This window comes from Streptomyces sp. NPDC016459, from assembly GCF_040632845.1.
Lineage (GTDB): Bacteria > Actinomycetota > Actinomycetes > Streptomycetales > Streptomycetaceae > Streptomyces.
Genome location: NZ_JBEYCR010000013.1, coordinates 1 through 54,565 on the forward strand (window position 1 = coordinate 1; position 54,565 = coordinate 54,565).

The following is a 54,565-nucleotide window of genomic DNA, read 5'->3' on the forward strand; positions in this document are numbered from 1 at the left end:
GGCCTCGTCGAGGTCCGCCTCCAGGCCGTTCTTCTCGCCGTCGACGATCCGGCGCTTCAGCCGCTCCTCCAGCGGCAGCGCGAGCAGCTCCTCGGTCTTGCCGGCCTTCATCGACTTGGTGTTGACGCCCTCGAAGAGGGCCATCAGCTTCTGCAGCGGGTCGTAGCCCTCGGCGCGGCGGTCGTAGATCAGGTCGAGGGCGGTGGTGACCTGCTCGTCGTCGAAGCGGGCGATCGGCAGGATCTTGCTCGCGTGGACGATCGCCGAGTCCAGGCCGGCCTTCACGCACTCGTCGAGGAAGACCGAGTTGAGGAGGATGCGGGCGGCCGGGTTCAGACCGAAGGAGATGTTGGACAGGCCGAGCGTGGTCTGCACGTCCGGGTGGCGCCGCTTCAGCTCGCGGATCGCCTCGATCGTGGCGATGCCGTCCTTGCGGGATTCCTCCTGGCCGGTGCAGATGGTGAAGGTCAGGGTGTCGATGAGGATGTCGGACTCGTGGATGCCCCAGTTGCCGGTCAGGTCGTCGATGAGCCTCTCGGCGATGGCGACCTTGTGCTCGGGCGTACGGGCCTGACCCTCCTCGTCGATGGTGAGGGCGATCAGCGCGGCGCCGTGCTCCTGGGCCAGCCGGGTGACCTTGGCGAAGCGGGACTCGGGGCCGTCGCCGTCCTCGTAGTTCACCGAGTTGATCACGGCCCGGCCGCCGAGCTTCTCCAGACCGGCCCGCAGGACCTCCACCTCGGTGGAGTCGAGCACGATGGGCAGGGTGGAGGCGGTGGCGAAGCGGCCGGCCAGCTCCGCCATGTCGGCGACGCCGTCACGACCGACGTAGTCCACGCACAGGTCGAGCATGTGCGCGCCCTCGCGGATCTGGTCGCGTGCCATCTCGACGCAGTCGTCCCAGCGGGCTTCGAGCATCGCCTCGCGGAACTTCTTCGAACCGTTGGCGTTGGTGCGCTCGCCGATCGCCATGTACGCCGTGTCCTGGCGGAACGGCACGGTCTGGTAGAGCGAGGCGGCGCCGGGCTCGGGGCGGGGGTCGCGGGCGCCGGGGGTGAGGCCCTGGACCCGCTCGACGACCTGTCGCAGGTGCTCCGGGGTCGTACCGCAGCAGCCGCCGATCAGGGAGAGGCCGTACTCCCGGACGAAGGTCTCCTGGGCGTCGGCGAGCTCGGCGGGGCTGAGCGGGTAGTGGGCGCCGTCGGAGGTGAGGACCGGCAGGCCGGCGTTGGGCATGCAGGAGAGCGGGATGCGCGAGTGGCGGGCGAGGTAGCGGAGGTGCTCGCTCATCTCGGCGGGGCCGGTGGCGCAGTTCAGGCCGATCATGTCGATGCCGAGGGGTTCGAGCGCGGTGAGCGCGGCCCCGATCTCGGAGCCGAGCAGCATGGTGCCGGTGGTCTCGACGGTGACGGAGACGATGAGCGGCACGTCGGCGCCTAGGGCGTCGAGGGCGCGGCGGGCGCCGATGACGGAGGACTTGGTCTGGAGCAGGTCCTGGGTGGTCTCGACGAGCAGCGCGTCGGCTCCGCCGGCGAGGAGGCCCTCGGCGTTCTGCTGGTAGGCGTCGCGCAGCAGGGTGTAGGGGGCGTGGCCGAGGGTGGGGAGCTTGGTTCCGGGGCCGATGGAGCCGAGGACCCAGCGCTGGCGGCCGGTGGCGGCGGTGAACTCGTCGGCGACCTCGCGGGCGATCCGGGCGCCTGCCTCGGAGAGCTCGTGGACGCGCTCGGGGATGTCGTACTCCCCCAGGGCCGCGTGGTTGGCGCCGAAGGTGTTGGTCTCGACGCAGTCGACGCCGGCGGAGAAGTACTCCTGGTGGACCGAACGGACGATGTCGGGCCGGGTGATGTTCAGGATCTCGTTGCAGCCTTCGAGGTTCTCGAAGTCCTCGAGGGTCGGGTCCTGTGCCTGGAGCATGGTGCCCATGGCGCCGTCGGCGACGACCACTCGGCTCGCGAGTGCCTCGCGGAGTGCTGCGGCGCGGTTCCGGCTGTCTGCGGAAGGGGTCGGCAACGAGGCCATGGATGAACTCCCTGGGATGCGACGGCTGTCGGCTTTGCACGCTCGGTGGAGGGTGCACGGGGCCAGCGTAACCGCGCTCGGGCCGGGGTGGACAAGGCGTCCCACGGGCCGGACGGCATCCTGTGTGCGGGGACTCCCGGTCCTGCCGCCTCTTGTCCGACACTGTCATGGGTGACGCGAGGTCGGCATCGACCGATAGTGTTCAGCATTGTCGAACAACGTGAGAGGGAGAAGGCCGGGCGATGGCGAAGAACATCCAGTCGCTTGAACGGGCGGCGGCCATGCTGCGACTGCTCGCGGGCGGCGAGCGCCGACTCGGCCTGTCGGACATCGCGTCCTCGCTCGGGCTCGCCAAGGGTACGGCCCACGGCATCCTCCGCACCCTCCAGGCGGAGGGCTTCGTGGAGCAGGACGCGGCCTCGGGCCGCTACCAGCTGGGCGCGGAGCTGCTGCGACTCGGCAACAGCTATCTGGACGTGCACGAGCTGCGGGCGCGGGCCCTGGTCTGGACGGACGACCTGGCACGGTCCAGCGGCGAGAGCGTGCACCTCGGGGTGCTGCACCAGCGGGGCGTGCTGATCGTCCACCACGTCTTCCGGCCGGACGACAGCCGTCAGGTCCTGGAGGTGGGGGCCATGCAGCCGCTGCACTCCACGGCGCTGGGCAAGGTCCTATCGGCGTACGACCCGGTGGCGCACAGCGAGGTGCTGGAGGTCGAGCGGGAGGGGTTCACCCAGCGTACGACCACGGAGCCCGTCGCGTTCGAGTCACTCCTCGACCTGACGCGGGCCCAGGGCTGGGCGGCGGACGTGGAGGAGACCTGGGAGGGTGTGGCCTCGGTGGCGGCGCCGATCCACGACCGGCGCCGGATGCCGGTGGGCGCGGTCGCGGTCACGGGCGCCGTGGAGCGGCTCTGCCCCGCCGGGGAGCTGCGCCCGGAGCTGGTGGCGGCCGTCCGGGACTGCGCCCGTGCGGTGTCCCGGGATCTGGGGGCGCGGCGCTTCTGAGCGTCCCCCGTACGACCCGGACCCGACACGAACCCGCTGGTAACGATCCCGTTATCGGCGGGTTTTTCGCATCCCGGGCTCTTGACGCGCTGTTAACCCGAGGGCAAAACTTCCGTTCACCGGTCGGCAATGCCGAACACTTAACGGCAATACGCGTTAGAGTGTGGCAGCGCCAAGGGCCGGTAACGCCCTCACACGAGGGCGCGGACCACCGGAGGGACCCGGGGTTCGCCTTCCCCTGGACGAAGGACAAAGGAGTCGCGGGTGTCCAGCTCCGACATCTTCCTCGGCGAGACCATCGGTACCGCCGTTCTCATTCTGCTCGGCGGCGGTGTGTGTGCCGCCGTCACGCTCAAGGGCTCCAAGGCCCGCAACGCGGGCTGGCTCGCGATCACCTTCGGGTGGGGCTTCGCCGTCATGACGGCCGTCTACATGACGGCTTCCCTCTCGGGCGCCCATCTGAACCCCGCCGTCACGGTCGGAATCGCGATCAAGGACGGAGAGTGGGGCGACGTCCCCGTCTACTTCGCCGGCCAGATGCTCGGCGCGATGATCGGTGCGGCACTGGTCTGGGTGGCCTACTACGGCCAGTTCCTGGCCCACCTCAGCGACCCGGAGGCCGCCGCGAAGGAGCCGATCGAGGGCCCCGGCCCCGTACTCGGCGTCTTCTCCACCGGCCCCGAGATCCGGAACACCTGGCAGAACCTCGCCACCGAGATCATCGGCACCGTCGTGCTCGTCCTGGCCGTGCTCACCCAGGGCCTCAACGACAGCGGCAAGGGCCTCGGCGTCATAGGCGCCCTGATCACCGCGTTCGTCGTGGTCTCCATCGGCCTCTCGCTCGGCGGCCCGACCGGCTACGCGATCAACCCGGCCCGTGACCTCGGCCCGCGCATCGTGCACGCCCTGCTGCCGCTGCCGAACAAGGGCGGCTCCGACTGGGGCTACGCCTGGATCCCGGTCGCGGGACCGCTGATCGGTGGCGCCCTCGCCGCGGGTATCTACACCATCGCGTTCGCCTGAGCCGTCCTTCTCCCAGACCACCCTTGGAGCACACCGTGACCGACGCACACACCTCCGGCCCGTTCATCGCGGCCATCGACCAGGGCACCACCTCCTCCCGCTGCATCGTCTTCGACAGGGACGGCCGGATCGTCTCGGTCGACCAGAAGGAGCACGAGCAGATCTTCCCGAAGCCGGGCTGGGTCGAGCACGACGCCGCGGAGATCTGGACCAACGTCCAGGAGGTCGTCGCCGGCGCCCTGGCGAAGGGCGGCATCGCCGCCACCGACGTCAAGGCCATCGGCATCACCAACCAGCGCGAGACGACCCTGCTCTGGGACAGGAACACCGGTGAGCCCGTCCACAACGCCCTCGTCTGGCAGGACACCCGCACCGACGCGCTCTGCAAGGAGCTCGGCCGCAACGTCGGCCAGGACCGCTTCCGCCGCGAGACCGGCCTGCCGCTGGCCAGCTACTTCGCCGGCCCGAAGATCCGCTGGATGCTCGACAACGTCGAGGGCCTGCGCGAACGCGCCGAGGCCGGCGACATCCTCTTCGGCACCATGGACTCGTGGGTCATCTGGAACCTGACCGGCGGCGCCGACGGCGGCGTGCACGTCACCGACGTCACCAACGCCTCGCGCACCATGCTGATGAACCTGCACACGCTGGCCTGGGACGAGAAGATCGCGGAGTCGATGGGGGTCCCCCTCAACGTCCTCCCCGAGATCCGCTCCTCCGCAGAGGTCTACGGCCACGTCAAGGACGGCGTCCTCGCCGGCGTCCCGGTCGCCTCGGCACTCGGTGACCAGCAGGCCGCCCTCTTCGGACAGACCTGTTTCGCCGAGGGCGAGGCGAAGTCGACGTACGGCACCGGCACCTTCATGCTGATGAACACCGGCGACAAGATCATCAACTCCTACAGCGGCCTGCTGACGACGGTCGGCTACCAGATCGGCGACGAGAAGCCGGTCTACGCCCTGGAGGGCTCGATCGCCGTCACCGGTTCGCTGGTGCAGTGGATGCGCGACCAGATGGGCCTCATCAAGTCCGCCGCCGAGATCGAGACCCTCGCGTCCTCGGTCGAGGACAACGGAGGCGCCTACTTCGTACCGGCCTTCTCCGGTCTGTTCGCCCCCTACTGGCGCTCCGACGCCCGGGGCGTGATCGCCGGCCTCACCCGGTACGTGACCAAGGCGCACATCGCCCGCGCCGTCCTCGAAGCCACCGCCTGGCAGACCCGCGAGATCACCGACGCCATGACGAAGGACTCCGGCGTCGAGCTGACCGCGCTCAAGGTCGACGGCGGCATGACCTCCAACAACCTGCTGATGCAGACCCTCTCGGACTTCCTGGACGCGCCCGTCGTGCGTCCGATGGTCGCCGAGACCACCTGCCTCGGCGCGGCCTACGCCGCCGGCCTCGCCGTCGGCTTCTGGCCGGACACCGACGCACTGCGCGCCAACTGGCGCCGGGCGGCGGAATGGACCCCCCGCATGGACGCCGACCGACGTGACAGCGAGTACAAGAGCTGGCTGAAGGCCGTCGAACGCTCCATGGGCTGGCTCGACGAAGAGAACTGACGAGGAGTCGATCGACATGACCACCCTGCGAAGCGTCCCCGCCCTGGGGACGCACCCGGCATCCGGCTCCCTCCCGAGCCGCGCCGAGACCCGGGACCGGCTTTCCAAGGCGACCTACGACCTCCTGGTGATCGGCGGCGGCATCCTGGGCATCTCCACCGCCTGGCACGCCGCACAGTCGGGTCTGCGGGTGGCCCTGGTGGACGCCGGCGACTTCGCCGGCGCCACCTCCTCCGCCTCCTCGAAGCTGCTCCACGGCGGTCTGCGCTACCTGCAGACCGGCGCGGTGAAGCTGGTGGCGGAGAACCACTTCGAGCGGCGTGCGGTCTCCCGTCAGGTGGCACCGCACCTCGCCAACCCCCTCACCTTCTACCTGCCCGTCTACAAGGGCGGCCCGCACGGCGCGGCCAAGCTCGGCGCCGGCGTCTTCGCGTACAGCGCCCTCTCGGCGTTCGGTGACGGCGTCGGACACCTGCTCTCCCCCGCCAAGGCGGCGCAGGACGTGCCGGAGCTGCGCACGGACAACCTGAAGGCCGTCGCCGTCTACGGCGACGACCAGATGAACGACGCCCGCATGGCCCTGATGACGGTCCGCGCGGCGGTCGACGCCGGTGCCACCGTCCTCAACCACGCCGAGGTCACCGGACTGCGCTTCACCCGGGGCCGGGTCACCGGCGCCGAGCTCAAGGACCGCACCAGCGGCGACGAGTTCGGCGTCACCGCCCGTCTCGTGCTCAACGCGACCGGCCCCTGGGTCGACCACCTGCGGAAGATGGAGGACCCGAACGCGGCCCCCTCCATCCGCCTCTCCAAGGGCGCGCACCTCGTCCTCAAGCGGACCTCGCCGTGGAAGGCCGCCCTGGCCACCCCGATCGACAAGTACCGCATCACCTTCGCCCTCCCCTGGGAGGACATGCTGCTGCTCGGCACCACCGACGAGGAGTACGAGGGCGATCCCGGCCAGGTGGAGGTCACCGAGAAGGACACCGCCCAGATCCTGGACGAGGCCGCCTTCTCCATCCGCGACCAGCAGTTGTCGCGGGACCTGATCACCTACGCCTTCGCCGGTCTGCGGGTGCTCCCGGGCGGTCCCGGGGACACTTCCAAGGCCAAGCGCGAGACGGTCGTCACCGAGGGCCGCGGCGGCATGCTGTCGGTGGCCGGCGGCAAGTGGACGACCTTCCGCCACATCGGCCGCACGGTGATGAGGAAGCTGGAGCAGCTTCCCGGGCATCCGCTCGGCGAGGACTACGAGTCGGTGTCGACGCTGCCGAAGCGGCTGCCGCTGCCCGGCATAGCCAACCCGAACGCGGTCGCGCACCGGCTGCTCGTCGACGGTCCGGCGCCCGGCCCCCGGATGGCAGCCGACACCGCGAAGCACCTGGCGACGCACTACGGCTCGCTGTCCTTCGACATCGCGCGCATGGCGAACGAGAACCCGGACCTGGCCCGCCGCATCCACCCGGACGCGCCGGAGATCTGGGCGCAGGTCGCCTACGCCCGTGACCACGAGTGGGCCGAGACGGCGGACGACGTGCTGCGCCGCCGTACGACCCTGACCATCCGCGGCCTGGCCACGGACGAGATCCGCGACGGCGTCGAGGCGATGCTGCGGAAGTAACGCGGTGGCGCGCAGGGGCGGTTCCCCGTCGGGGGGGCCGCCCCTGACGCGTGCTCGGGAGGAGCGGGACCGCCGTGTGCGGGGGTGCGTTCCTGGGTAGTCGATCAAGGCCGCACGGGTTTTCGGGGACGTCCGGGGGCTGCGGGCGGACCTCGGAGAAGCCTTAAGGTTGGTCCGTACGACAGGAACTTCGAAAAGGAGGCGCTGGGTGATCGAGCTCGAGGGGGTACCCGAGCTGATCGACCCGGTCATGGTGGCCGCGTTCGAGGGCTGGAACGACGCCGGCGACGCCGCCTCCACCGCGGTCGCCCACCTGGACCGGGAGTGGAAGGGCGAGGTGTTCGCGGCGCTCGACGCCGAGGACTACTACGACTTCCAGGTCAACCGGCCCACGGTCTTCCTGGAGAACGGCGTACGGAAGATCACCTGGCCCACGACCCGGCTCTCCGTGGTCAGGGTCGGCGGCGACAAGCCCCGTGACCTGGTCCTGGTGCGCGGGATCGAGCCGTCGATGCGCTGGCGCTCCTTCTGCAACGAGCTGCTCGCCTTCGCCCACGAGTTGGGCGTCGAGATGGTCGTGATCCTGGGCGCCCTGCTCGGGGACACCCCGCACACGCGGCCGGTCCCCGTCAGCGGAGTGACCTCCGACCCGGACCTGGCGCGCACGATGGACCTGGAGGAGACCCGCTACGAGGGCCCGACGGGCATCGTGGGGATCCTCCAGGAGGCGTGCACCCACGCGGGCGTGCCGGCGGTGAGCCTGTGGGCGGCGGTGCCGCACTACGTGTCGCAGCCGCCGAACCCGAAGGCGACGCTCGCGCTCCTCAACCGGCTGGAGGACCTGATCGGTCTGCGCATCCCGCTGGGCGAGCTGCCCGAGGACGCGCGGGCCTGGCAGGTCGGCGTGGACCAGCTGGCCGCCGAGGACAGCGAGGTCGCCGAGTACGTACAGACGTTGGAGGAGGCCCGGGACACGGCGGAGCTGCCGGAGGCCTCGGGTGATGCGATCGCCCGCGAGTTCGAGCGGTATCTGCGGCGTCGTGAGCCCGGCAGCGGGCCCGGTCCCGGGCTTGCGACGGAGGGCGGCGACTCCCCGTTCCTGCGGGACGCCGCGGGCGGCGGCCGCACGAAGCCCCCGAAGCCGGAGCAGCCGGGCCCGGAGGCGGTCCCGGGCGCGGAGACGCCTCCGGCGCCGGAAGCTGCGGGTCCGGAAGCTGCGGGTCCGGAAGCGGCAGGCTCGGAGGCTGCGGGCTCGGGGGCTGCGGGCTCGGACGCCTCGGGCTCGGACGCTGCGGGCTCGGAGCAGGGCGGGAGCGCCTCGCCCGAGGCCGACGGACGGGACGGACGCGGCGGGCCCGAGGGGCCCGAGCCGCCCACCGAGGGCGCGAGCGGCGACGCGGAGAAGTGACCTGTACGGGAGGGGCGGCGCGGCCGCCCCTCCCGTACAGCTGTCCGGCCCGCCCCTTAGGAAGACGAACCGCCCCCCGACCTCGCGAGGAGTCCGGGGGGCGTTCGCGCACGAGCCCGGTCGGGCGCGGGATCCCGCTACAGAGCGACGCCCAGGAGGGCGTCGACGGCACGGGAGACGAGCCCGGGAGCGGAGTCGTCGGTGCCGCCCCCGGCCGTCTGGCGCGCGGCCCAGCGGTCGACCGCGGCGAGCGCGGTGGGGGTGTCGAGATCGTCGGAGAGGGCCTCGCGGAGCTCCTCGACGAGCGCGTCGGCGGACGGGCCGTCCGGGCGGGACACCGCGGCGCGCCAGCGGCCGAGGCGCTCGACGGCGTCCTGGAGGACCTGGTCGGTCCACTCCCAGTCGTCGCGGTAGCGGTGCGAGAGCAGCGCGAGCCGGATGGCGGCGGGGTCGACGCCGTCCCGGCGGAGTGCGGAGACGAAGACCAGGTTGCCCCGGGACTTGGACATCTTCTCGCCGTCGAGACCGACCATGCCGGCGTGGACGTACGCCTTGGCCATGGGGAACTCGCCGGTGAGGGTCTGGGCGTGGGAGGCGCCCATCTCGTGGTGCGGGAAGATCAGGTCGGAGCCGCCGCCCTGCACGTCGAAGCCCATGCCGAGGTGGTCGAGGGCGATGGCGACGCACTCGATGTGCCAGCCGGGCCGGCCGGCGCCGAGGCTGCCGCCGTCCCAGCTTGGCTCGCCCTCGCGGGCGGCCATCCAGAGCATGGGGTCGAGCGGGTTCTTCTTGCCGGGGCGCTCGGGGTCGCCGCCGCGCTCGGCGGAGAGGTGGCGCATCAGCTCGGTGGTGTAGTTCGAGACCTGCCCGAAGTGGGGGTCGGCGTCGACGGAGAAGTAGACGTCGCCCTCGAGCTCGTAGGCGGCGCCGGAGTCCCGGAGGCGCTCGACGAGCGGGACGATGCCGGGTATGGCTTCGACGGCGCCGATGTAGTGCTGCGGGGGCAGCATCCGCAGGGCGGTCATGTCCTCGCGGAAGAGGGCGGTCTCGCGCTCGGCGAGGCCGACCCAGTCGATGCCGTCGCGGATCGCGCGCTCCAGGAGCGGGTCGTCCACGTCCGTGACGTTCTGGACGTAGTGCACCTGCCGCTTGGTGTCGAGCCACACGCGCTGAACGAGGTCGAACGCGTTGTAGGTCGCCGCGTGACCCATGTGGGTCGCGTCGTACGGCGTGATGCCGCACACGTAGATACGGGCGACGGGGCCGGGGGCGAGGGTGACTCGTCCGCCGGTCGCGGTGTCGTGGATCCGGAGGTCGCGGCCCTTGCCGGGAAGGGCGGGGACCTCAGAAGCGGGCCAGGCATGCATGACCCGAGCGTAACCGGACAGGTGTTCCGGATACGAACCGGATCCGAGATCTTGACCGATTAGGCGCTCTTGCGGGTCAAGGACGTGCGTGCATACGCCCCAGGGGTGCGCGCTCCCGTCGGCGGCCGTGGCCGAAACCTTTCGCCTCGCTCAGACCGGGGGCCAGGGGATGGCGGGCCACTCCCCCGAGGGCACCGGGTGCCGTCCGGTCGCTCGGAGCGCCACCACGCGGGCGCGTACCGCCGCGACCTCGGCGCCGGTGAGCAGTTGCGCCAGACGGGCGGCGAGGGGTTCTCCGGGTGCCAGGGAGCGGTCGAGCGCGTCGAGGACCTCGGCCGCCTCGGCGGGCAGTTCCTCGCCGGCCCAGCCCCACAGCAGGGTGCGCAGCTTGTCGTCGACGTGGAAGGTGACCCCGTGGTCGATGCCGTAGAGGCGTCCGTCGGGTGACGGCAGCAGATGGCCGCCCTTGCGGTCGCCGTTGTTGATGACGGCGTCCAGGACCGCGAGCCGGCGCAGCTCGGGGGTGTCTGCGTGGACGAGGAGCGCGGTGCGTTCCTCGTCGAGCTGGGCGGGCCCCACGGCCTTCCAGCCCGCGCCTGCCTCCTCGTCCTCGGTGAGGGCCAGCAGGCGCGCCTCCGGGTCGGCCTCGATCCACAGCTGGACCATGCCTTCGCCGTACGGCCCGTCGCGGAGCACCGTCGGCGGGACGAGGCCCCAGCCGGTGGCCTCGGAGATCTCGTACGCGGCGACCTCGCGCTGGGCGAGGGTGCCGTCGGGGAAGTCCCACAGCGGCCGCTCCCCCGCGACCGGCTTGTAGACACAGGCCGCCTCCCGGCCACCGTGGGCGACGGAGCAGTACAGGACGGCGTTGGAGGCCTCGCGGACCTGGCCCCGGACGGTCAGCTCACCATGGGTGAGCAGCTCGGCGTCCGGCGGCGTCGAGGGGCTGCTGCTCATGCTCCGCGACGGTATCCGTTCTGGCGGGGGCAGACGTGCCCCTCGGGGTCGAGCGGCAGGCTGCACAGCGGGCACGGCGGCCGGCCCGCGTTCACGACGTCCAGGGCCCTCTTGGCGAAGGCCCGTGCCTGTGCGCCGCTGAGGCGGACCCGGAGCATCGGCGGGCCGTTCTCCTCGTCCTGGAGGAGCCGCTCCTCCGCCTCGGCCAGGTCCTCCTCGGAGTCCACGTCGAGCTCGACGAGCGCCTGCGCCTCGACGATCATGCGCTGCTCCTCGCCGTCCCAGGCGAGCGCCATGGTGCCGACGCGGAACTCCTCCTCGACGGGTACGTCGAGGGGGGCGGCGTCGGCGACCTCGGCGGGGGCGACGGCGGGGACGGGCGCGTTGCCCCCGGTGCGGCGCACGACCTCGTCGAGGAGTTCGTCCATGCGCTCGGCGAGGGCGGCGACCTGGGTCTTCTCCAGGGCGACGCTGGTGACACGGCCGCCGGCGGACGCCTGGAGGAAGAACGTACGGCGGCCAGGCAGCCCGACCGTACCGGCCACGAAACGCTCCGGTGGGTCGTAGAGGAACACCTGACGGGACACGTTTCCCGGCTCCCTTGCGTCTCGACAGTCGTACTACAACGGCGCGTCCACCCTACTGCGCGGAGCGATCACGGTGCGCCCGCACCGCCCCCGACCTCGGCCGCCCCGCCGCTGTCGGGGTGGTCACGGGGCGCGAGACCGGCGAAGTCCCCGGTGTCGCCGAGGCGGACGAGGAAGGGACGCAGGCGCGTGTAGCGGATGACGGTGACCGAGCAGGGGTCGACGTGGAGGCGCTGGAAGAGGTCGAGGTGGAGACCGAGGGCGTCCGCCACGATCGACTTGAGGATGTCGCCGTGCGCGCACATGAGGTAGCAGGCGTCCTCGCCGTACTCGGCCTCGATCCGGGCGTTCCAGTCGTGGACGGCGTCCACGGCGCGGGCCTGCATCGCGCGCATGGACTCGCCGCCGGGGAAGGCCGCCGCGGAGGCGTGCGCCTGCACGACCTCCATGAGGGGTTCGTCACCCAGCTCGGCCAGTTTGCGGCCCGACCAGTCGCCGTAGTCGCATTCGTTGATCCGGTCCTCGACGTGCAGCGGCAGGTCCGGGCGGGCTTCGATGAGGGGCCGTACGGTCTCCCGGCAGCGCTGGAGGGGGCTGGAGACGACGGCGGCGAGCGGGACGTCCGCGAGGCGCCCGGGGAGCGCCGCGGCCTGCGCGGCCCCCCGCTCGTCGAGGGCGATCCCGGGCGTGCGCCCGGCGAGGACGCCGGAGGTGTTGGCGGTGGAGCGTCCGTGCCGGACGAGGATCAGCGTGGCCATGCCGGCCAGCCTAGACGGCCGGGCCGGAACCGTGTGGGGAGGAGACGGGCGGCCGCACGCGTGCATGGCGGGGCCGTTCGGGGGGAGAATGCGCCGCGTGATTGTCGACTCTGCCATCTACCGCGACGGGCGCCGTACGGACGGACCCGCCGACCTCTCCGACGCGCTGGACCAGGCGCGGACCGCCGGGGACGCCTTCCTCTGGGTGGGCCTGCACGAGCCGACGGAGGCGGAGTTCGACCACGTCACCTCCGAGTTCGCGCTGCACCCGCTGGCCGTGGAGGACGCCCTGAAGGCGCACCAGCGGCCCAAGCTGGAGGTCTACGACGACAGCCTTTTCGCGGTGCTCAAGCCGATCGTGTACGAGCCGGAGAGCGACCGGGTGTCCTCGGGCGAGTTGATGCTGTTCGTGGGCGACTCGTTCGTGGTGACGGTCCGGCACGGCGAGGGCGCGCCGCTCGCCGAGGTGCGCCGCCGTCTCGAAGCGGACCCGGAGCTGCTGAAGCACGGGCCGACGGCGGTGCTGTACGCGGTGAGCGACGCGATCGTCGACCACTACCTCGACGTGGCGGGTGAGCTCCAGGTGGACCTGGAGGAGCTGGAGGCGGACGTCTTCGCGCCGACCGGGGGCAATCCGGGGAACACCGCGGAGCGGATCTACACGGCGAAGCGGCAGGTGCTGGAGTTCCGGCGCGCCAGCGGTCCGCTCGCGGGTCCGCTGGCGCGGCTGACGGCCGGCTCGGTGCCGTTCGTGCACGAGCGCGCGCAGCCGTTCTTCCGGGACGTCAACGACCATCTGCTGCGCTCCAACGAGCAGGTGGAGGGGCTCGACCGGCTTCTGTCCGACGTGCTCTCTGCCCACCTCGCGCAGATGGGCGTGCGGCAGAACGACGACATGCGGAAGATCTCGGCGTGGGCGGCCATGGCGGCGGTCCCCACGATGGTGGCGGGGATCTACGGCATGAACTTCGACCACATGCCGGAGCTGCGCTGGGTGGGTTCGTACCCGGTCGTCATCGCCGTGATGTCGGGGATCGTCTTCATGCTGTACCGGCTGTTCAAGCGGCGCGGCTGGATGTGAGGCCCCGCCCGGGGGCTCGGCGGGGCCGCACCCGGGCTCAGAAGGCGGGGGCGGGGGTCGCGGGCCCACCGAGGGCGTCGAGCCGCTCGGGCATCCGCAGGTCGACCATCCGGTGCCACCCCGCGGCGCGCTCGTAGGCGTACATGCCGTGGATGCCGGCGGCGAGGGCGGCGGCCTTGGGCCGGGGCCAACGCAGGATCCGTCCCATGTGGCGCATCACGGCGAGGCTGACGTCGCGGTAGACCTGGATCTCGACGAGGGCGGAGTCGCGCAGGGTCCGCTGGATGAGCCGGCCGTGGCCCGCGCGCGCGAGGCGCAGCAGTTCCTCGTGGCAGTAGGCGAGGTGGTTCGCCTCGTCGTTGTCGATCATGTGGATGGCCTTGCCGAGTTCGGGATGGTCCCCGAAGTACGTGACGAGCATGTCCATCTGGTCGGCGGCCCGCTGCTCGGTGACCCGGCTGTGGGCGAGGTAGACGACGATGTCCCGCTCGGTCAGGGGTTCGTCGCGGCGGAGCGTGGCGTGCGCGAGGCCGATGCCGCGCTGTTCGAGCAGCATCGTGTAGTCGGTGTCGGGCGGTACGGGGACGGGTTCGAGGCCGCGCTTCCTCATCAGCGCCTGGAAGATCCGGCCGTGCTTGTCCTCGTCGGCCCCGTGCCGGGTGATCTTCGGCGCGAGGTCCCTCATGCCGGGCGCGACGAGGGCCGCGATCCGGGCGTTCTCCCAGCCGCCCTGGGTCTCACCACTCGCCGCGATGGAGCAGAAGAGCCGGAAGGACTCGTCGTCGTCGATGATTTCCTGGAACAGACCTTTGGCCGTGAGCATCGCCGCCACCTCCGTGCGCGTGTCCGCACTCCGTACGCCCCCGGGGACACGAGTCAAATGCGGTCGGGGGCGGCGAGCAACAGGAGGGACGTGCGACTCGGCCGAAAGAGTGAGCCCGGGGCCGTAACCGGGGGCCCGGCGAAGCCGTTGTGCTGGATGACGGCCGTGGCGGGGAAGACCCCCGAGCCCCCACCACGGCCGCGGACTTTCCCTCCGCGTCAGGCGAGGCCCGCACGCTCCATGGCCTCCACGCCCGCCCGCAGGGCCGCCACCCGCTCGTCCAGGGTGAAGCCGGCCGGGGCGAGGGTGAGGGTGGTGACCCCGGCCTCCGCGTAGGCCGTCATCCGCTCGGCGATCCGCTCGACGGAGCCGAGCAGCGCGGTCTGGTCGATGAGGCTGTGCGGCACGGCGGCGGCGGCGCCCGTCTTGTCGCCGGCCAGGTACTTGTCCTGGATCTCGGCGGCCTCCTTCTCGTATCCCATGCGTCGCGCGAGCTGGTTGTAGAAGTTCTGCTTGCGGCTGCCCATGCCGCCGACGTAGAGCGCGGTGTACGGCCGGAACACGTCCGCGAGGGCCTCGACGTCGTCGCCGAGGGCGAGCGGAACGGTGGGGCAGACGTCGAAGCCGTCCATCGTCAGACCGGCCTTCTCGCGTCCGGCGCGCAGCGGGCGGAGCGCGGTCTCCTCCAGGTGGGCGGCGGATGGGAAGATCAGCAGGGCGCCGTCGGCGATCTCACCGGTCTGCTCCAGGTTCCTGGGGCCGATGGCGGCGATGTAGAGCGGGATGTGCTCGCGCTGCGGGTGCACGGTGAGCTTGAGGGGCTTGCCGGGGCCATCGGGGAGCGGCAGGGTCCAGTGCTCGCCGTCGTGGGTGAGGCGCTCGCGGGACATGGCCTTGCGGACGATCTCGACGTACTCGCGGGTCCGGGCGAGCGGCTTGTCGAACTTCACCCCGTACCAGCCCTCGGAGACCTGGGGTCCGGAGACGCCGAGTCCGAGGCGGAAGCGGCCGCCGGTGAGCGAGTCGAGGGTGGCGGCGGTCATCGCCGTCATGGCCGGCTGTCGGGCCGGGATCTGCATGATCGCGGAGCCGACGTCGATGCGCTCGGTCTTCGCCGCGACCCAGGCGAGGACCGTGGGGGCGTCGGAGCCGTAGGCCTCGGCGGCCCAGCAGACGTCGTAGCCGAGGCGGTCCGCCTCCTGTGCGACGGCGAGATTGTCGCCGTCCATACCGGCGCCCCAGTAGCCGAGGTTGATGCCGAGCCGCATGTCCACGCACCCCTTACCCATCGGTAACGTCCCTGTGGGCGGGACTCTAGCGCGCGGCCGGTGCATCCGACAGGACGTGGTTGTCCACAGGCCCCTCTGCGCGGGGCGCCCCGGCCAGTAATCTCGCGCCCATGGAGCAGAGGCATCTCGGACGTACCGGCCTGCGTGTGTCGCGCATCGGACTCGGCACCCTCACCTGGGGCCGGGACACCGACGAGCACGACGCAGCCGCGCAGTTGAAGATGTTCTGGGACGCGGGCGGCACGCTCGTGGACACCGCCGACGTGTACGGCGGGGGCGAGGCGGAGTATCTGCTCGGGCGTCTCATGGAGCGGCTCGTGTCCCGGCAGGACCTCGTCCTGTCGACGAAGGCCGGCAGCGTGCCGGATCCCGACCGGCGTACGGACGGCTCACGCGGGCACCTGCTCGCCGCGCTCGACGCCTCCCTCGAACGGCTCGGCACGGACCACGTCGACCTGTGGCAGCTGCACGCCTTCGACCCGCACACGCCCCTGGAGGAGTCCCTCCAGGCCCTCGACATCGCGGTACGCAGCGGGCGGGCCCGGTACGCGGGCGTGGCGAACTTCTGCGGCTGGCAGCTCGCCAAGGCCGGCACCTGGCAGCTGGGCGGGGACCGGACCCGGCTCGCGGGGGCGCAGCTGGAGTACTCGCTGCTCCAGCGGGGCGTGGAGCGCGAGGTGCTGCCCGCCGCGCAGGACCTCGGGATAGGCCTGCTGCCCTCCTCACCGCTCGGGCGCGGGGTCCTGACGGGCAAGTACCGCGGCGGGACCCCCGGCGACTCGCGGGGCGCGTCGGAGACCATGGCGGCGTTCGTCGAGCCGTACCTGGACGATGCGGCGAGCCGGATCGTGGACGCGGTCGCGACGGCGGCCGAAGGCCTCGCCACGACCCCGCTGCACGTGGCGCTCGCCTGGGTCAGGGACCGGCCGGGGGTGACCGCGCCGATCGTCGGCGCACGCACGGCGCGGCAGCTGACGGCCGCGTTGTCGGTGGAGACCCTTAGTCTTCCTGACGAGATCTGTCGGGCGCTGGACGATGTGTCGGCGCCCGTGCACCGCTATCCGGATCACGACTGGAGCACCTTGTGACCGAGCCTTCCGGGGAGACCGCGCCCGAGGCCGTGGAGCCCGCAGAGGACCTGCAGGAGGGAGCCGCCGAGGCCCCGGCCCCGGGCCCCGACGCGACCGAGGAGCCGGGCACGGACGTGGCCGACGCGACCGGCGCGGCCGAGGCAGATGCGGCCGGTGCGGCTGAGGCCGAGGCGGCTGGTACTGCTGAGGCTGTCGGCGCGGCTGAGGTGGCCGGTCCTACTGAGGCTGGTACCGCGGCCGAGGGTGCCGGTGCGGCTGCGGCTGCTGGTTCCGCTGACGCTGCCGCCGCGGTCGAGTTGAGTGACGCCCAGGCCGAGTTGATCGCGCAGCGGGAGTTGCGGGCCAGGATCGAGGCGCGCAAGGCCGAGAAGGAGGGGCCGCCGGTGAGCGGCGCCAAGCTGAGCGGCACGGCCGCCGACCTGCTCGCGGCCGTCCGGGCCGTGGAGGGCGGGGCGGCGACGGGCAGCACGTTCTACGAGGCCCCCGCGCCCGCTCCCCGGCGTCCCGCGCCCGAGGCGGCCCCGGCCGTGACCGTCCGGCCGCCCGCACCGGTGCGGGCACCCGCGCCCGGCACCACGGCCGCCGTGCGGGAGGTACTGGTCAAGGGCGGCGCCCCCGAGACGCTGGCCGGGCAGGTCGCCGCCACGCTCGGCGAGGGCGCGGCCACAGCCCTCCGCGACGACCCCTGGCAGCTGCTCGCGGTGCCCGGGGTACGCCCCGAGCAGGCCGACGGCTTCGCACGGGCGCTGCTCGGCGACACCTGCGGCCCCGACGACCCGCGCCGGACGGTCGCCCTGACCGTGTGGGTCCTGGAGCGGGCCGCGCTCCAGGGGTCCACGGCCCTGGAGATCCAGGCGGTGCGCGCCGCACTCGCCGGGCACGGGGTGCCCGATCCGGAGTCCGCGGTCGAGGAGGCGGTCGCCGCGGGCGCGGTCCTCGTCTTCCAGGAGGAGGAGACGGCGGCGGAGGAGTCCGAGGACGACGAGGAGCCGACGGAGACCGCCGCCGAGGAGCCCGCCTCCCCCGTGCTCCTCGGGCTCGACCGGTACGCGATGGCCGAGGAGAGCCTCGCGGACGCGCTCGCCCGGCTGGTCAGGACGGTGACGGCCGCGCAGTGGGACGGCTCCGAACTGGAGCGGGCCGCGGGTGCGCACGGTCTCGTCCTGCACACGGGCGGCGAGGCGTCCCGCGCGGAGCCGGTGGCACTCGTCGCGGCGGCCCGCGAGCGCGGCCTCCGCACCCTGGTCGCCGTCCACGCGGACGACGGTCGGCGCGCGCTCGGCACCGCCGGGAAGGACGCCGTGACGGTAGCCGCGCTGCTCTCCGGGGCGGCGGGCCCCGGCCGCGACGAGGAGGGCGCCCTCGCCCTGGACCTCCTCGTGATCCTCGACGCGCCGCAGCTGGACGTGGAGAGCGCCGCGATGCTCGTGGAGTCCCTGCCCGACGGCTGCCGGCTGGTGCTGAGCGGCGACCCCGGGGTGCTCGGCGCGCCGGGCGCGGGCCAGGTCTTCACCGACGTGCTGGCGGCCCGGGTGTGCCCGCGGATCGTCTCGCGGCGGCCCGACCCGGGACCGCTCGGCGAGCTGGTCTCGGGCATCGGCGCCGGGGAGCTGAACCAGGTCGAGGCCCCCGGCAAGGAGATCGTGATCGTCCCGGTGCGGGACGCGGGCGAGGCCGTGCACCGCGCGGTCCAGCTGGTGGCCGACTCGGTGCCCCGGGCCATCGGGGTGCCGTCCGAGCAGACGCAGGTCGTGACGGTCGGCCACGGCGGTTCGGCCGGTACGCGCGCGCTGAACGTGGCCCTCAAGCAGCGGCTCAACCCGGGCCCCGGCCGCTTCGGCGGCTACGACATCGGTGACCGGGTGGCGTACGCGCCGGCGCCGGGGCGGACGGTGACGGGCACGGTGCTGTCGGCCGACGCCGAGGGGCTGCGGCTGCGGTGCGGGGACGAGGCCCTCCTCGTACCGAAGGAGCGGGTGGAGACGGAGCTGCGGCACGGTTGGGCGCTCACCGCCCACCAGGCGGCCGGGACGCGCTGGCCCGCGGTGGTCGTGGTGCTGCCGGGGGACGCCGCCGGGGGGCTGAGCAGGCCGTGGGTGTACACCGCCTTCGGCCGGGCGGAGCGCCATCTGTCGGTCGTGCACGGCGTGGACCAGGCGCTGCCCCGTGCGGTCGCCGAGGGGGTGGCCCCGGAGCGGACGACGCGCCTGCGGCCGCTCCTGGAGGCGCTGCTGGCCACGCCCGAGGAGTAGGGCCTGTCGTTCGGACCACGCCAGGGCCGAACGGCGAGAGGGCCGGGACCCCCGACGGGGGTGTCCCGGCCCTCTCGCTTCGCCTCAGGAGCGGGGGACGCCGGTTTCTCCAGCGGTGTCCTCGACGTCCTCGTCCTCTTCCTCGTCGAAGACGGCGCTGACGTCGAAGCGGCAGATGATGCGCTCCGGGTCGGCTTGCTCGAAGGGGGCGTTGAGCCACTCCCCCGGTTCCGGAAGCTCCTCGGCCGCGGTGACCCAGAGGGTGGAGTCGCCCTCCTCCAGGCCGAACTCCTTGTGCCGGGAGGCGATCTCGTCCGGTTCGTACTCGCCGAAGAGCACTCCGAGCGCGGCGAGGGGCGAGACCCCGGCCCGCGCGGCCGGTCCGGGGGTGTCCGTGTCACCGTCGACCTCGGCGACGCGGCGGGCCTGGGCGAGCAGTCGTTGCGGTTCCGCCACGGCGTAGTCGCGGCGGATCAGCAGGCTGAGGGCATGGGGTTCGTCAGGTCCGGAGTACGGCGGCAGGGCGCCTTCCGCTCCGGGGATCTCGAAGGGGGTGACCTCGTCGTAGCGGTCGTAGAGGATCTCGTCGTACGTCTCGGCCGCCGCCGCGAGGGCGTTGAAGGCCTCGTAGACGGCCGTGTCGTCGTCCCCCGTGCGGCGTTCGACCGCCGCGAGGTGACGGTCCAGTGCGGCTTTGACCGCCTCGGCGGCGGCACGTACCTCGGCAGCGGTGGGCTGCGCAGCATCAGACATGGGACAGACGCTATCCGTACCGGGGCCGTGCCCGCACAATAGATGCGATGCCGGAATACGAATTTGTCGACGTGTACGTGCCGCGCGGTGTCTCCCGCAAGGAGGCGACGCGGCTGTTGACCGACCATGCCGAGTACGGACACTGGGAGTTGGACCGTCTGACGCTGCACCGGGACGGGAGCCGCAGAGTGCGGCTGAAGCGGCGGATCATCCGCCAGGTCCGGGCGACCTGGTAGCGAGAACCGGACAACGAGAAGGGGCCCCGCGGTGCGCGGGGCCCCTTGTGCGTGGTGCGTGACGCGGCGGGCTCAGGCCGCGCTGCGGGCGCGCCGGTAGATCAACGAGCCGGCGAGCAGCAGACCGGCACCGGCGGGGATGATCACGCCGAGCGGACCGGATCCGGTCTCGGCGAGTTCCTCGACGGCGCGGGGCGGGGTGACTCCGTGCTCACTCGGAGTGTTGGAGCCGCCGCCGTCTCCGGGGAGACCGGGCGTACCCGGGGTTCCGGGGTCACCGGGGTTACCCGGGTTGCCGGGGTTACCGGGGTTACCGGGGTTACCGGGGTGGCCCGGGTTGCCGGGGTTACCGGGGTTGCCGGGGTGGCCCGGGTTACCGGGGTTACCGGGGTGGCCCGGGTTGCCGGGGTTACCGGGGTTACCGGGGTTGCCGGGGTTCCCCGGATGGCCCGGGTGCGTCGGCTCGATGCCGTTGCCGCATTCGTTGCCCATCGACGGGTTCAGCAGTCCGACGACCGAGACGCTGTTCCCGCACACGTTCACCGGGACGTGGACGGGCACCTGGACGTTGTTCCCGGAGCCCACCCCCGGGGAGCCGCCGGTGTGCCCGTCGGCGGACGAACCGCTGCCGGGCTTACCGGGCTTGCCTGGCTTGCCGGGCTTGGCCGGCTGCGAGATGTTGGCGCACCTGTTGCCCATCGCCGGATTCAGCAGTCCGACGACGTTGACGGTGTTCCCGCAGGCGTTCACCGGTACGTGGACCGGGACCTGGACGGAGTTTCCGGACGCGACGCCCGGCGAATTCGTCGCCGTACCGTTCGCACCGGAATCGGCGTGCGCATAACCGCCGCCGACGGCGGCGAAAACGCCTCCTGCGGCCGCAACGGTGATAAGGCCCTTGCGCGTGACCTGTCGCATAGCTTGTTCCCTGCCTGCTCTGCTTCTCAAAGAGTGCCACCGGGCGGACCGCCCGGGGCGGAAATGGCCACCGGCCCCGGAGTGCATGGCACGCACTCCGGGGCCGGACAGGCTCACACCCTCACGGGGCGAGACACAACGTCAGGCGTTGACGCAGGTGTTGCCGAAGGCGGGGTTCAGCAGGCCGATCACGGAGACCGTGTTGCCGCACACGTTCACCGGGACGTGCACGGGAACCTGGACGACGTTGCCCGAGAGCACGCCGGGGGAACCGATGGCGGCACCCTGAGCGCCCGCGTCGGCAACGGCCATGCCCGCACCCGCGAGAACGAGACCGCCAGTGGCAGCCGCAGCAGCGACGACCTTCTTGAGCATTATTCCTCCTAGTGGGAAACGCGGTCCCAGCCGCGGACCGCACACCTGTAACGAGGGGGAAAGGAGGGGGCTACGAGCCCTTGAATTCATTCACTCTTTCCGGTCACGCACGAACGCACGGCCGAATTCAGCAGGCGTCGATGAATCGGTCCAGGACCCGGGCGCCGAACTTCAGACCGTCCACGGGCACCCGCTCGTCCACACCGTGGAACATGCCGGCGAAGTCCAGCTCCGGCGGCAGCTGGAGCGGGGCGAAGCCGAAGCAGCGGATGCCGAGGTCGTCGAAGGACTTGGCGTCGGTGCCACCGGAGAGCATGTACGGCACGGCGCGGGCGATCGGGTCCTCGGCGCGCAGGGCCAGCTGCATGGCGTCCACCAGGGCGCCGTCGAAGCTGGTCTCCAGGGCCTTGTCGCCGTGCACGTCCTCACGCTTCACCTTCGGCCCGAGGATCCGGTCGAGGTCGGCGAGGAACTCCTGCTCGTACCCGGGCAGGAAACGCCCGTCGACGTGCGCGGTGGCCTGGCCGGGGATCACGTTCACCTTGTACCCGGCGCCGAGCATGGTCGGGGCGGCCGAGTTGCGCAGGGTGGCGCCCACCATCTTGGCGATGCCGCCGAGCTTGGCGAGGGTGCCGTCCATGTCCTCGGGGTCGAGGGGGGTGCCGAGCGCGTCCGAGAGCTCGTCGAGGAAGGAGCGGACCGTCTTGGTGACCCTCACCGGCCACTGGTGGCGGCCGAGGCGGCCCACGGCCTCGCATAGCTCGGTGATGGCGTTGTCGTCGTTGGTCATCGAGCCGTGGCCGGCCGTGCCCTCGACGGTCAGCCGCATCCAGTGCATGCCCTTCTGGGCCGTCTCGACCAGATAGAGGCGCAGGTTCTCGTTGACGGTGAAGGAGAAGCCGCCGACCTCGCCGATGGCCTCGGTGACCCCGTCGAAGAGGTCCCGGTGGTGGTCGACCAGGTGCCGCGCGCCGTAGGTGCCGCCGGCCTCCTCGTCGGCGAGGAAGGCGAGGACGATGTCGCGCGGGGGCTTGCGGCCGCTGCGCAGCCGGTCCCGTACGACCGCGAGGGTCATCGCGTCCATGTCCTTCATGTCGACGGCGCCGCGGCCCCAGACGCAGCCGTCGGCGACCTCCCCGGAGAAGGGGTGGTGCGTCCAGTCCTCGGCGTTGGCCGGGACGACGTCGGTGTGGCCGTGGATGAGGAGGGCCGGCCTCGACGGGTCCTCGCCCTCGATGCGGGCGACGGTGGAGGCCCGCCCCTGGTGCGACTCGATGATCTTCGGTTCGAGTCCGACCTCCGCGAGCTTCTCGGCGATGTACTCGGCCGCCGCGCGCTCGCCCGGTCCTGAGTGGTCGCCGTAGTTGCTGGTGTCGATACGGATGAGGTCGCGACAGAGGTCCACGACCTCGTTCTCGGCGGTGACGCTCCGGCCGGTGTTCGACTCGCTCACGCTGCTTCCTCCCACTACGTGCCCCACGTGATTGCTTCGGTGCTCGCCCCATCCTCGCGCGCGTCCCCCTTCCCGCCCAAGGGCCGCCCATGGCCGCCGTGCTTCTGTCACATGACAGGGGCCCACCGGGGGTGGTGATCGGCCACCCCGAATGTTTGCTATGGTTTTCCTCGTCGGAAGGGCCCAGCGGCCAGGAAGACAGACACCTTGTCCGGGTGGCGGAATGGCAGACGCGCTAGCTTGAGGTGCTAGTGCCCTTTATCGGGCGTGGGGGTTCAAGTCCCCCCTCGGACACCAGCGAAAGACCCCACATCATGTGGGGTCTTTCTCGTTACGGCGGTAGGACCCGGTGCGACGCAGATCCAAGGCCCCCTCCTCGCCCCTCCCCCAGCGGGAGGGGATCGATCCGGTGCGGGTGCGGTTGCCGGAGGATCCCGAGGGGGTCTGGGGGACCGTGCGGGAGCATCTGCTCGCCCGGTACTCGGGCGCCATCGGTGCCGACCGGGTCGAGGACATGCTGCTGAGCGGCCGTTTCGTGGGGACGGACGGCCCTGTCGGCGGGGACGACCCGTACACCGTGGGGCGCTACGTCTGGTTCCATCGGGACTTTCCCGCCGAGACACCGGTGCCCTTCCCCATCCGGGTGGTGCACCGCGACGAGCGGATCGTGGTCGCGGACAAGCCGCACTTCCTCGCGACGATGCCCCGGGGCCGGCACGTCACGGAGACCGCGCTCGCGCGGCTGCGGCGGGAGCTGGGCCTTCCGCACCTCCAGCCCGCGCACCGGCTCGACCGGCTGACCGCGGGCCTGGTGCTCTGCGTCGTACGGCCGGAGGACCGGGGGGCGTACCAGACGCTGTTCCGGGACCGGCTCGTGCGCAAGGAGTACGAGGCGGTGGCGCCGTACGATCCGGCGGTCGCGCTGCCGGTGACCGTGCGGAGCCGGATCGAGAAGGAGCGCGGGGTGATGGCCGCGCGGGAGGTGCCGGGCGAGCCGAACAGCGAGAGCCGGATCGCGCTCGTGGAGCGGCGGGACGGGCTCGGGCGGTACCGGCTGGTGCCGGAGACCGGGCGTACGCATCAGCTGCGGGTGCACATGAACGCGCTGGGGCTGCCGATCCTGCACGATCCGATCTATCCGGAGGTCCGCGCGGACGGGCCGGAGGACTTCTCGCGTCCGCTGCAACTGCTGGCGCGGACGCTGGAGTTCACCGACCCGTTCACGGGTGTGGCGAGGAGCTTCGAGAGCCGGTCGGCTCTCAGTGGCCTCGCTTGATCCATTCCTCCAGATGCGGGGCCTCGGCGCCGATCGTGGTGGTGTCGCCGTGGCCGGTCCGTACCACCGTCTCCGGCGGCAGGGTGAGGAGCTTCTCTCGGATCGAGTCGACGATCGTCGGGAAGTCGGAGAAGGACCGGCCGGTGGCGCCCGGGCCGCCCTGGAAGAGGGTGTCGCCCGTGAAGACCGTGCCCAGGTCGGGGGCGTGGAGGGAGACCGCTCCGTGGGCGTGGCCCGGGGTGTGGAGGACCGTGAGGTCGGTGCCGGCGATGGTGAGGACCTGGCCGTCGGCGAGGTCGCCGTCGGGGCTGTGGTCGGGGTGGGTCTGCTTCCACAGCGGCAGGTCGGCGGGGTGGAGCAGGATGCGGGCGCCGGTGGCGGCCGCGAGCGCCGGGGCCGCGTCGACGTGGTCGTCGTGGGCGTGGGTGCAGACGATGGCGCGCAGGGCGCGGCCGTCGAGCGCGGCGAGGATGGCGGGGGCGTCGTGGGCGGCGTCGATGACGATGGCCTCGGTGTCGTCGCCGACGATCCAGACGTTGTTGTCGACGTCCCAGGTGCCGCCGTCGAGGCTGAAGGTGCCGGAGGTGACGAGGTGGTCGATGCGGGCGGCCATCACAGCACCACCACCGAGCGCAGGACGTCGCCCTCGTGCATGCGGGCGAAGGCCTTCTCGACGTCGCCGAGGCCGATGGTCTCGGTGACGAAGGCGGCGAGGTCGATGCGGCCCTGCTGGTGCAGGTCGACGAGCATGGGGAAGTCGCGGGAGGGCAGGCAGTCGCCGTACCAGGAGGACTTGAGCGCGCCGCCGCGGCCGAAGACGTCGAGGAGAGGGAGTTCGAGCTGCATGTCGGGGGTGGGGACGCCGACGAGGACGACGGTGCCGGCGAGGTCGCGGGCGTAGAAGGCCTGTCGGTACGTCTCGGGGCGGCCGACGGCCTCGATGACGACGTCGGCGCCGAAGCCGCCGGTGAGTTCGCGGATCGCCTCGACGGGGTCGGTGGAGCGGGAGTTGACGGTGTGGGTCGCGCCCATCGTCCTCGCGGTCTCCAGCTTCCGGTCGTCGATGTCGACGGCGATGACCTTCGCGGCTCCGGCCAGGCGGGAGCCGACGATCGCCGCGTCGCCGACGCCGCCGCAGCCGATGACGGCGACGGTGTCGCCGCGGCCGACGTTCCCGGTGTTGAGGGCGGCGCCGATGCCGGCCATCACGCCGCAGCCGAGGAGGCCCGCGACCTCGGGGGCGACGGCGGGGTCGACCCTGGTGCACTGGCCGGCGGCGACGAGGGTCTTCTCGGCGAAGGCGCCGATGCCGAGGGCCGGGGACAGCTCCGTGCCGTCGAGGAGGGTCATGCGCTGCTTCGCGTTGTGGGTGTCGAAGCAGTACCAGGGGCGGCCGCGGAGGCAGGCGCGGCAGGTGCCGCAGACCGCACGCCAGTTGAGGATCACGAAGTCGCCGGGGGTCACGTCGGTGACGCCCTCGCCGACCGACTCGACGATTCCGGCGGCCTCGTGGCCGAGAAGGAAGGGGAACTCGTCGTTGATGGCGCCCTGCTTGTAGTGGAGATCGGTGTGGCAGACGCCGCAGGCCTGGATCTTCACGACGGCCTCGCCGGGGCCGGGGTCGGGGATGACGATGGTCTCGACCCGTACCGGTTCGTCCCTGCCGGGGGCGATGACCCCCTGGACGTGCTGTGGCATCGCGAACTTCCCTTCCTCCGACCGGATCTTGCAAGGCTCCTGCGTACCACTATCTCCTGACAAGAGGCGAGACCCCCGCAGGCCGTGCCCGCGGGGGTCTCGCCGTATCGCATGGGGGGTCAGCCCCGGCCGGCCGCGGCGGTCGTACGGACCCGGCGGCGGACCAGGAACCAGCCGCCGACGAGGGCCGCCGCGATGAGCGGCAGGCAGGCGACGGTGGTGCGGCCGACGCCGCCGTCCATCCACATGAGGACGAGGACGGAGCCGAGGAAGCCCAGGGTCACGATCTGGGTGTACGGCGCCCAGGGCAGGTTGTAGCCGGGGCGGGTGACCCTGCCTTCCTGGGCGCGGCGCCAGAAGAGCAGCGAGCAGACCATGATCATGGCCCAGGTGCCGATGATGCCGATGGAGGCGAAGTTCAGGACCAGCTCGAAGGCGTCGTCGGGCATGACGTAGTTGAGGCCGACGCCCAGGACGCCGAAGCCGGCGGTGAGCAGGATGCCGCCGTAGGGCACGCCGCCCTTGTTCATGACGCCGGTGAACCTGGGCGCGGAACCGGCGAGCGACATGGAGCGCAGGATGCGGCCGGTGGAGTAGAGGCCCGAGTTGAGGCTGGAGAGGGCGGCGGTGAGGACGACGAGGTTCATCACGCCGGCGGCGCCGGGGACGCCCAGCTTGTCGAAGACGGTGACGAAGGGGCTCTGGTCGCCCGAGTAGGCCGTGTACGGCAGCAGCAGGGCGAGCAGGATGACCGAGCCGACGTAGAAGAGGCCGACGCGCCACATGATCGAGTTGATCGCCTTCGGCATGATCTTCTCGGGGTTCTCGGTCTCGCCCGCGGCGACGCCGCAGAGTTCGACGGAGGCGTAGGCGAAGACGACGCCCTGGATGAGCAGCAGCATCGGCATGACGCCGCTGGGGAAGATGCCGCCGTTGTCGCTGACCGTGGCGAGGCCGGGGGTGTGGCCGCCGATGTCGTGCGAGGTCACGATGAGGAAGATGCCGATGAGCATGAAGACGACGAGGGCGCCGACCTTGACGATCGCGAACCAGAACTCCATCTCGCCGAAGTACTTCACGGAGATGAGGTTGGCGGCGAGGACGACCGCGAGGGCGATCAGGGCGAGGATCCACTGCGGGACGTCGCTGAACATCGCCCAGAAGTGGGCGTAGGTGGCGGCCGCGGTGATGTCGGCGACGGCGGTGGTCGACCAGTTCAGGAAGTACAGCCAGCCGGCCGTGTAGGCGCCCTTCTCGCCCATGAACTCACGGGCGTAGGAGACGAAGGCGCCGGAGGAGGGGCGGTAGAGCACCAGCTCGCCGAGGGCCCGCACCACGAGGAAGGCGAAGACGCCGCAGACGGCGTAGGCGATGAAGAGGGAGGGCCCGGCCTGGGACATCCGGCCGCCGGCGCCCAGGAAGAGGCCGGTGCCGATGGCGCCGCCGATGGCGATCATGTTGACGTGCCGGGACTTGAGGTCCTTGCGGTATCCGGCGTCGCCGGCGTCGACGTGGGGGGCGGCCGGGTTCGCCGGAGCGGCGGACAGCGGGTCGGCCGCGGTGACGCGGTCACTCATGGAGTTGTTCGCCTTCGTGAGGGGGCTGTGCGGTACCCGGCCGTGCCTCGTGGGGGTCTCCCGGCACGGCCAGCGGACATCCTCACGGCAAGGGGGGCCACCTGACTGTGGCGCATGTCACTGAACGCCCATATTTGAGCTAGTTCAGAGCTTGAGCCGGTGCGGAGTCCGGCGGGCGCCCGGGGCCTCAGGGGGCCAGGACGTCGAGTTCCCGGAGGGCGCCGACCGCGATCTGGCGGGTGAGCTCCTCCGCGCGGGCCGCGTCCCGCTCCCGTACGGCCTCGGCGACCTGGACGTGGAGGGTGACGGCCGCCGGGTCGGGGTCCTCGAACATCACGTGGTGGTGGGTGCGGCCGGTGAGGACCTCGGCGACGACGTCGCCGAGGCGGGCGAACATCTCGTTGCCCGACGCGTCGAGCACGACCCGGTGGAACGCGATGTCGTGGACGAGGTACTCCTCGAGGCGTCGGCCGCGCGAGGTGGCGACGAGCCCGAGGGCGTGCTCGGTGAGCTCGCGGCACTGGCCCGGGGTGGCGTTCTCCGCGGCCAGGCCGGCGGCGACGGGCTCCACGGCCGAGCGCAGGACGGTGAGGGAGCGGAGCTGACGGGGGCGGTCGGCGCCGGCCAGGCGCCAGCGGATGACCTGGGGGTCGTAGACGTTCCAGCTGACGGTGGGGAGGACGGTCACGCCGACGCGGCGGCGGGACTCGACGAGGTGCATGGACTCCAGGACGCGGACGACCTCGCGGACCACGGTCCGGGAGACGTCGAAGCGCAGGGCGACCTCGTCGGTGCGCAGCACCGTGCCGGGCGGGTACTCCCCCGCGGTGATCGCGAGACCCAGGGTGGCGAGGACGTGGGAGTGGAGTCCCCGGGCCGGTGTCGTCATGGTGGCAAGCCTATGCGGGCCCGCCCGGGTGATCACCCCTCGGATTAAAAGTACTACTTTTTAGTCACAGCCTCTTGAATACGTCGTACTCCATGGGTTTCATGAGCACGACGGATCGATGTCGAAGAAGACAGCGAGGCACCCCCATGAGCACCACCCCGCAGCCCAGGACAAGGACGGTCGTCGTCGTGATGGGCGTCGCCGGGACCGGCAAGACCACGATCGGCCCGCTGGTCGCCGAAGCGCTCGGCCTTCCGTACGCGGAGGGCGACGACTTCCACCCGGCGGCGAACGTGGCCAAGATGTCGGCCGGCATCCCCCTGGACGACACCGACCGGGGGCCCTGGCTCGACGCCATCGGCGCCTGGGCGCACGACCGGGCCGGGCTCGGCGGCGTGGTGAGCAGCTCCGCGCTGAAGCGGGCGTACCGGGACCGGCTGCGCGCCGCGGCCCCCGGCGTGGTCTTCCTCCATCTGACCGGCGACCGGGACCTCGTCGAGCGGCGCATGGGCTCCCGCACGGGCCACTTCATGCCGACGGCGCTCCTCGACTCCCAGTTCGCCACCCTGCAGCCGCTGGAGGACGACGAGGCCGGTGTCGCGGTCGACGTCTCCGGCACCCCCGAGGACGTCGCCGCCCGGGCCGTCGCCGCGCTGCGCGGCCTGGCCGGCTGACCTCTCGTCCGTCCCCGTCCCCCCGCTCGTACGAAGGACTCCACCGTGCCCAGTCTCCACGTCGAGATGCTGGCAGCGGACGCCGCCGAGCCGATCACCTCGGCGGGCAACGCCCAGCTCGGGATCGCCGTGCTCGCCGGCATCGCCGTCATCGTCCTGCTCATCACCAGGTTCAAGCTGCACGCGTTCCTGGCGCTGACCATCGGCTCGCTCGCGCTCGGCGCGTTCGCCGGGGCGCCGCTCGCCGACACCATCAAGTCGTTCACCGCCGGGCTCGGCAGCACCGTCGCCGGCGTGGGCGTGCTGATCGCCCTCGGCGCGATCCTCGGCAAGCTCCTCGCCGACTCGGGAGGCGCCGATCAGATCGTCGACACGATCCTGGCCAGGGCCGGGGGCAAGGCCATGCCCTGGGCGATGGTCCTCATCGCCTCCGTGATCGGTCTGCCGCTCTTCTTCGAGGTCGGCATCGTGCTGTTGATCCCGGTGGTCCTCATGGTCGCCAAGCGGGGGAACTACTCCCTGATGCGGATCGGCATCCCGGCCCTGGCCGGCCTGTCCGTCATGCACGGGCTCATCCCGCCGCACCCCGGCCCGCTCGTCGCGATCGACGCGGTCGGCGCGAACCTGGGCGTCACCCTGGCCCTCGGACTGGTCGTCGCCGTTCCGACCGTGATCATCGCCGGTCCGGTGTTCTCCCGGTACGCCGCCCGCTGGGTGGACATCCCTGCCCCCGAGCACATGATCCCGGCCCGGCCCTCCGAGGACCTGGAGAAGCGTCCCGGCTTCGGTGTCACCGTCGCGACCGTGCTGCTGCCCGTCGTCCTGATGCTGGTGAAGGCGCTCGTCGACATCGTGGTCGCCGACCCGGAGAACGGCGTCCAGAAGGTCACCGACGTCATCGGCTCCCCGCTGATCGCGCTGCTCGCCGCCGTCATGGTGGCCCTGTTCACGCTGGGCCGCGCGGCCGGCTTCACCAAGGACCGGCTGTCCTCGACCGTCGAGAAGTCCCTCGCGCCCATCGCGGGCGTGCTGCTGATCGTCGGCGCGGGCGGCGGCTTCAAGCAGACCCTCATCGACATCGGCGTCGGTCGGATGATCCTGGAGTTCTCCGAGAACTGGTCCATACCGGCGCTGCTCCTCGCCTGGCTGATCGCGGTCGCCATCCGGCTGGCGACGGGTTCCGCGACCGTGGCGACGATCTCGGCCGCCGGGCTGGTCGCTCCGCTCGCGGCGGGTATGTCGACGAGCGAGACGGCGCTGCTCGTGCTGGCGATCGGTGCGGGTTCGCTCTTCTTCAGCCATGTGAACGACGCCGGGTTCTGGCTGGTGAAGGAGTACTTCGGTATGACCGTCGGTCAGACGATCAAGACCTGGTCGGTGATGGAGACGATCATCTCGGTCGTGGGGATCGTGTTCGTGCTGCTGCTTTCGCTGGTGCTGTAGGGCTCACGGGCGGGGCGGGCGGTCCGGAGCCGCCCCGCCCGATGCCTCCTCAGGCCACCGCTCTCGCCGCCGCACGGCCCGCCGCGCGGCCCGAGAAGACGCAGCCGCCGAGAAAGGTGCCTTCGAGGGAGCGGTAGCCGTGCACTCCTCCGCCGCCGAAGCCCGCCGCCTCGCCCGCCGCGTACAGGCCCTCCAGCGGCTCGCCGCCCGCGGTCAGGACGCGGGAGTCGAGGTCGGTCTCCAGGCCGCCGAGGGACTTGCGGGTGAGGATGTTGAGGCGGACGGCGATCAGCGGGCCCGCCTTGGGGTCGAGGATGCGGTGCGGGCTCGCCGTGCGGATGAGCTTGTCGCCCAGGTACTTGCGGGCGCCTCGCATCGCCGTGACCTGGAGGTCCTTGGTGAAGGGGTTGGCGATCTCGCGGTCGCGGGCGGTGATCTCGCGGCGGAGGGCGGCCTCGTCGATCAGCGGCTCGTCGGTGAGCGCGTTCATGCCCCGGACCAGGGCGGAGAGGTCGTTCTCGACGATGAAGTCGACGCCCTTGTCCATGAACGCCTGCACCGGGCCGGGCACGTCGGCGCGGGCGCGGCCGATGACGTCGCGGATCGACTTGCCGGTGAGGTCGGGGTTCTGCTCGGAGCCGGAGAGGGCGAACTCCTTGCCGATGATCCTCTTGTCGAGGACGAACCAGGTGTGGTCGTGGCCGGTCCGCATGATGTGTTCGAGGGTGCCGAGGGTGTCGAAGCCGGGGAACAGCGGGACGGGCAGCCGCTTGCCGGTGGCGTCCAGCCAGAGCGAGGACGGTCCGGGCAGGATGCGGATGCCGTGCCGGGCCCAGATGGGGTTCCAGTTCTCGATGCCCTCGGTGTAGTGCCACATCCGGTCGCGGTTGATGTGGTGGGCGCCCGCCTTCTCGGCGATGCCGAGCATCAGTCCGTCGACGTGGGCGGGGACCCCGGAGAGCATCCGGGCGGGCGGGGTGCCCAGGCGCTCCGGCCACTGCGCGCGGACCAGGTCGTGGTTGCCGCCGATGCCGCCGGAGGTCACGATCACGGCCTGGGCGCGCAGGTCGAAGGTGCCGGTGGGCGTGCGGGTGCTGGCGGTGCCGCGGGCGGCGGTGGAGGGTTCCAGGATCTCGCCGGTGACGGTGTCGACGGCTCCCGCGGTGCGGCCGAGGGCGGTGACCCGGTGGCGGAAGCGGAGCTGGACGAGGCCGCGGGCGACGCCCTCGCGGACCTTGCGCTCGAACGGGGCGACGAGGCCGGGGCCCGTACCCCAGGTGATGTGGAAGCGGGGTACGGAGTTGCCGTGACCGGTGGCGTCGTAGCCGCCGCGCTCGGCCCAGCCAACGACGGGGAAGAAGCGCACCCCGCGCGCGTGGAGCCAGGAACGCTTCTCGCCCGCGGCGAAGTCGACGTACGCCTCGGCCCACTTCCTCGGCCAGTGGTCCTCGGTCCGGTCGAAGCCGGCGGTGCCGTACCAGTCCTGGAGGGCGAGGGCGTGGCTGTCCTTGACGCGCATCCTGCGCTGCTCGGGCGAGTCGACCAGGAAGAGACCGCCGAAGGACCAGTGGGCCTGGCCCCCGAGGGACTGTTCGGGTTCCTGGTCGAGCAGGATCACGGTGCGGCCGGCGTCGACCAGCTCGGCGGTGGCGACGAGCCCGGCGAGGCCGGCCCCGATCACGATCACATCAGCGTCGTAGGACATGGACCGCATCTTGGATACACGGATGTATCGAGTCAACCGTTTGGCCGTTCCGACCCCGTCCCGGCTTTCTCCTGCCGACCGTGCCGAGGGTCGGACAGGTCGGACACGTCCTGGCGCGCCGGGTCCGGGGGCGCGTTTGCTTGGATGGCGGCATGAGCGCCGCTGAAGAGATTCTCGATGTCGTCGACGAGCACGACCGGGTGATCGGACGGGCCCCGCGCGGTGAGGTGTACGCGCGGGGTCTGATCCACCGCTGCGTCTTCGTCCGGGTCCGGGACGCCGAGGGCCGGGTCTTCGTCCACCGCAGGACCCCGACCAAGCTCGTCTTCCCCTCCCGGTACGACATGTTCGTCGGCGGGGTCGTCGGTGCGGGCGAGTCCTACGACGAGGCCGCGCTGCGGGAGGCGGAGGAGGAGCTCGGGGTCTCCGGGCTGCCCCGCCCCGAACCGGTCCTGCGTTTCCTGTACGACTCCGAGGGCGTGGCCGGGAAGTGGTGGTCGGCCGTGTACGAGGTCCGCTGCGAGCTGCCCGTCGACCCGCAGGTGGAGGAGGTCGCCTGGCACGGCTTCCTCACCGACGGGGAGCTGGCCGAGCGGCTCGGCAGCTGGGACTGGGTGCCGGACGGACTCGCCGCGTACGAGCGGCTGCGGGCGCTGGAGGCGGGCGGCGGGCCCCGGCCGGGCCGCTCGGCCGACCGCTAGGGTGCACGTGTGAGCGACTTCGTACAGAGCCTGCGGCTGTGGTTCGCCCCGCAGCGCATCCGGGACGAGGGAGAGACCCCCGACTACCGTTTCTCCCTCGCCAACGAGCGGACCTTCCTCGCCTGGATCCGGACCGCGCTCGCCCTGGTCGGTGGCGGATTCGCCGTGGACCAGTTCCTGCCGGACCTGCGCTGGGGCGTACGGGTCGGGCTGGCGCTCACGCTGCTCGCGGCCGGGGTGCTGTGCGCGTTGCGGGCGGTGAACCACTGGGTGCGCTGCGAGCGGGCCATGCGGCGCGGTGAGGACCTGCCCGGGTCCCGGTTCCCCGCCGTGCTGAGCCTGGCGGTGGCGGTGGTGGCGCTCGCGATGGTGGTGGTCGTGCTCTTCGGCTGGGCGGGGCGGTGACGGAGGCCCGCGATGCGGGGGCCGGGGGGAGTCACGCCGGTGACGCGGGGGACGCGGCGGGGGACGTGCGCGATCCGGGGCTCCAGCCGGAGCGGACGCGACTCGCGTGGCGGCGAACGACCCTGTCGTGCACGGTGGTGGCGGTCCTCGCCGTCAAACTGGCCGTCCAGGACGACATCACGGCGGTGGGACTGACGGGGCTCGCACTGTCGGCGCTGGTGTGGATCGGTTTCCTGGTCGTCTCCCACGGGCGGATCCGGTCCCTGAGCGCGGCGAGGCCGCACCCCCTCTCGTCCCGGGGCGCCGTGCTGGCGACCGGGTGCACGATCGCGCTCGCCGTCTTCGGGGCGGCGATGATCTGGTGACCGGCGCCGGGGTGGCGGGGCCCGGACCGGCGCGCGGTCCCGGCTTTCCGCGACCACATGGGGATCGGTGGCAGACACAGGAGTTCCCCTGGTCGAGAGCCCGACGGGACAAGGGAAGAGTGCCAGTCGGCCGGCGCCGGGGCAGGTAGGCGAGCCGGGGGCGGCCGGGGCGGGTAGGGCCCTTGGGTCACCAGCTCCCCTGGGTCCAGTCGGGGTCCGCCCTGTGCATGGCCGCCCTGTCGTCCCGGTTCCTCAGGGTGCCGTCGTCGTCGAGCCAGCGGCGGTGCAGGGTGGCGAGTGCGGCGCGGTCGAGATCGACGCCGAGGCCGGGGGCGTCGGAGACGGTGAGCCGTCCGTCCCGGAAGACGGGGCGGGCGGTGACGACGTCCTCGGTCTGCCACGGGTAGTGGGTGTCGCAGGCGTGGTGCAGTTCGGGCAGGGTGGCGGCGACCTGGGTCATGGCGGCGAGGCTGATGCCCAGGTGGGTGTTGGAGTGCATGGAGAGCCCGACGCCGTACGTCCGGCAGAGCGCGGCGAGTTCACGGGTGCGCCGGAGCCCGCCCCAGTAGTGGTGGTCGCAGAGGACGATCCGTACCGCCCCCTTCGCGAAGGCCTCCGGGACCTCCTCGAAGGTGGTCACGCACATGTTGGTGGCGAGGGGCACGTCGGTGCGGGCGGCGATCTCGGCCATGGCGTCGGTGCCGCTCGCGGGATCCTCCAGGTACTCCAGTACGCCGTTGAGTTCGCGCGCCACGGCCAGCGAGGTCTCCACCGACCAGGCGCCGTTGGGGTCGAGCCGGAGCGGGCGGCCGGGGAACGCCTCGGCCAGCGCCCGGATCGCGGCGATCTCCCGCTCGGGTTCGAAGACCCCGCCCTTGAGCTTGAAGGACCGGAAGCCGTGGAGGCGGTCGAAGCGGCGGGCCTGGGCGACGATTCCGGCGGGGTCGAGGGCCGGGCCCCAGTCGTCCGTCGGCCGGTCCCGGCCGTCCGCGACCGGGTGCTCGGCCCAGCGGTAGAAGAGATAGGCGCTGTACTCGACGCTGTCCCGGACCTTGCCGCCGAGCAGGGCGTGGACGGGGAGACCGAGGGTCTTGCCGAGCGCGTCGAGGCAGGCGGTCTCGAAGGCGGAGACGACGGAGAGGCGGAGCTTGTCGGCGGTCCGGACCCCGCGCAGGCCGGCCGCGTCGACGCCCGTGACAGCTTCCCCGTCACCGACGGCCGGATCGGTCGTCGCGGCCAGGGCGAAGAGGGTGTTCACGTCCGTGACCACGTGCCCCGGCAGTGCTTCGGCCAGGGGCCGGGCGAGGTCCAGGTACACGGCGTCGCCGTAGGTCTCCCCGAGGCCGCTGACGCCTCCCCGGGTGATCACTTCGACCACCAGCCGGGGGGTGTGGGGCTGGTGCACTCCCTGGACGTTGAGGAGAGGCGGGTCGGAGATGAGGATCGGGGTGAGCCGGACTTCGTCGACGATCAGCTTCGCATCCATATGTGAACCCTATTCAGGGACACGACCGGGGGCTAGACCGCGAACAGCGTCGCGGCCGCGCGCTTTCCCCGCACCCCTCTGGACGACATACCGACTGGTCGGTCATCATGAACGCCGACCGAAGCCGATCCGGAGGTACGCACGTATGAGTTCCGCCCCGCCGCCAGGCCTCGACCCCGAGCAGCTGCGCCGCTTCCTCGACCGCGAGCGCCCCGGCCTGGTGTCCGGCCCCCTCGAACCCCGGCTGATCGAGGGCGGCCGGTCGAACCTGACGTACGTCGTGACCGACGGCACCGGGCGCTGGGTCGTCCGCCGGCCGCCGCTCGGCCACGTCCTCGCCACCGCCCACGACATGCGGCGCGAGCACCGCGTCATCAGCGCCCTGCACACCACCGCCGTACCCGTCCCGGAGACGCTGCTGCTGTGCGAGGACGACTCCGTGCTCGGGGCGCCCTTCTACGTCATGGAGTTCGTCGAGGGCACCCCGTACCGCTCGGCCGGTGAACTCGCCCCGCTCGGCCCCGAGCGCACCCGCGCCGCCGTCCTCGGCCTGGTCGACACCCTCGTCGACCTGCACGCCGTGGACCCGGCCGCCGTCGGGCTCGGCGACTTCGGGCGCCCCGAGGGCTTCCTCGACCGGCAGCTGCGCCGCTGGGGCAAGCAGCTCGACGCGTCCCGCGGCCGGGACCTCGCCGGGATCGACGAGCTGCACGCCGCTCTCGGGCGATCGCTCCCGGTGTCTCCGGCGCCCACGGTGATCCACGGCGACTACCGGCTCGACAACGTGCTCATCGACGGGGAGGACCGCATCCGGGCCGTCCTCGACTGGGAGATGTCCACGCTCGGCGACCCGCTCACCGACCTCGGCCTGCTCGTCATGTACAGCACGCCGCTCGACCTGCCGGACTCCCCCGTCTCCACGACCGCCACGGCCCCCGGGCACCCGAGCGCCGCCGAACTCGTCGAGCGCTACGCGACCCGCTCGGGCCGCGACACCAGCGCCCTCGCCTGGTACACGGCCTTCGCCTGGTTCAAGCTCGCCGTGATCCTGGAGGGCATCCACTACCGCTGGACCCTCGGGCAGACCGTCGGCGCCGGCTTCGACCGCATCGGCGACCTCGTCCCCGTCTTCATCGAGCACGGCCTGACCACCCTTCAGGAGGGCTGAACCACCATGGACTTCGCCTACGACGCGCGCACCGAGGAGCTCCGCGCGAAGCTCCTCGCCTTCATGGACGCGCATGTGTACCCGGCCGAGGAGACCGCCGAGGAACAGCGCGCCCTGCTCGCCTCCCCCTGGGACACTCCCGCGGTCGTGGAGGAGCTGAAGGCCGAGGCCAAGCGGCAGGGCCTCTGGAACCTCTTCCTTCCGGACGCCGAGTACGGGGCCGGGCTCACCAACCTCCAGTACGCGCCGCTCGCCGAGATCACCGGCCGCAGCCCGCACCTGGCCCCCACCGCCCTCAACTGCGCGGCCCCCGACACCGGGAACATGGAGCTGCTCGCCCAGTTCGGCGACGAGGCCCAGAAGAAGCAGTGGCTGGAGCCGCTCCTCGCGGGCGAGATCCGCTCGGCGTTCGCGATGACCGAGCCTGAGGTGGCGTCCTCCGACGCGACGAACATCGAGACGCGGATCCGGCGCGACGGCGACTCGTACGTCGTCGACGGCCGCAAGTGGTACATCTCCGGGGCCATGAACCCGGACTGCGGGATCTTCATCGTCATGGGCAAGACCGACCCCGACGGCGCCGACATCCGCCGGCAGCAGTCGATGATCCTCGTCCCGCGCGACACCCCCGGTGTGGAGGTGCGGCGCGCGATGCGGGTGTACGGGTACGAGGACCACTCCCACGGCGGGCACGCCGAGGTGGTCTTCGACGGGGTCCGGGTCCCGGCCGCGAGCCTGATCGGCGAGGAGGGCGGCGGCTTCGCCATCGCACAGGCGCGGCTCGGCCCCGGTCGCATCCACCACTGCATGCGGCTCATCGGGATGGCGGAGCGGGCCGTCGAGCTCATGTGCCGACGCGCGGTCTCCCGTACCGCCTTCGGCAAGACGCTCGCCCAGCAGGGCGTCGTACAGAACTGGATCGCGGACGCCCGGGTGACGATCGAGCAGCTGCGGCTCCTCGTCCTGAAGACGGCCTGGCTGATGGACACCGTCGGCAACCGTGGCGCCCACGCCGAGATCCAGGCCATCAAGATCGCGACCCCCCGGGCGGTCGTCGACATCATCGACAAGGCCGTGCAGGCCCACGGTGCGGGCGGGGTGTCGCAGGACTTCCCGCTGGCCGAGCTGTGGGCGGCGGCGCGGACGCTGAAGCTCGCGGACGGGCCGGACGAGGTGCACCAGCGGTCGCTGGCGCGGCGGGAGCTGAAGAAGTACCTGTAGCCGTACGGGGAGAGGGGCCCACGACCGAGACCGGTCGTGGGCCCCTCTCCCGTACGGCCCCTAGGGACGGAGCGCCCGGAGCAGGAGGTCGGCGAGGTGGCCGGCGACCTGTTCGGGGGTGAGCGGGCCGTCCGGGCGGTACCAGGTGGAGAGGTGGTGCACCGAGCCGAAGTGGTAGTCGACGACCAGGTCGGCGGGGGTCGCGGCGGAGAACACCCCGGCCTGTTGGCCCTCCTCGATCAGGGCGCGGAACCGTTCGTGGTAGCGGCGCCGCTCGGATCGGACCTGCTTGTTCTTCTCGGGGCTCAGGTGGTGCATGGAGCGGAAGAAGATGGCGGCGTCGTCGAGGTTCTCGATGGTGGTCACGACGACGTCGGCCGCGGCGTCGCGCAGCCGGTCCTCGACGGGCGCGTCGGCGTCGGCGAACGCGTCGAGGCGCTCCTGCTGGAGCCGCAGGACGCGGGAGTAGACCTCCTGGAGGAGATCCTCCTTGGAGCCGAAGTAGTGGTAGAGGGCGCCCTTGGTGACCCCGGCGGCCTCGACGATCTCCTGGACGGAGGTGCGGTCGTAACCCTGCTCCGCGAAGAGCCGGGTGGCGGCGGCGAGGAGCCTCTGGGGGACGGGCGTACCGCTCCCGTCCGTCGTCCTGGCCATGCTCCGCCGCCTTCCGTGGTGATCGTTTTCGGTCATGGGGAACGTGTTCCCGCCGGTAGATCTTCCCATCCGCCGGGGGCGGCGCCGACGGGTGCCTGTCCGGGGGCTATCGGGCGCCCGTCTCCCAGGCCTGCTGAAGGTGGTTCATCGTGCCGAGCCAGCGCTCGGGGTCGGTGGCCCGGTTGCGGTAGTAGCCGGCGACCTCGGGGTGCGGCAGGACGAGGAAACGGTCGGCCGCCACGGCGTCGAGCAGTGCGTCGGCGACGGCCTCGGGCTCGATGGCGGTCGGGGCGAGGACGAGTTCGCCGGCCGTTCCGGCGGAGGTGAGCATGTCCGTACGGACGCCCTGGGGACAGATGGCGTGCACCTTGAGGCCGCGGTGCCGGTACGTGAGGGAGAGCCATTCGGCGAAGGCGTACGCGCCGTGCTTGGAGACGCTGTAGGGCGCGGCTCCGATCATGGTGAGCAGTCCGGCGGCGGAGACGGTGGAGACGAACCGGCCGCTGCCGCGCTCCAGCCACTCCGGGAGGAGGGCGCGGGCGGCGCGGACATGGGCCATGACGTTGACGTCCCAGGCGGCGGCCCACACGTCCTCGTCGGCGAAGGCGTCGCCGGGCGAGGACAGTCCGGCGTTGGCGCACCAGATGTCGACGGTGCCGCCGAGGGCCTCGCGGGCCTCGTCGACGACGGTGGAGGCGTCCCCGGGGACGGCGAGGGCGCCGATCTCCTCGGCGACGGCCTTGGTGCGGACGGGGTCGAGGTCGTTGACGACGACCCGGGCTCCTTCGGCGACGAACCGGCGGGCGAGGGCGGCGCCGATGCCTCCGCCCGCTCCCGTGACGACGACTCCGGCGCCTTGGACGACACTCGCGCCCGTGCTCCCGCTCGTACCCGCACCCATGGCGTGGTCCACCTCTCCGCGATGACGACCCTGATCTGTCGACCGGCAGACTAACCGGTCGGTATGTCGGGAGGGAAGAGACCGGGCGGGGGTGGCGGAGGAGCCGGAGCGGACGGGTCCCGCACGCCTCGTTCCCCGGGGGCGCCGTGAGCGCTAGCGTGCGTGCCCATGTCACGCGCCCCCGCCGGGGCCGGCCATCGAGGAGGTTTCCGCATGAACCTGTCGCGACGGAGTCTGCTGGCCGCCGGAGGCGCGCTGGGGGCGGTGGCGGCCACCGCCCCCACCGCCTCGGCGGCCGGGGAGGAGTCGGACCGGCCGCGGGTACGGACCGGATTCGAGCGGCTCGCGGCCGACGGGTACGCCCTCCTCGCCGGCGAGCGGGTCGGGGTCGTCACCAATCCGACCGGCGTCACCCGCGACGCGCGGCACATCGTGGACGCGATGCACGCCGACGACCGGGTGGACCTGGTCGCCGTCTTCGGGCCCGAGCACGGCTTCCGCGGCACGGCCCAGGCGGGCGGCTCCGAGGGCCGGTACGACGACCCGGCGACCGGACTGCCCGTCTACGACACGTACCTGAAGAGCGGACAGCCGCTCGCCGACGTCTTCACCGCCTCGGGGGTGGACACGGTCGTCCTCGACATCCAGGACGTCGGCGCCCGCTTCTACACCTACATCTGGACGCTGTACGACTGCATGGCGGCCGCCGCGCTCGCCGGGAAGCGGTTCGTGGTCCTTGACCGGCCGAACCCGGTGACCGGGCGGGCGGCGCTCGGCCCGGTCCTGGACCGGGCGTTCGCCACGTTCGTCGGACGCGAGCCGATCGCGCAGGCGCACGGCATGACGGTGGCCGAACTGGCCCGGCTGTTCAACGGCGAGTTCCTGACCTCACCCGTCGCCCTGGAGACGGTCCGGATGTCGGGGTGGCGGCGCTCGGCGTTCTTCGACGCGACCGGACTGCCCTGGGTGCCACCGAGCCCGAACATGCCGACGCCGGACACCGCGCTCGTCTACTCCGGCACCTGCCTCTTCGAGGGGACCAACCTGTCCGAGGGGCGGGGCACCACCCGCCCCTTCGAACTCCTCGGTGCCGAGGGGATCGACCGCCGGTGGGCGGAGGCGGCGAACGCGCTGGGCCTGCCCGGGGTCCGGTTCCGGGAGGCGTACTTCGCGCCGACGTTCTCCAAGTTCCAGGGCAGGACGGTGGGCGGGGTGCAGCTGCACGTCCACGACCGGGTCTCCTTCGACCCGGTACGGACCGGGATCGGGCTCCTGGTCACGGCCCGGAGCTCCTGGCCCGGCTTCGCCTGGCGGGCGGACCACTGGATCGACAAGCTGACCGGTTCGACCCGGGTACGGACACTGATCGACGCCGGCGCGGGCGTCGACGAGACCGTGGGGGCGTGGCAGGCGGACCTGGCGGCCTTCCGGGCGGTGCGGGAGGAGTACCTGCTCTACCGCTGAGAGGAGTACCTGCTCTACCGCTGAGGCGGCGGGCGACCGGGCGAGGGCTCTCCGGTCGCCCGAGGTGGCGGGAGATTCGGGGGCAGGTGGAGAGTCGGCGGGGGTTGTCCCCCCGGTCGACCGGGGTGCGGGCGGGATGTCCCCCGGGCGTCCCGCCGACCACGCTGGCCCCATGAACCTCTCCTTACGCCGCCGCCTGCCCCTCGTCGGACTCCTGCTCGCCGCCTGCCTCGGCACCCTGGCGCCCACCGCCGGCGCCGCCACCGCCCCGGCCGCGCCCGACCCCGCGCGCGAACTCGCCCGTACCGCAGAGCCCTTGACCGACCTGCGCCCGCTCGACCGGATGATCGGCTCGGCCAAGGTCGTCGGGATCGGCGAGGCCACCCACAGCTCGGCCGAGTTCTTCACCGCCAAGCACCGGATCTTCGAACACCTCGTGGAGCGACGGGGCTTCACCACCTTCGCCCTGGAGACCAGCTGGTCCACCGGACTGCTCGTGGACGAATGGGTGACCACCGGCCGCGGGGACATCCGGAAGATCATGCGGGACGAGTTCCAGGAGTCGTACCGACTCTGGAACACCGAGGAGTACCTCGACCTCTTCCGCTGGATGCGGCGGCACAACGAGCTCCACCCCGGGCACCGGGTCCGCTTCATGGGCAACGACCTCGGCTACGCGGGCGGGAACGTCTTCGACGAGGTCACCTCGTACGTGGCCCGCGTCCACCCGGCGCTCCTCCCCCGCTTCCAGGAGCTGTACCGGGCCTCGCGCCCCACGGGTGGGGTGGAGGCGTGGATGAGGGCGTACATGACCAGGCCGCGGGCCGAACGGCAGCGGATGGCCGCCGAGGTGAACACCGCCCTCGCCCTCCTGGAGCGTCAGAGCCCCGGGAAGGACGCACGCGCCCGTGAGGCCGCCGCGTGGGCCGTCCAGCACGCTCGGGCCATCGCCCAGGTCGGCACGGAGTACGCGCACGACCTCCTGACGGACGCGGGGGTCGCCGCGGCGATGCTCTACCGGGACCGGGTCATGGCCGAGAACACCGTGTGGTGGCAGCGGCGGACCGGCGACCGGATCCTGCTCTCCGCGCACAACGGGCACGTGGGGTACGAGACCACGAAGCCGGACCAGTACCCGCGGCTCCAGGGCGCGTTCCTCCGGGACGCCCTCGGGCGGGACTACGTGAGCGTCGGGGCCTCCTTCGGGCAGGGCTCCTTCAACGCCCACGACACCGAGGCCCCGGGCGAGCCGCTGCGGTCCTTCACCGTCGGCACGCTCGGCCCCGACAGCAACGCCCACACCCTCGACCGGGTCGCGCCCGACGCCTTCTACCTGGACCTGCGGCGCACGACACCGGCGGCGCGGGCCTGGCTGGGCAGCCACCGGCCGAGCCGCGTCGTCGGGACCGCGTACCCCTGGCCCGGCGCCGTCGCTCCGGTCCGCCTCGCCACGGCGTACGACCTCCTCATCCACTTCCCCCGGATCACGGCGGCACGGCTGCGCTGACCGGGGCGTCACCGGTCCCGGCCGAACTCCGGCCACGGCCACGCGCGGGCGTACCGGCCCCGGATGGGCCGTCAGGTGCTGGTCAGGGGCCTGCCCGGCCTCGGCGGACGCATGGGCGGGGCAGGGTCACAGGGGCCCCTTCCGCGCCATTGATGGATGTCTTCCGTATGCCGATGGAACACGACGGCGCGCTCGTTCGTCCCTCTGATACCACGGAAGGACCAGCGACGGAGGTGGCGGGAGATGGCCGGTTTCCGGAGTCTCGCGAGACAGGTGCGCGATCCGGAGTGCGACACGGCGCTGCGCAGGTACTCGCTGCGCAAGTGCCTGGAGCGGTTCGCGCCGTACGGGCACCGGGCGACGTGGGACCACCTGTGCCGCCGGCACAGGTTCGGACCCGAGGACCGGGAGCTCGACCCCGGGCGGCTGATCGCCGCGCTCGACGAGCTGGAGGAGGCGCGGGCCCTGTGGCTCGCGTACGAGGAGAGGTTCGCCGCCCGGCGGCGGCGGGAGAAGCACGAGGGCCTGCGCCGGCCCGGGGCGCTCGACGACTGGCACCGGCGGGTCTGGGGCGGCAACGGCGTGGTCCGGTGCGGCGATCCCGCGGTGCATCCGTCGGACCCGCTGCCGGAGGTGCTGCGGCGGCTGATCACGGCTCTGGAGGGTGGACCCGGTGAGGGGTGCCCGGTGTGCGCCGGGCCGCACATCGAATGGGCCGGCCCTGGCGACACGTTCGCACCGGCGTCGGGGCCGGTCTGCGGGGACTGCGGGGTGGGCGTACCACGTGCGGTGCTGACCTCGGGGGCGCTGGCCCGCGCCCGCGGGGAGCGCCCCCGGTCGCTGGCGTCGGCCGCGTGAGCGCCGGGGGGCGCCAGACGCTCCCCGCGCCCCCACCGGTGGCGCCCGGCCGGTGTCGCCCCGCCGGGTCACCCTCGGCCGTGACGCTCCGTCGGCGGCGTCCGCCCTCAGGAGGCGGGCGTGCCGTCCGCGCCGGGTCGGCGGACCGGCAGCAGGCGGGAGCCCACCATCCGTTCGCCGACGATGTCGTCCGGGTTGGACAGGACGCAGGTCTCCAGCGAGAGGCAGCCGCAGCCGATGCAGTCCGTCAGGTGGTCGCGGAGCCGGCCGAGCTGTTTGATGCGCTCGTCGAGTTCGGTGCGCCAGGCGGCCGAGAGCCTCGCCCAGTCGTCGTTCGTGGGGGTCCGCTCCTCGGGGAGCTGCGCGAGCGCCTCGCGGATGGTGGCCAGCGGGATCCCGACCCGCTGTGCGGCGCGCACGAAGGCGACCCGGCGCAGGGTGTCACGGCCGTAGCGGCGCTGGTTGCCGCTGGTGCGGCGGCTGCTGATGAGCCCCTTCGCCTCGTAGAAGTGGAGGGCGGAGACGGCGGCCCCGCTACGGGCGGAGAGCTGGCCGACGGTGAGTTCGTGGATTTTCTCTGGAATCTGCGGCACCCGGCGACCCTACTGGTCCGTGGACGATGCACCTTCGGGTCCGTTGACAGCGCACCCCTCATCCCCACATGCTGAGCAAGCGCTTAGATACCGACCGTTGGGTATGCCGTACCCCACGGGGTACGCCGTACCAGAAGGGATCAGGAACATGGCCGAGCCGAGGATCTTCACCTCCGCCGACGAGCTGCGTGCGGGGGTCGGCGAGCAGCTGGGGCACAGCGACTGGCTGGAGGTCGACCAGAAGCGGATCGACCTCTTCGCGGAGGCGACCGGGGACCACCAGTGGATCCACGTGGACCCGGAGCGCGCCGCCTCGGGCCCGTTCGGCACGACGATCGCGCACGGCTATCTGACGCTGTCGCTGCTGCCCGCCCTCGTCCCGCAGGTCCTGCGGGTCGAGGGCATGAAGATGGGCATCAACTACGGCACGGAGAAGGTGCGTTTCCCCGCTCCCGTGCCGGTCGGCTCGCGGCTGCGCGCCACGGCCGTCCTGACGAAGGTGGAGGAGGCGGGCGGCGGCGTGCAGGTGACGGCGGCGGTGACCGTGGAGCGCGAGGACTCCGAGAAGCCGGTCTGCGTCGCCGAGTCGGTCTCCCGCTACTACTTCTGAGCGCCGACCATCCTGAGCACGAGGTCGGCGTAGAGCGCGCCGACCTCGTCGGGTGTCCGGCGGCCCTGGGTGTTGAACCAGCGCGAGACGTCGATGCAGAGGGAGAGCACGGCGACCGTCGTTCCGGTCACGTCGGGGACGTCGAACTCGCCCGCCGCCACGCCCTCGTTGATGATGCGGCGCACCACCGCGTCGGACTCGCGGCGCAGTTCGACGATTTCGGCGCGGTGCTCGGGGCCCAGGGCGTCGAGTTCGTACTGGACGACCCTGGCCGTCGTGTGGCGTTCCGCGTGCCAGCGGACGAAGGAGCGGACGGCGTCGGCGAGGCGCTCGGCGGCCGTGCCGTCGGCGTCGGCGGAGGCCGTGAGGATGTCCAGGGCCCGGTCGTGCCCGATCCGGCTGATCCGGTGGAGCAGTTCTTCCTTGGTCTTGTAGTGGATGTAGAGCGCGGCCGGGCTCATCCCGGCCCGGCCGGCGATGTCCCGGGTGGTGGTGGCGTGGTAGCCCCGCTCGGCGAACGCCTCGACGGCGGCCACCAGCAGCCGCCGGGCAGCCTCGGGCGTGACCTCGCCCCAGGGCACGTCCTCGACCCCGGGGGTCTCCTCCGCCGCGCTCATCCCGCACTCCTTCTCGACCCCGTCAGAACGAACACCATACAACGAGGGTGAGCAAGCGCTTAGAGGGCGACGGGGGAGATCAGCGGCCGCGGCGCGGGGCTCCGACGGCTCAGAGCTTCTGGAAGGGGTCGTGCTCGGCGAGGAGCTTCTCGAGGCGGGCCTGGTCGACCCGGCTGACGATCTGCCCGGCCTCCTGGCGGTCACGGACGACCTTCGCCAGTGTGAAGGCCGAGGTCGTGAGGTAGAGGACCGAGACGGCGAGGAAGGCCCGCACCCAGGCGCTCGCCTCCAACTGGAAGATCCCGACGGCCACGGCGGCGAGGGCGATCCCGAAGGAGAGGACGGCCTGCGTGTAGTAGGCGGCGGTGTTCTGCTGCTTGACGGGTGTGTCGCTCATGCCGGACAGCATGGGCCGGATGTGGCGGGTGCCACATCCGTCCGCGTACTCAGCGACGTACTCAGAAGCGGTCCCCAGGGGAGGCGGAGGCCGGGCCGGGGGTCAGAAGGCCGACACCCCCGTCAGTGCCCGTCCGATGATCAGCTTCTGGATCTGGGTCGTGCCCTCGTACAGGGTCATCACCCGCGCGTCGCGGACCAGCTTGCCCACCGGGTACTCGTCGATGTAGCCGTAGCCACCGAAGACCTGGAGGGCGTTGTTCGCGGCGCGGACGGCGGCCTCGGAGGCGTACAGCTTCGCCTTGGAGGCGGCGGTCGCGAAGTCCTGGCCCCGGTCGACGAGGTCGGCGACCCGCCAGGTGAGCAGCCGGGCGGCGTCCACGTCGACGGCGATGTCGCTGATCAGCTCCTGCACGAGCTGGTAGGAGGCGATGGGCTTTCCGAACTGCTCGCGCTCCCCCGCGTACCGCAGGGCGGCGTCCAGGGCGGCCTGCGCGATACCGACGCAGCCAGCGGCGACCGACATGCGCCCCTTGGCGAGGGCGGACATGGCGACGGTGAAACCCTTGCCCTCGGGGCCGAGCATCGCGTCGGCCGGGACGCGGACGCCCTCCAGGACGAGTTCGGCGGTGGCCTGGCCGCGCAGGCCGAGCTTGCCGTGGACGGGGCGGCGGGTGAGGCCGGGGGCGTCGGCGGGGACGAGGAACGCGGAGACGCCCTTGTGGCCGGGGGCATCGCCGGTGCGGGCGAAGAGCAGCACGACGTCGGCCCAGGTGCCGTTGGTGATGAACATCTTGGTGCCGTCGAGGACGTAGTCGTCCCCGTCCCGTACGGCCCTGGTGGCGAGGTTCCCGGCGTCGGACCCGGTGCCGGGTTCGGTGAGGCCGAAGCAGCCGAGTGCCTCCCCGGAGGCGAGCCGGGGCAGCCAGGCCCGCTTCTGCTCCTCGCTGCCCCAGGAGGCGATCGTCTTGGCGACCAGGCCGAGGGAGACGGAGACGATGCCGCGCACGGAGGAGTCGCCGCGCCCGAGCTCCTCGGTCACGAGGCAGTACGCGAGGTGGTCGCCGCCCGACCCGCCGTACTCCTCCGGGACGGTGAGCCCGAGGAAGCCGACGGCGCCGAGCTTCTTGACGATCGCCCGGTCGACCTCCTCGGCGCGGTCCCACGCCGCGGCGTGCGGGGTCACCTCGCGCGCGACGAAGTCCTCGGCGAGCCGTCGTACGGCCTCCTGCTCCTCGCTCAGCGCCAGATCCACCGTGCACCCCTCACTCGGGCCGCCGCCCGGCTCGTTAATTACCACTGCTAGTTTTTTCTGCGCGGGCCTACTATGTGCGCCATGGCCCGACCGCGCAAGCCCCTGCTCAGCCGAGACCGCATCGTGGAGACGGCGGGCGCCCTCGTGGACGCGGAGGGCCTCGGCGCGCTCTCCACGCGCCGGCTCGCGGCCGAACTCGGAGTGAGCGGGCCCTCGCTGTACAACCACTTCCGCACGAAGGACGAGATCCTCGACGCCGTCGCCGACGCGGTGAGCGCGAAGATCGACCTGTCGATGTTCACGGAGACGGACGGCCGCGACTGGGTGACGGCGCTGCGGGACTGGGCCGTGTCCTACCGAGCCGCCCTCGCCGACCACCCGCACATCGTCCCGGTCCTCGCCCAGGGCCCCGGCCGCCGCCCGGCCGGTCTGCGCGTCGCGGACGCCGTCTTCGGCGCGATGGTCCGGGCGGGCTGGCCCCCGGCCCAGGCCACCTCCATCGGCGCACTGATGCGGTACTTCATCACCGGCTCCGCGCTCGGCTCCTTCGCCCGTGGCTTCGTCGACGACGAGTCGGCCTACGACCCGGCCGACTACCCCCACCTCGGCCAGGCCCACCTCCTCGCGGAGCACCGCCAGAAGGTCGACGAGGGCGCATTCGACACGGGCCTGCGGGCCCTGCTCGACGGGTTGCGGCTCCAGTACGACACCCTCGGCGGGCGATCCGGGAACTCCTTCGGCGCTTCGGCCACGACCGAAGCGTGAGTGCGGGAGGCTGGCCCCATGGCAGCCAGTGACCTCGCCGCGCTCGCGGCGCTCCTCGCGGACGAGACCCGCGCCGCGTTCCTGCTCGCCCTGCTCGACGGAAGGGCCTGGACAGCCGGTGAGCTCGCCCGGCACGCGGGCGTGGCCCCGTCCACCACGAGCGAGCACCTCGGCAAGCTCGTCTCCGGCGGGGTGCTCGCGGAGGAACGGCAGGGACGCCACCGGTACGTGCGCCTCGCCGACCCCGGGATCGCGCACCTCGTCGAGGACCTGGCCGCCCGCTCCGAACCGGCGGTGGCCGCGCCGCCCCGCTCGCTGGGGGCCGCGAGCGCCGGGCGGGCGATGGCCCGGGGGCGGACCTGCTACGACCACCTCGCGGGGCGGCTCGGCATCGTCGTGACGGAGGCGATGACCGTGCGCGGTCTGCTGCGCCAGGACACCGGGTTCGCGCTCACGGACCGGGGCCTGGCCTGGTTCGACGAGCTGGGCGTCCCCCTCGTACGCCGGGGGCGGCGGCCCGTCGCGCGCGGCTGCCTCGACTGGACCGAGCGGAAGCCGCACCTCGCCGGGGTCGCGGGCGCCGCGCTGTGCGGGCACGCGCTGGACGCCGGATGGTGCGTACGGATCGGCTCCGAGCGGGCCGTGAAAGTCACCGAGGCGGGCGAGAGCGCGCTGTACGCGTCCCTTGGCATCGCTCCGACGGACCTGCGGTGATACCGCTACGAGCCCGGAGCGCACCGGGTCGGGGGCGCGGTGGTGGCGCCGGGCCGGACGCGAACGGCGGGCGCCGATCCACCGCCCGGTGATCTTGCGGTGAGCGCCGAAGGGTCCGCGTTCTACGGTCGGGGCATGCAGAAGCAATCCTCGCGGCTCGCCTTCGCCGCCGCCGGTGTCACCGTGGTCCTCTGGGCCTCCGCCTTCGTCTCCATCCGCAGCGCCGGGGAGGCGTACTCCCCAGGCGCTCTGGCGCTCGGGCGGCTGCTCGCGGGAACGCTGGTCCTCGTGGCCGTCCTCCTGGTCCGGCGTGAAGGGCTGCCGCCCCGGGCGGCCTGGCCGGGGATCGTGGTCTCGGGCCTGCTCTGGTTCGGGGTGTACATGGTGGTGCTCAACTGGGGCGAGCAGGAGGTCGACGCGGGCACGGCCGCGATGGTGGTGAACGTCGGGCCGATCCTGATCGCGCTGCTCGGCGCCCGGTTCCTCCAGGAGTCGCTGCCGCCGCGGCTGCTCGCGGGCATGGCGGTGTCCTTCGCGGGGGCGGTGACCGTGGGCCTGTCGATGTCCGCCGGGTCCGGCGGGCACACGTCGGTACTGGGGGTGCTGCTCTGCCTGCTGGCGGCGATGGCGTACGCGGGCGGGGTCGTGGCCCAGAAGCCGGCGCTCGCGCACGGCAGCGCGCTCCAGGTGACGACCTTCGGGTGCCTGGTGGGAGCGACGGCCTGCCTGCCGTTCGCCGGGCAGCTGGTCGAGGAGGCGGCCCGCGCCCCGCTGTCGGCGACCCTCAACATGGTCTATCTGGGCGTCTTCCCGACCGCGCTCGCGTTCACGACCTGGGCCTACGCCCTGGCGCGTACGACCGCCGGACGGATGGGCGCGACGACGTACGCCGTGCCCGCTCTCGTCGTCGTCATGGCGTGGGTGTTCCTGGGTGAGCTGCCGGGTCTGCTCACTCTCGCCGGCGGTGCGCTGTGCCTGGCGGGCGTGGCCGTTTCCCGATCACGCCCGCGGGCTTCGATCGCCTCCGGAACGGCTGGATCCACCTGACAGGCCGTACCTCCTGTTCCGGTCACTTCGCGGACGGAAGACGGGGGATCGGTGCCCGCGACCTGGAGTGGAGATGCCCGTCAAGCCCCAGTTTCGGCCCGTGCGACGGCGAGGTACGTTTCGCCGCCTCTCGGCCGGATAGTTTCGAGTCGGTCACAGACATGGGCCGGAACATATCGGTCCGGCACCTACGCGCATCGACGGGGGAACTCATGGCGATTCAACAGCGGGCGGAACGGACGAGACAGGAAATCCTGTCGGCAGCCGCGAGGGTGTTCGACGGGCTCGGATACGAGCGGGCCTCCCTGGCCCGGATAGCCGGGGAGGCCCGGGTCACCACCGGGGCCCTCGTCTTCCACTTCGCGACGAAGGCGGATCTGGCGACGGCGGTCCGCGGGCGGGCCCGCGCGGTCACCCGGATCACGGTCGAGTCGGCCTGCCTGTCCACGGAGGGCGTGGGCGGCACCGCGATCGACAAGCTGGTGATCGCCACCCACGCGCTGATCCGGCTCTTCGAGACGGATCCGATGGCACGGGCCGGCGAACGCCTCGCACGGGAACTGCAGTTAACCGGACCGGGGTTATCCGAGGACTGCCCCTGGCGGCGGGAGGTGGCCCGTCTGGCCCGCTTCGCCGCGGCCGAGAAGGCCCTGCGCCCCGGCGTGGACGCGGCGGCGGTCGCGGCGCTGATCGGCTACGTGATCACCGGGGTCGAGCTGGAGATGCGCGGCCCCGGCACCCCGACGGAAGAGACCTGGTCCTCGGACGAGGGCTTCCGGAGCGCCGAGACCGGCGCGTTGCACGTCCCGGCCGAGCAACGACTCAGCCGCATCTGGAAGTTGATTCTGCCGGGCCTGGTCCACCCGGCCACCGGCCCGCAATCCCCCTAGGACCTGCCTTCCGCGGTTCACGACGGGGACGCGGTCCCGAACCGGACCCTCCTCACTCCCCCGACCGCAGCAGCTGGCGGGCGAAGAGCGCCAGGGACCGGCCGATGCGCTCGGTGGACAGGCCCAGCTCGCGCCGCTGGAACTGGAAGAGCTCGGGCGACAGCGGGCCGAGCGCGATGTCGATCAGCGGGTCCGGGTCCTCGACCCCGTGGTCGACGAGCAGGGTACGGACGTGGACGCGCCAGAAGCCGTAGGCGCCCGTCCGGAACCGCGCGGGCCCGGTCTCCGCCCCCAGCGCCAGCGGCAGGTGCCGTTCGAGCAGGTCGAGCATCGCCAGGTAGAACGCGGCGAGCCGCTCCCCCGCGGGGGCACCGGGCCCCAGCGGCGGGGGCCCGTAGATCAGCTGCCCCTGGAGGCGGCGCTCGTGCTCGTCGAGCAGCGCGACGGCGACCGACGACGGATCGGGGAAGCTCCGGTACAGCGTGGCGCGGCCGACCCCGGCCGCCTTGGCGATCTTGTCCATGGTGACCGACCGGGGGTCCTGCTCGGCGAAGAGCTGCTCGGCCGCGGCCAGGATCTGGGCCCGGTTGCGTTCCGCGTCCGCGCGCCGGCGCGGGGCGACCGGCTGTTCGTCGACCGCCTGAAGATCGCCAAGGAGCCCGCCGACCCGGTGCACGGAGGCGGCTCCACGACCGCGCTGCTCGTCGTCGCTCATGGCCCAGACCTTACTTCCCCCGGAGCTAAGTGGACACCTTGTCCGCTTGATGGCTGTCATGGCATGCTAAGCGGACTCAGTGTCCACTTACCCCGCTCGCCATCCCGCCCCAGGGAGATCAAGATGCACACCGCGCTCCTCGCCGCGGCCCTGCTGGTCGGTTGCCTCCTGGCCGTCCAGGCCTCGGTGAACCTCCAGCTCAACTCCGCCGTCGGCACCCCCTACGGCGCCTCGACCATCCAGCTCGGCGTCGCCACCGGTCTGCTGACCGTCCTCGCGGTGGCGGCCGGAGCCCTCGGCGCCCTCGGCAAACTGCCCGACGTCGAGGCCTGGCAGCTCCTGGGCGGCCTCGCGAGTCCGCTCTACATCACCAGCGGCATCCTGCTCTTCCCGCGACTCGGAGCCCTCGCCGCGGTCGGGCTCTTCGTCACGGGCCAGATGTTCGCCTCGCTCGCGCTCGACCTCTTCGGTCTGCTCGGCCTCGAACAGAAGGACCTCAGCGCCGGGATCGTCATCGGCGCCGTGGCCGTGCTCGCCGGCATCGTCGTGATCATCCGGGGCATGAAGGCCGCCGCTCCTCCCGGCGCCCCCAGGATGTCGAGCGCCGGCCGCGTCGGCTGGCTCGTCCTCGGTGTCGTCGCCGGCGCCGTGCTGCCCGTGCAGGGCGCGGTCAACGCACAGCTGCGCGCCCAGCTCAAGGAGCCCATCACCGTCGCCGTGATCAGCTTCGCCGTGGCGACCTTCACCATCGCCGTCGTCCTGCTCGTGCTCTACGCGACCCGCCGCACCCCCAAGCCCAAGATCGCGCCGCTGAAGAGGATGCCCTGGTGGGGTTGGCTCGGTGGCGCCTGCGCCGCCGCCTACGTCACCGGGACCTTCCTGCTCATCCCCTCCATCGGGGCGGCCGTGACCATCGCGCTCACCGTGACGGGCCAGCAGCTCACCTCGGCGCTGATCGACCACAAGGGCCTGTTCAAGCTCCCCCAGCGCTCCCTCACGAAGCCGCGCGCCCTGGGCCTCGTCCTGCTGATCGCCGGCTCCCTGACCATCCAGCTCGTCTGACCGGGGCCGCCCGTCCCGGGTCCCGCCCGGGGGCCACGGCCCGCTCGGTGCGTCATGAAAGGTGCGACATGAAACCGTCCTACACCGCCGGGCCGGACATCCACGTCCTCCCCTCGGCGCTACCCATACCGGGCCTCGGCGACCAGCCGGTGAACGCCTTCCTCGTACGGTCCGGCCAGCCGCTCCTCGTGGACACCGGCATGCCCGTGGACCGGCAGGGCTTCCTGGACTCCCTCTGGTCGCTGATCGAGCCCGCCGACCTGCGCTGGGTCGTCGTCACCCACGACGACCGCGACCACACCGGAGCCCTCGCGGACATCCTGGCGGCCGCGCCGCACGCGAAGGTCCTCGCCAACGCGATATCGGTGACGCGAATATCCGAAGAGTTCAGCATTCCGCAGGACCGGGTGGTGACCGCGAACCCGGGAAGCCGGGTGAAAATCGGAGACCGTGAGCTGAGTTTTCACCGGCCGCCCACGTTCGATTCACCCGGAACCCTCGCCGTGTTCGACCACTCCGATGGAACGCTCTACAGCTCCGACAGCTTCGGCACCGTCGTCGAGGAAATACGCCAGGACTTCGCCGACCTTTCCGAGGAGGAATTCTTCCACGGATTCGACGTCCTGAACCGGGCGATAGCGCCGTGGACCGCGCTGGTCGACGAGAGGAAGTTCCTCCGGCCGGTGCGCGAGCTGGCCGCCCTGCGCCCCGCCCGGCTGCTCAGCGCCCACGGGCCGACCGTCCGCGAGGACTCCGTGCCCCGGCTCTTCCGGGCGATGGCCCGCATCCCCTCCCTGCCCGCCTGGCTGCCCGGCGCCGACCTCGACATCGAGGCGGCGCTCGACGCCATCGAGTCCCCCGCCGGCTGAGCCCGCTCCGCCGGCGCACGAACCGAGGAGAACCATGCCCGACCCGACCACCGCCGACCTGACCCCGCCGCGCGGAGTCGTCACCGTCTTCTCCGACATCTGGTGTTCCTTCGCGCACATCGCCGTGCACCGGCTGCACGCCACCCGGGCCCGGCTCGGCCTGGAGGAGCAGGTCGCCTTCGACCTGCGCGCGTTCCCCCTCGAACTGCTCAACGACGCTCCGAGCCCTCGACCGGGCACGGACAGCGAGGTCGCCCGGATGGCCAGCCTGGAGCCGTCCGCCGGCTGGCAGCTGTGGCAGGCCAAGGACTGGCTCTACCCCTCCACGACCCTGCCCGCCCTCGAGGCCGTGCTCGCCGCCAAGGAGCAGAGCCTGAACGCCTCCGAGCAGCTCGACCTCGGGCTGCGCCGGGCCTTCTGGGCCGAGTCGCGCTGCATCAGCCACCGCAAGGTGATCCTGGACGTGGCCGCCGACACCGGCGCGGTCGACGTCGACGCCCTCACCGAGGCGCTGGACGACGGGCGCGCGCGCCGGGCCCTTGCGGACCAGGCCGCGCAGTCCAGGACCGACCGGATCAACTGCAGCCCCCATCTGTTCCTGCCCGACGGCTCCGACGAGGCCAACCCCGGCATCGAGGTGGGCTGGGAGGGCTCGTACGGCATCGGCTGGCCGGTGATCCACTCGGACGACCCGAAGGTATACGAGGACATCCTGCTGCGGGCCGCCACTGAATAGCTGAAAGGCCGCCACAGGCGACATAACAAGCCGGAGAAAGCGGGAACGACGGTCAGGCATTCCTTTCGAGGAATGCCCGACCGTCGTTCCTTTTTTTCGCCAGGAGAACATCGCGGTGATTATTAATTGCGTGACCCGGCTGTTATTCGCAAGGCCGGTCGAAGCTCCTACAGTCGTTCACGCCGCCGGAATTCCGGACGGAGATTCGTATCGACAGCGGGAGTTCTCATGTCGTTGACCGACAAGGCAGACGTCAGCACGTTCGTCGACCTCACCCAGCACGAGATCGAAGCCCTGAAGACCCGGTTCAACCTGGCCGACGCGCATACCCACCAGCGTCAGTCCGCGTCCCAGGAGCGAATCGTCTCGCGGCTCCCCGAGCTCTGGCACGAGTCCGAGTCGAAGCAGCAGGCGCACTTCGAGCGGCAGTTCCTCGACGCCTTCTTCCGGCTGCACCAGCAGCCCACCGCCCGTGCGATGGACCGCACGCTCCTTTCCTACTCCGCCAGCGTGTCGACCATGGTCGCCGGCATGTTCCTGAAGCAGCGCGGCAAGTCGGTGCAGCTGGTGGAGCCCTGCTTCGACAACCTGGTCGACCTGCTGCGCAACATGCAGGTGCCGATCTCCCCGCTCGCCGAGTCGGCGCTGCACGACAAGGACGCCATCTACGAGCGGCTCGTCGAGCAGGTCGACGCGGACGCGATCTACCTCGTCGACCCAAACAACCCCACCGGTTTCACGTTGCTCGCGGAGAAGCTGGAGGGATTCCGCGAGGTGGTCCGCTACTGCGTGGACCACGACAAGGTCCTGGTGATGGACTTCTGCTTCGCCTCCTTCGCGCTCTGCGACGAGGGCATCGGCCGGGTCGACATCTACCAGCTCCTGGAGGAGTCGGGCGTCACGTACATGGTCATGGAGGACACCGGCAAGACGTGGCCGATCCAGGACGCCAAGTGCGCCATGATCACCGCCAGCCGGGACATCCAGGAGGAGGTCTACAACCTCCACACCAGCGTCCTGCTGAACGTCTCGCCCTTCGTCCTCAACATGGTCACCCAGTACGTCGAGGACTCCATCTCCGACGGCTTCGCCTCCGTCCGCGACATCATCCGCACCAACGGCGAAGCCGCCCGCGCCGCCCTCAGCGGCACCATCCTGGAGTTCCAGGAGCCGGTCGTGGGCACCAGCGTCGCCTGGTTCCGCATCAAGCCGGAAGACCTGACCGCCACCCGGCTCCAGGCCGTCCTCTTCGACGAGGAGGTGTACGTCCTGCCGGGGACCTTCTTCTACTGGAACACCAAGGAGAAGGGCGAACGCTTCATCCGTCTCGCCCTGGCCCGCGAGCCCGAGGTGTTCGCCGGCGCGATGGAGCGGATGCGGAAGGTGCTCGAGCGCTATGCGGTCTGACGCGCGGCCGGTGGTGTTCGTCGACGCCACCCTCTTCATGGGCATGCACAGCAAGGACGACGCCGTCCGCCTGGCCGCCAAGGCCTTCTTCGCGGGCCGGCTGGCCGCGGGGGACGCCGGCGGGGTCGTCATGAGCTGGGAACAGGTCGGCCGCTGCGACGACCTGGTGTGGGGCTACGAGCGAGGGGTGCAGGACGAGTACTACCCCTTCATGGACGTCCTCCACACCGACCTGGCCATCGAGCGCGCCGGCTACACCGAGGACGACATCCGCCGGGCCTGCACCACACCGGCGTTCGACGGCCTCCCCACGCACG

Annotated in this window: 54 protein-coding genes and 1 tRNA gene (1 of these 55 cut by a window edge); 31 read left to right on the plus strand and 24 right to left on the minus strand. The window is 72.0% G+C overall.

Annotated elements, in window-relative coordinates; genetic code table 11:
* Positions 1 to 2,019 (minus strand): homocysteine S-methyltransferase family protein (locus ABZ567_RS25660; RefSeq protein ID WP_360793862.1); only part of this gene is annotated, 2,019 nt, incomplete at its 3' end.
* A 242-nt stretch (positions 2,020 to 2,261) separates the two neighbouring features.
* Here ABZ567_RS25660 and ABZ567_RS25665 point away from each other — a divergent pair.
* From ABZ567_RS25665 to ABZ567_RS25685, 5 genes are all read left to right on the plus strand, one after another.
* On the plus strand, positions 2,262 to 3,026 hold the full coding sequence (locus tag ABZ567_RS25665) for an IclR family transcriptional regulator (RefSeq protein WP_360793864.1): 765 nt from the start codon (positions 2,262 to 2,264) through the stop codon (positions 3,024 to 3,026).
* A gap of 264 nt (positions 3,027 to 3,290) precedes the next feature.
* Positions 3,291 to 4,049 carry an MIP/aquaporin family protein gene (locus ABZ567_RS25670; protein WP_360793866.1) on the plus strand — a complete coding sequence of 253 codons (759 nt, stop codon included), beginning with the start codon at positions 3,291 to 3,293 and terminating at the stop codon, positions 4,047 to 4,049.
* 35 nt (positions 4,050 to 4,084) lie between these two features.
* On the plus strand, positions 4,085 to 5,611 hold the full coding sequence (gene glpK / locus ABZ567_RS25675; protein WP_360793868.1) for a glycerol kinase GlpK: 1,527 nt from the start codon (positions 4,085 to 4,087) through the stop codon (positions 5,609 to 5,611).
* Positions 5,612 to 5,627: 16 nt separating this feature from the next.
* A complete protein-coding gene (locus tag ABZ567_RS25680) occupies positions 5,628 to 7,232 on the plus strand; it encodes a glycerol-3-phosphate dehydrogenase/oxidase (protein WP_360793870.1) in 1,605 nt (534 codons plus the stop codon).
* Between the two features lie 208 nt (positions 7,233 to 7,440).
* Entirely contained in the window at positions 7,441 to 8,640 is a 1,200-nt protein-coding gene (locus ABZ567_RS25685; protein WP_360793872.1) for a PAC2 family protein, read from the plus strand.
* A 137-nt stretch (positions 8,641 to 8,777) separates the two neighbouring features.
* Here the strand turns inward: ABZ567_RS25685 and mshC are convergent, their stop codons facing one another.
* From mshC to ABZ567_RS25705, 4 genes are all read right to left on the minus strand, one after another.
* On the minus strand, positions 8,778 to 10,007 hold the full coding sequence (gene mshC, locus ABZ567_RS25690) for a cysteine--1-D-myo-inosityl 2-amino-2-deoxy-alpha-D-glucopyranoside ligase (RefSeq protein WP_360793874.1): 1,230 nt from the start codon (positions 10,005 to 10,007) through the stop codon (positions 8,778 to 8,780).
* A 150-nt stretch (positions 10,008 to 10,157) separates the two neighbouring features.
* Positions 10,158 to 10,964, minus strand: coding sequence for an SCO1664 family protein (locus tag ABZ567_RS25695; RefSeq protein WP_360793876.1), 807 nt, complete (start codon positions 10,962 to 10,964; stop codon positions 10,158 to 10,160).
* Positions 10,961 to 11,551 (minus strand): DUF3090 domain-containing protein, encoded by a 591-nt coding sequence (locus ABZ567_RS25700; RefSeq protein WP_360793878.1) that lies wholly within the window; start codon positions 11,549 to 11,551, stop codon positions 10,961 to 10,963. Before ABZ567_RS25700 ends, ABZ567_RS25695 begins: the two co-directional genes overlap by 4 nt.
* Positions 11,552 to 11,619: 68 nt before the next feature.
* Positions 11,620 to 12,309, minus strand: a complete 690-nt coding sequence (locus ABZ567_RS25705; protein ID WP_360793880.1) for a histidine phosphatase family protein — start codon at positions 12,307 to 12,309, stop codon at positions 11,620 to 11,622.
* Between the two features lie 88 nt (positions 12,310 to 12,397).
* Between ABZ567_RS25705 and ABZ567_RS25710 the strand changes: the two genes are divergently transcribed.
* Entirely contained in the window at positions 12,398 to 13,390 is a 993-nt protein-coding gene (locus ABZ567_RS25710; protein ID WP_360793882.1) for a magnesium and cobalt transport protein CorA, read from the plus strand.
* A gap of 37 nt (positions 13,391 to 13,427) precedes the next feature.
* Here the strand turns inward: ABZ567_RS25710 and ABZ567_RS25715 are convergent, their stop codons facing one another.
* Entirely contained in the window at positions 13,428 to 14,213 is a 786-nt protein-coding gene (locus tag ABZ567_RS25715; RefSeq protein WP_360793884.1) for a ferritin-like domain-containing protein, read from the minus strand.
* 218 nt (positions 14,214 to 14,431) lie between these two features.
* Complete coding sequence (locus ABZ567_RS25720; RefSeq protein ID WP_360794102.1) at positions 14,432 to 15,481, minus strand: LLM class F420-dependent oxidoreductase; 1,050 nt, start codon at positions 15,479 to 15,481, stop codon at positions 14,432 to 14,434.
* Positions 15,482 to 15,612: 131 nt separating this feature from the next.
* Between ABZ567_RS25720 and ABZ567_RS25725 the strand changes: the two genes are divergently transcribed.
* Entirely contained in the window at positions 15,613 to 16,590 is a 978-nt protein-coding gene (locus ABZ567_RS25725) for an aldo/keto reductase (RefSeq protein WP_360793886.1), read from the plus strand.
* A complete protein-coding gene (locus ABZ567_RS25730) occupies positions 16,587 to 18,845 on the plus strand; it encodes a helix-hairpin-helix domain-containing protein (RefSeq protein WP_360793888.1) in 2,259 nt (752 codons plus the stop codon). Before ABZ567_RS25725 ends, ABZ567_RS25730 begins: the two co-directional genes overlap by 4 nt.
* Before the next feature lie 84 nt (positions 18,846 to 18,929).
* On the opposite strand, the gene ABZ567_RS25735 is transcribed toward ABZ567_RS25730, so the two are convergent.
* Positions 18,930 to 19,598, minus strand: a complete 669-nt coding sequence (locus ABZ567_RS25735) for a hypothetical protein (protein ID WP_360793890.1) — start codon at positions 19,596 to 19,598, stop codon at positions 18,930 to 18,932.
* A 47-nt stretch (positions 19,599 to 19,645) separates the two neighbouring features.
* Between ABZ567_RS25735 and ABZ567_RS25740 the strand changes: the two genes are divergently transcribed.
* A complete protein-coding gene (locus ABZ567_RS25740) occupies positions 19,646 to 19,834 on the plus strand; it encodes a DUF5703 family protein (protein ID WP_073915128.1) in 189 nt (62 codons plus the stop codon).
* Positions 19,835 to 19,906: 72 nt separating this feature from the next.
* Here the strand turns inward: ABZ567_RS25740 and ABZ567_RS25745 are convergent, their stop codons facing one another.
* The 3 genes from ABZ567_RS25745 to ABZ567_RS25755 all read right to left on the minus strand — a co-directional run bounded on the left by ABZ567_RS25745 (position 19,907) and on the right by ABZ567_RS25755 (position 22,580).
* Positions 19,907 to 20,752, minus strand: coding sequence for a chaplin (locus tag ABZ567_RS25745; protein ID WP_360793892.1), 846 nt, complete (start codon positions 20,750 to 20,752; stop codon positions 19,907 to 19,909).
* Between the two features lie 141 nt (positions 20,753 to 20,893).
* The gene (gene chpH, locus ABZ567_RS25750; protein WP_037925746.1) at positions 20,894 to 21,127 is read right to left on the minus strand and encodes a chaplin ChpH; all 234 of its coding nucleotides are present in this window, start codon (positions 21,125 to 21,127) and stop codon (positions 20,894 to 20,896) included.
* Between the two features lie 127 nt (positions 21,128 to 21,254).
* Complete coding sequence (locus ABZ567_RS25755) at positions 21,255 to 22,580, minus strand: M20/M25/M40 family metallo-hydrolase (protein ID WP_360793894.1); 1,326 nt, start codon at positions 22,578 to 22,580, stop codon at positions 21,255 to 21,257.
* Positions 22,581 to 22,789: 209 nt separating this feature from the next.
* Between ABZ567_RS25755 and ABZ567_RS25760 the strand changes: the two genes are divergently transcribed.
* Positions 22,790 to 22,877: transfer RNA gene (locus ABZ567_RS25760), tRNA-Leu, on the plus strand.
* Between the two features lie 52 nt (positions 22,878 to 22,929).
* A complete protein-coding gene (locus ABZ567_RS25765; RefSeq protein WP_360793896.1) occupies positions 22,930 to 23,856 on the plus strand; it encodes an RluA family pseudouridine synthase in 927 nt (308 codons plus the stop codon).
* On the opposite strand, the gene ABZ567_RS25770 is transcribed toward ABZ567_RS25765, so the two are convergent.
* From ABZ567_RS25770 to ABZ567_RS25785, 4 genes are all read right to left on the minus strand, one after another.
* Positions 23,840 to 24,469, minus strand: a complete 630-nt coding sequence (locus ABZ567_RS25770; protein WP_360793898.1) for an MBL fold metallo-hydrolase — start codon at positions 24,467 to 24,469, stop codon at positions 23,840 to 23,842. The genes ABZ567_RS25765 and ABZ567_RS25770 overlap by 17 nt on opposite strands.
* Positions 24,469 to 25,554, minus strand: a complete 1,086-nt coding sequence (locus ABZ567_RS25775) for an S-(hydroxymethyl)mycothiol dehydrogenase (protein WP_360793900.1) — start codon at positions 25,552 to 25,554, stop codon at positions 24,469 to 24,471. Before ABZ567_RS25775 ends, ABZ567_RS25770 begins: the two co-directional genes overlap by 1 nt.
* A gap of 119 nt (positions 25,555 to 25,673) precedes the next feature.
* Entirely contained in the window at positions 25,674 to 27,131 is a 1,458-nt protein-coding gene (locus tag ABZ567_RS25780; RefSeq protein WP_360793902.1) for an amino acid permease, read from the minus strand.
* Positions 27,132 to 27,318: 187 nt separating this feature from the next.
* Positions 27,319 to 28,020, minus strand: a complete 702-nt coding sequence (locus tag ABZ567_RS25785; protein WP_360793904.1) for an FCD domain-containing protein — start codon at positions 28,018 to 28,020, stop codon at positions 27,319 to 27,321.
* A 146-nt stretch (positions 28,021 to 28,166) separates the two neighbouring features.
* On the opposite strand from ABZ567_RS25785, the gene ABZ567_RS25790 reads away from it, so the two are divergent.
* Positions 28,167 to 28,694 carry a gluconokinase gene (locus ABZ567_RS25790; RefSeq protein ID WP_360793906.1) on the plus strand — a complete coding sequence of 176 codons (528 nt, stop codon included), beginning with the start codon at positions 28,167 to 28,169 and terminating at the stop codon, positions 28,692 to 28,694.
* 45 nt (positions 28,695 to 28,739) lie between these two features.
* Positions 28,740 to 30,137, plus strand: a complete 1,398-nt coding sequence (locus ABZ567_RS25795) for a gluconate:H+ symporter (RefSeq protein WP_360793908.1) — start codon at positions 28,740 to 28,742, stop codon at positions 30,135 to 30,137.
* 49 nt (positions 30,138 to 30,186) lie between these two features.
* Here the strand turns inward: ABZ567_RS25795 and ABZ567_RS25800 are convergent, their stop codons facing one another.
* Positions 30,187 to 31,842, minus strand: coding sequence for an FAD-binding dehydrogenase (locus ABZ567_RS25800; RefSeq protein WP_360793910.1), 1,656 nt, complete (start codon positions 31,840 to 31,842; stop codon positions 30,187 to 30,189).
* A 152-nt stretch (positions 31,843 to 31,994) separates the two neighbouring features.
* Here ABZ567_RS25800 and ABZ567_RS25805 point away from each other — a divergent pair, with 152 nt between their 5' ends.
* The 3 genes from ABZ567_RS25805 to ABZ567_RS25815 all read left to right on the plus strand — a co-directional run bounded on the left by ABZ567_RS25805 (position 31,995) and on the right by ABZ567_RS25815 (position 33,313).
* Entirely contained in the window at positions 31,995 to 32,543 is a 549-nt protein-coding gene (locus tag ABZ567_RS25805) for an NUDIX domain-containing protein (protein ID WP_360793912.1), read from the plus strand.
* Between the two features lie 9 nt (positions 32,544 to 32,552).
* Positions 32,553 to 32,948, plus strand: coding sequence for a DUF202 domain-containing protein (locus ABZ567_RS25810; protein WP_360793914.1), 396 nt, complete (start codon positions 32,553 to 32,555; stop codon positions 32,946 to 32,948).
* A gap of 65 nt (positions 32,949 to 33,013) precedes the next feature.
* Complete coding sequence (locus ABZ567_RS25815) at positions 33,014 to 33,313, plus strand: DUF202 domain-containing protein (RefSeq protein ID WP_360793916.1); 300 nt, start codon at positions 33,014 to 33,016, stop codon at positions 33,311 to 33,313.
* Positions 33,314 to 33,500: 187 nt separating this feature from the next.
* On the opposite strand, the gene ABZ567_RS25820 is transcribed toward ABZ567_RS25815, so the two are convergent.
* Entirely contained in the window at positions 33,501 to 34,799 is a 1,299-nt protein-coding gene (locus tag ABZ567_RS25820; protein WP_360793918.1) for a glucarate dehydratase family protein, read from the minus strand.
* A 145-nt stretch (positions 34,800 to 34,944) separates the two neighbouring features.
* On the opposite strand from ABZ567_RS25820, the gene ABZ567_RS25825 reads away from it, so the two are divergent.
* Complete coding sequence (locus ABZ567_RS25825; protein ID WP_360793920.1) at positions 34,945 to 35,967, plus strand: phosphotransferase family protein; 1,023 nt, start codon at positions 34,945 to 34,947, stop codon at positions 35,965 to 35,967.
* Between the two features lie 6 nt (positions 35,968 to 35,973).
* Positions 35,974 to 37,188, plus strand: coding sequence for an acyl-CoA dehydrogenase family protein (locus ABZ567_RS25830; RefSeq protein WP_360793922.1), 1,215 nt, complete (start codon positions 35,974 to 35,976; stop codon positions 37,186 to 37,188).
* A 60-nt stretch (positions 37,189 to 37,248) separates the two neighbouring features.
* Here ABZ567_RS25830 and ABZ567_RS25835 read toward each other — a convergent pair whose 3' ends face one another.
* Complete coding sequence (locus ABZ567_RS25835; protein ID WP_250763908.1) at positions 37,249 to 37,842, minus strand: TetR/AcrR family transcriptional regulator; 594 nt, start codon at positions 37,840 to 37,842, stop codon at positions 37,249 to 37,251.
* Between the two features lie 106 nt (positions 37,843 to 37,948).
* Positions 37,949 to 38,743, minus strand: coding sequence for an SDR family NAD(P)-dependent oxidoreductase (locus ABZ567_RS25840; protein WP_360793924.1), 795 nt, complete (start codon positions 38,741 to 38,743; stop codon positions 37,949 to 37,951).
* Between the two features lie 213 nt (positions 38,744 to 38,956).
* Between ABZ567_RS25840 and ABZ567_RS25845 the strand changes: the two genes are divergently transcribed.
* The 3 genes from ABZ567_RS25845 to ABZ567_RS25855 all read left to right on the plus strand — a co-directional run bounded on the left by ABZ567_RS25845 (position 38,957) and on the right by ABZ567_RS25855 (position 42,572).
* Positions 38,957 to 40,207: a DUF1343 domain-containing protein gene (locus tag ABZ567_RS25845; protein ID WP_360793926.1), complete on the plus strand. Its 1,251-nt coding sequence runs from the start codon at positions 38,957 to 38,959 to the stop codon at positions 40,205 to 40,207.
* Between the two features lie 172 nt (positions 40,208 to 40,379).
* Positions 40,380 to 41,714, plus strand: a complete 1,335-nt coding sequence (locus ABZ567_RS25850; RefSeq protein WP_360793928.1) for an erythromycin esterase family protein — start codon at positions 40,380 to 40,382, stop codon at positions 41,712 to 41,714.
* Between the two features lie 243 nt (positions 41,715 to 41,957).
* Positions 41,958 to 42,572, plus strand: coding sequence for a hypothetical protein (locus ABZ567_RS25855; protein WP_360793930.1), 615 nt, complete (start codon positions 41,958 to 41,960; stop codon positions 42,570 to 42,572).
* 107 nt (positions 42,573 to 42,679) lie between these two features.
* On the opposite strand, the gene soxR is transcribed toward ABZ567_RS25855, so the two are convergent.
* Positions 42,680 to 43,165: a redox-sensitive transcriptional activator SoxR gene (soxR, locus tag ABZ567_RS25860; RefSeq protein ID WP_360793932.1), complete on the minus strand. Its 486-nt coding sequence runs from the start codon at positions 43,163 to 43,165 to the stop codon at positions 42,680 to 42,682.
* 148 nt (positions 43,166 to 43,313) lie between these two features.
* Between soxR and ABZ567_RS25865 the strand changes: the two genes are divergently transcribed.
* Positions 43,314 to 43,775 (plus strand): MaoC family dehydratase, encoded by a 462-nt coding sequence (locus ABZ567_RS25865; protein WP_360793934.1) that lies wholly within the window; start codon positions 43,314 to 43,316, stop codon positions 43,773 to 43,775.
* Here the strand turns inward: ABZ567_RS25865 and ABZ567_RS25870 are convergent.
* The 3 genes from ABZ567_RS25870 to ABZ567_RS25880 form a co-directional block, all read right to left on the minus strand.
* Positions 43,766 to 44,392 carry a TetR/AcrR family transcriptional regulator gene (locus tag ABZ567_RS25870; RefSeq protein ID WP_360793936.1) on the minus strand — a complete coding sequence of 209 codons (627 nt, stop codon included), beginning with the start codon at positions 44,390 to 44,392 and terminating at the stop codon, positions 43,766 to 43,768. The two genes, ABZ567_RS25865 and ABZ567_RS25870, sit on opposite strands and share 10 nt — an antisense overlap.
* Before the next feature lie 109 nt (positions 44,393 to 44,501).
* Positions 44,502 to 44,789, minus strand: a complete 288-nt coding sequence (locus ABZ567_RS25875) for a YiaA/YiaB family inner membrane protein (protein ID WP_360793938.1) — start codon at positions 44,787 to 44,789, stop codon at positions 44,502 to 44,504.
* 102 nt (positions 44,790 to 44,891) lie between these two features.
* Positions 44,892 to 46,043, minus strand: coding sequence for an acyl-CoA dehydrogenase family protein (locus ABZ567_RS25880; protein WP_360793940.1), 1,152 nt, complete (start codon positions 46,041 to 46,043; stop codon positions 44,892 to 44,894).
* 81 nt (positions 46,044 to 46,124) lie between these two features.
* Here ABZ567_RS25880 and ABZ567_RS25885 point away from each other — a divergent pair, with 81 nt between their 5' ends.
* The 4 genes from ABZ567_RS25885 (at position 46,125) to ABZ567_RS25900 (ending at position 49,459) form a co-directional block, all read left to right on the plus strand.
* Positions 46,125 to 46,808, plus strand: coding sequence for a TetR/AcrR family transcriptional regulator C-terminal domain-containing protein (locus ABZ567_RS25885; RefSeq protein ID WP_360793942.1), 684 nt, complete (start codon positions 46,125 to 46,127; stop codon positions 46,806 to 46,808).
* Positions 46,809 to 46,826: 18 nt separating this feature from the next.
* Positions 46,827 to 47,522 carry a winged helix-turn-helix domain-containing protein gene (locus ABZ567_RS25890; RefSeq protein WP_360793944.1) on the plus strand — a complete coding sequence of 232 codons (696 nt, stop codon included), beginning with the start codon at positions 46,827 to 46,829 and terminating at the stop codon, positions 47,520 to 47,522.
* Positions 47,523 to 47,657: 135 nt separating this feature from the next.
* Entirely contained in the window at positions 47,658 to 48,569 is a 912-nt protein-coding gene (locus ABZ567_RS25895; protein WP_360793946.1) for a DMT family transporter, read from the plus strand.
* Positions 48,570 to 48,781: 212 nt separating this feature from the next.
* The gene (locus tag ABZ567_RS25900) at positions 48,782 to 49,459 is read left to right on the plus strand and encodes a TetR family transcriptional regulator (RefSeq protein WP_360793948.1); all 678 of its coding nucleotides are present in this window, start codon (positions 48,782 to 48,784) and stop codon (positions 49,457 to 49,459) included.
* A 52-nt stretch (positions 49,460 to 49,511) separates the two neighbouring features.
* On the opposite strand, the gene ABZ567_RS25905 is transcribed toward ABZ567_RS25900, so the two are convergent.
* Positions 49,512 to 50,174: a helix-turn-helix domain-containing protein gene (locus ABZ567_RS25905; RefSeq protein WP_360793950.1), complete on the minus strand. Its 663-nt coding sequence runs from the start codon at positions 50,172 to 50,174 to the stop codon at positions 49,512 to 49,514.
* Between the two features lie 123 nt (positions 50,175 to 50,297).
* Here ABZ567_RS25905 and ABZ567_RS25910 point away from each other — a divergent pair, with 123 nt between their 5' ends.
* The 5 genes from ABZ567_RS25910 to ABZ567_RS25930 form a co-directional block, all read left to right on the plus strand.
* Positions 50,298 to 51,236, plus strand: coding sequence for a DMT family transporter (locus ABZ567_RS25910; protein WP_360793952.1), 939 nt, complete (start codon positions 50,298 to 50,300; stop codon positions 51,234 to 51,236).
* A 68-nt stretch (positions 51,237 to 51,304) separates the two neighbouring features.
* Complete coding sequence (locus tag ABZ567_RS25915; protein WP_360793954.1) at positions 51,305 to 52,105, plus strand: MBL fold metallo-hydrolase; 801 nt, start codon at positions 51,305 to 51,307, stop codon at positions 52,103 to 52,105.
* A 34-nt stretch (positions 52,106 to 52,139) separates the two neighbouring features.
* The gene (locus ABZ567_RS25920; protein ID WP_360793956.1) at positions 52,140 to 52,841 is read left to right on the plus strand and encodes a DsbA family protein; all 702 of its coding nucleotides are present in this window, start codon (positions 52,140 to 52,142) and stop codon (positions 52,839 to 52,841) included.
* A 228-nt stretch (positions 52,842 to 53,069) separates the two neighbouring features.
* Positions 53,070 to 54,248 carry a pyridoxal phosphate-dependent aminotransferase gene (locus ABZ567_RS25925; protein ID WP_360793958.1) on the plus strand — a complete coding sequence of 393 codons (1,179 nt, stop codon included), beginning with the start codon at positions 53,070 to 53,072 and terminating at the stop codon, positions 54,246 to 54,248.
* On the plus strand, positions 54,238 to 54,565 hold the 5' portion of the coding sequence (locus ABZ567_RS25930) for a DUF6190 family protein (RefSeq protein WP_360793960.1). It continues 206 nt past the right edge of the window; only the first 328 of its 534 coding nucleotides appear in the window; it begins with the start codon at positions 54,238 to 54,240; its stop codon lies beyond the right edge, outside the window. The genes ABZ567_RS25925 and ABZ567_RS25930 overlap by 11 nt, the downstream gene beginning before the upstream one ends.

What these genes read in the sequence shown, in the direction of transcription:
- ABZ567_RS25890 (WP_360793944.1), top strand. Translation starts at nt 46,827, where the DNA reads ATGGCAGCCAGTGACCTCGCCGCGCTCGCGGCGCTCCTCGCGGACGAG.
- ABZ567_RS25915 (WP_360793954.1), top strand. Translation starts at nt 51,305, where the DNA reads ATGAAACCGTCCTACACCGCCGGGCCGGACATCCACGTCCTCCCCTCG.
- ABZ567_RS25900 (WP_360793948.1), top strand. Translation starts at nt 48,782, where the DNA reads ATGGCGATTCAACAGCGGGCGGAACGGACGAGACAGGAAATCCTGTCG.
- ABZ567_RS25800 (WP_360793910.1), bottom strand. Translation starts at nt 31,842, where the DNA reads ATGTCCTACGACGCTGATGTGATCGTGATCGGGGCCGGCCTCGCCGGG.
- ABZ567_RS25865 (WP_360793934.1), top strand. Translation starts at nt 43,314, where the DNA reads ATGGCCGAGCCGAGGATCTTCACCTCCGCCGACGAGCTGCGTGCGGGG.
- ABZ567_RS25910 (WP_360793952.1), top strand. Translation starts at nt 50,298, where the DNA reads ATGCACACCGCGCTCCTCGCCGCGGCCCTGCTGGTCGGTTGCCTCCTG.
- ABZ567_RS25855 (WP_360793930.1), top strand. Translation starts at nt 41,958, where the DNA reads ATGGCCGGTTTCCGGAGTCTCGCGAGACAGGTGCGCGATCCGGAGTGC.
- ABZ567_RS25790 (WP_360793906.1), top strand. Translation starts at nt 28,167, where the DNA reads ATGAGCACCACCCCGCAGCCCAGGACAAGGACGGTCGTCGTCGTGATG.
- ABZ567_RS25845 (WP_360793926.1), top strand. Translation starts at nt 38,957, where the DNA reads ATGAACCTGTCGCGACGGAGTCTGCTGGCCGCCGGAGGCGCGCTGGGG.
- ABZ567_RS25895 (WP_360793946.1), top strand. Translation starts at nt 47,658, where the DNA reads ATGCAGAAGCAATCCTCGCGGCTCGCCTTCGCCGCCGCCGGTGTCACC.
- ABZ567_RS25680 (WP_360793870.1), top strand. Translation starts at nt 5,628, where the DNA reads ATGACCACCCTGCGAAGCGTCCCCGCCCTGGGGACGCACCCGGCATCC.
- ABZ567_RS25920 (WP_360793956.1), top strand. Translation starts at nt 52,140, where the DNA reads ATGCCCGACCCGACCACCGCCGACCTGACCCCGCCGCGCGGAGTCGTC.
- ABZ567_RS25825 (WP_360793920.1), top strand. Translation starts at nt 34,945, where the DNA reads ATGAGTTCCGCCCCGCCGCCAGGCCTCGACCCCGAGCAGCTGCGCCGC.
- ABZ567_RS25770 (WP_360793898.1), bottom strand. Translation starts at nt 24,469, where the DNA reads ATGGCCGCCCGCATCGACCACCTCGTCACCTCCGGCACCTTCAGCCTC.
- ABZ567_RS25775 (WP_360793900.1), bottom strand. Translation starts at nt 25,554, where the DNA reads ATGCCACAGCACGTCCAGGGGGTCATCGCCCCCGGCAGGGACGAACCG.
- chpH (WP_037925746.1), bottom strand. Translation starts at nt 21,127, where the DNA reads ATGCTCAAGAAGGTCGTCGCTGCTGCGGCTGCCACTGGCGGTCTCGTT.
- ABZ567_RS25905 (WP_360793950.1), bottom strand. Translation starts at nt 50,174, where the DNA reads ATGAGCGACGACGAGCAGCGCGGTCGTGGAGCCGCCTCCGTGCACCGG.
- ABZ567_RS25785 (WP_360793904.1), bottom strand. Translation starts at nt 28,020, where the DNA reads ATGACGACACCGGCCCGGGGACTCCACTCCCACGTCCTCGCCACCCTG.
- ABZ567_RS25740 (WP_073915128.1), top strand. Translation starts at nt 19,646, where the DNA reads ATGCCGGAATACGAATTTGTCGACGTGTACGTGCCGCGCGGTGTCTCC.
- ABZ567_RS25870 (WP_360793936.1), bottom strand. Translation starts at nt 44,392, where the DNA reads ATGAGCGCGGCGGAGGAGACCCCCGGGGTCGAGGACGTGCCCTGGGGC.
- ABZ567_RS25840 (WP_360793924.1), bottom strand. Translation starts at nt 38,743, where the DNA reads ATGGGTGCGGGTACGAGCGGGAGCACGGGCGCGAGTGTCGTCCAAGGC.
- mshC (WP_360793874.1), bottom strand. Translation starts at nt 10,007, where the DNA reads ATGCATGCCTGGCCCGCTTCTGAGGTCCCCGCCCTTCCCGGCAAGGGC.
- ABZ567_RS25820 (WP_360793918.1), bottom strand. Translation starts at nt 34,799, where the DNA reads ATGGATGCGAAGCTGATCGTCGACGAAGTCCGGCTCACCCCGATCCTC.
- ABZ567_RS25725 (WP_360793886.1), top strand. Translation starts at nt 15,613, where the DNA reads ATGGAGCAGAGGCATCTCGGACGTACCGGCCTGCGTGTGTCGCGCATC.
- ABZ567_RS25830 (WP_360793922.1), top strand. Translation starts at nt 35,974, where the DNA reads ATGGACTTCGCCTACGACGCGCGCACCGAGGAGCTCCGCGCGAAGCTC.
- ABZ567_RS25835 (WP_250763908.1), bottom strand. Translation starts at nt 37,842, where the DNA reads ATGGCCAGGACGACGGACGGGAGCGGTACGCCCGTCCCCCAGAGGCTC.
- ABZ567_RS25925 (WP_360793958.1), top strand. Translation starts at nt 53,070, where the DNA reads ATGTCGTTGACCGACAAGGCAGACGTCAGCACGTTCGTCGACCTCACC.
- ABZ567_RS25720 (WP_360794102.1), bottom strand. Translation starts at nt 15,481, where the DNA reads ATGCGGCTCGGCATCAACCTCGGCTACTGGGGCGCCGGTATGGACGGC.
- ABZ567_RS25665 (WP_360793864.1), top strand. Translation starts at nt 2,262, where the DNA reads ATGGCGAAGAACATCCAGTCGCTTGAACGGGCGGCGGCCATGCTGCGA.
- ABZ567_RS25715 (WP_360793884.1), bottom strand. Translation starts at nt 14,213, where the DNA reads ATGCTCACGGCCAAAGGTCTGTTCCAGGAAATCATCGACGACGACGAG.
- ABZ567_RS25705 (WP_360793880.1), bottom strand. Translation starts at nt 12,309, where the DNA reads ATGGCCACGCTGATCCTCGTCCGGCACGGACGCTCCACCGCCAACACC.
- ABZ567_RS25745 (WP_360793892.1), bottom strand. Translation starts at nt 20,752, where the DNA reads ATGCGACAGGTCACGCGCAAGGGCCTTATCACCGTTGCGGCCGCAGGA.
- ABZ567_RS25885 (WP_360793942.1), top strand. Translation starts at nt 46,125, where the DNA reads ATGGCCCGACCGCGCAAGCCCCTGCTCAGCCGAGACCGCATCGTGGAG.
- ABZ567_RS25875 (WP_360793938.1), bottom strand. Translation starts at nt 44,789, where the DNA reads ATGAGCGACACACCCGTCAAGCAGCAGAACACCGCCGCCTACTACACG.
- ABZ567_RS25805 (WP_360793912.1), top strand. Translation starts at nt 31,995, where the DNA reads ATGAGCGCCGCTGAAGAGATTCTCGATGTCGTCGACGAGCACGACCGG.
- ABZ567_RS25695 (WP_360793876.1), bottom strand. Translation starts at nt 10,964, where the DNA reads ATGAGCAGCAGCCCCTCGACGCCGCCGGACGCCGAGCTGCTCACCCAT.
- ABZ567_RS25735 (WP_360793890.1), bottom strand. Translation starts at nt 19,598, where the DNA reads ATGTCTGATGCTGCGCAGCCCACCGCTGCCGAGGTACGTGCCGCCGCC.
- ABZ567_RS25780 (WP_360793902.1), bottom strand. Translation starts at nt 27,131, where the DNA reads ATGAGTGACCGCGTCACCGCGGCCGACCCGCTGTCCGCCGCTCCGGCG.
- ABZ567_RS25710 (WP_360793882.1), top strand. Translation starts at nt 12,398, where the DNA reads ATGCGCCGCGTGATTGTCGACTCTGCCATCTACCGCGACGGGCGCCGT.
- ABZ567_RS25850 (WP_360793928.1), top strand. Translation starts at nt 40,380, where the DNA reads ATGAACCTCTCCTTACGCCGCCGCCTGCCCCTCGTCGGACTCCTGCTC.